The organism is Myroides sp. LJL115 (assembly GCF_054871665.1).
The window spans coordinates 1-57671 of record NZ_JBTXLS010000006.1 but is presented as its reverse complement, the minus strand read 5'-3'; the positions used below and the strand labels follow the sequence as shown (position 1 = coordinate 57671).

Below are 57671 nucleotides of genomic sequence, written 5' to 3'. Positions count from 1 at the left end.
GTACACCATAACGCAACTTTTTAATTGTAGTTCTACAATTAAAATGATTAGGAGGCCAGTAATACATAAGTGATGGATCATCAACATTAAATATCACATCAGCAAGTGACTCACAAGTATCTGACGTGCGACCATCTTTAACCACAATCATCTGCACAAAGGGAAATATATCCTTTGTACGCTGTAAATCTTGCCATATACGAGACATCTGAGCAGAAGCAACTATAGTGTCATATTCCGTTTTTAAATACTTTATAGAGTCTCCCACAACCTTTTGAGCTTCATGTTTAAAGTCATTCCATGAACGTAAAGATCCATCAGAATTTAATAATAGATTATTTAACTTGATGTTATCGTTGTAGTTCTTAGCTATAGAGAAATCCCATGTATTCTTCTTCAATGTCTCTCGAAGTACATAATCAGGGGAATTAAAATCAATCTGTCCGAACTCGGTATCAATTGCTTTAGAGAACTCCTTTCCTTGTGCCTGAACAACAGGCTTAGAGATATAATCTTTTTCAACTCCCTTTGCCTTATATACCCCTGTTACGACATCCATCCACTGAGCTGCTAATTTATCAGCCCAATCAGGTTCCTTAGCAGATAGGGTATGCGAATGTGTACAAGTATTACTGTATTTCTCATTAAGAGCTTTCCAATCAAGCTCCTCGTATAGTTTGAGTTCTATCGAGGAGCTCGCTGAAAAAAATCAACCACTTTTCTCCAAAAACTATAGTTTATCTTTTTAGAACTAAGGGTTTGTTTATTCGTTTTTTTCGAAGTTTTGGATATTTCTTCTGTATCAGTTTCTTGCTCTTCTTTTTCAATAAGAACTTTAGGAGCTTTTTCCTTTTTAAGACTACCTTTAGGAAGTCCAAAATTTTCATACCAATACTTTTCATCTATACCATATTCAGTTCTATTGTCAACTTCAATAGCAATTTCTAGTTGTTCTTTTTTTGATAGAGCTTTTTCTTTTTCAGGAAACGAGAACCAGCCACCTTCCACAGGGTACCCTCTTTTTGCTAATCTTGGTAATAATTCAAAATTTAAGATTCTTTGAATAAATCTTCTATCTGCTTTATTTATTTCATTCTCTACATCGGCATGAACTTTCCCTTGAGAATAGGATGAACCATCAAGGGTTGTCATTGTTTGCCCAACAATACCAATTAGTATCTGTTCATCACATCTCTTTAAGAAACGGTCATGTATATCTACATTTCCTGACTGTGAGTTTCCAATTGTTTTGATGTCTGATTCTTTACTCATAACAACTGAGCCTCCAGAACCACGATTTGCAAAGGCATTTTCCATTTCTTGACGACCCGCCTCGTCGTTTGGGTCGTATAACCCTGCAAGCATTGGTATTCCAAATAACTCACAAAATTGAGCGTAGTCTGCTCCTCCATTTCTTTTAAAAATAGCATGTGGGGCAGTGTTTAGAAATATACCTAAATCGTTATCCTTTCCTAGATTTAAGATGAAATCATTTTGCTCAGCGTAACTAACACCATTAGTATCGTATTGATTAACTAGTATTTGTTTTGTTTCAGTGTTTAGATGCCTTCTATCGATAGACGTAATTTTAAAACCTGTTGAGAAGTCAAGCTCAATGATTGACTTGCCATAGAACTTAGTCTTCATACACTCTTCTAATAGTTCTTCAAATGCTGGCGTGTCGATTAAGTCCATGATGGGCTCAATCTCTTTACCATTTTTTTGAAATACAATATCACTATTAGTGATTGCTCGAATCCTTTTACCCACTGCATCTGAAAGAACTGTATCAATTAATAGGTTATCATATAATTCGATTAGATTTGCTCTTCTGCCTCTGTCTGCCTGTTGCATTGCGCTTTTCCATCGATCAATACCAGTAATATTCCTTTGAGGGGGTTTTACTATTAATGTTTGACTTATTTTTAAACTTTTACCGTATAGTTTGTTCCTTTTATTCTTTAATGTACGTGCCATAATTAGTAATGATTAGTTCGTTTGGGATTTGAATTCCAAGAAAAAGAACTTGATCTATCTTCAGGTTCTTCAATTCTAGGTAATTTGGTAGGCATTCCTTTATATACTGCAGTTAACCAGGATACAGATTCTTCGTATCTAAATTTCTTGTCATTATAGTCAATCGAAGGATTACATAAACCAATAAGCTCCCAAAGAGCAATATCCTTAACAGTTTTAAGAACTAAGGGATTTCGCTTGTTTCCTATTTCTGAAAATATCTTATCTGTATCATATTGCTTCATCAGTTTACTTGAGACAAATTCAATAGCAATATCAATGGATGCTAATGCTATTGTTTCATCTCCACGGATTATTGCATTTATTTCCTCGCTTCTTGCATGAGTTTTAAACTCATCAATAGATAAATATTCTTTATACATTTTAATATCGTTTTTGGTTCTGTACTGGTTTGTAAATCTTAGGAGGTCCTGCACTTTGTTTTGCTTTGTTATTAGCACTCCAAACACCACCTTCGACACCATCAGGGGCATCATCATGAGCTCTTGATTTAGGTGATAAGGCTAGAAATTGAAATTCCGTTTCTTTCATCCCATCAGTGTCTTTAATGGCTTCGTTAAATATTAGCTTGCCATTTCGGTTTAAAGGCTCTAGGTTTGCTTCTATTCGATAGTATTTCTCTGGTTTTTTACGGTCGTCTGCTTTTAATGCTAGAGTGATGCCATGTCTTTTATTAGCTAGTTTAATTTCTTGTTTTAACATGTCATCGATCCATGGCCATTCAATAATAAAATACACAGGAACTCTATCGTTTACATAGTTTAGAATATCGTATTGCCAATCTAGCATTTGTGCAGTGCTAACGTGTCCACAATACATTCTTAAAACATGATATTCATCTTTCCATTTACCAATTAGTGCTGTAGCTTTAGTATCTCCATTTTTCTTGTAACTTGGATCTGTATATGCGATTAACCATTTATAGTCTTTGATCGGTCGCATTTTACCATACCTTAATTTTTCAAACACCTTACCCATAGTTATTGGGTTATTATAGTATTCCTTTTGGGCACTTTCTTTAGATATTTTGGAAAGAACCCTGTCAATCATTTCTTCAGTATTTTTTGTGGGCCAACTACTTTTCCCATCCTTATCCCTGATGTTAACTATTTCAAAGAAGTCAGCTACTTCCATAGCTTTTTTAATACAGCAGTTTTCTGCTATTATGTTTCCATTGAAAATAACTAACATTGGATTAGAAATAGACCTGGTACCATACACGGCTTGTTCAAACCACTTCCATTTATTATCAATCAAATCAGGGTTGCGACATTCCTCATCTGTATCAAAGTCATCCATAATAATAGAGTCAGGTCTTAACTCTTCCTCCCTTGCACCACGTGGGGCTTGTCCTGCACCTACAGCAATAAACCTTGAACCCATTTTTGTTGTAAAATCGCTTGATGTCCAACTACCATAAGATACCTGGTCACCGTAATCATTTCTTAGCCTAGGGTTTTTTTCAAAAGCCAATTTATAAGGTTTTAATAATCTCTCAGCTGCATCTTTAGTTGCGGAAATCATGAACGTGAATCGCTTTTTACCTGTGCAATGCAGATATAGCATCTCAAGCATTGTTCGTCCACTTTTAGACATCTCCCTAGACCAAGGACGTACTTCGTACCATTCAGGATTACCTATAACTCTTTTGGTTGATTTCTTATGGAATGGCATTGGTTCAGCAGTGCAATACTTTTCGAAATAGTATTTAAACCACTCTTCAGGGTCAGCTTCAAGGCGATTAATACGCTTTCTTTTTTCTTCTTCAGGTTCAGATGAGTCTACAACTTCTGTATTTTGTAAAGACTTGTAATATTCGGTCCAGAAGTCTAGTGCGACCTTATCTTCTCTTGACTGCATTCTAGTTACTGGTATCATCCTCTAAGTTTTTCTTTAATAAAGTGATCAACATAACCTGCTAACAGCTTAGTATCATCAATATCTTGCCTTCTTACAAAGTCTAAGAACTGTGTAAGTGAATTGATAATCTCTGGAAGCATTGCTTTTGTTTCAAGGTCTTTGATATCCTTAACTAACTGCCGACGAACCTGAGCTTCTTTGTGATCTGCGAAACGTGCTCCTTCTTTCTTGTTCTTAATTGATTCGTTTATCTCTGCGAGTTCATCCATTAGGTTGATCATCTGTTCTTCTCTAGTAAGAAGAATATTTCTTTTAAGCTTTCTCCAAGCTTCTTGATCTATCCATCTAGAAATTGTGCGTTCAGAGACTCCAACGCGATCAGCAATTTCCTTTTGGGAATCGATGTTTTCTTTGATGTACAACAGCTTTGCATGTTCCTTTTTTTTCTCCTGTTCCTCTTTTGTCATTCTTGCCATACTCTCTTATTTTTTTACAAAAGTGCTGTAATAAGTAGGTGTGTGAAAGCTGATAAAGTATGATACCCCAATATTCAGAGTATGATACCCTTGGATTTAGGGTATCATAGATTGCCAACTTTTGAGAGTGTTTTTTTCGCTAAATATTTGCATCAACAAACAAGGGAAAAGACAAAAGAGATGAGCAAGCCGTATGTCTTAAATGACGAGAATAAAATAAATAATTATGGGTTTAAAATCCTTAATACAGGAATATCCCTAGAAAGATTCATGGGTAATCCTATTTGCTTAAATGATCATAAGAATAATACAAAAGATGTATTAGGGCTTTGGAAGGACTTAAAATTCAAAGGACACCTGTTCACAGGTACTCCTGAATTTGACACTCAAGATAAAGATGGGTTAGAGGTAATCCGAAAGATTAACGCTGGAGTTATTGTAGGAACCTCGATGGGATTCGACTTTAGAGATGAAGACTTTGTCCTGATAGATGGGGAATTAGTCTTGATTAAATGTGAATTAAAGGAGATTAGTTTCGTAGCAGTTCCATCCAATGCTAATACAATAATATTGTACGATCAAAAAGGAATAGCACTGAGTAAAGAACAAATAAATGAGTTGTGTTTATCTGCACAAAATAGAACCATAAATAAACCACAAGTAATGAAGGAAGTAATTAAACACCTACAATTAAGTGATAGCGCGTCCGAAACAGATGTCTTAGGCGCAGTAAAAGATTTAGAGTTAAAACTAACAGCTAAAGGACAAGAAGTAATTGCCTTAAAATCAGCAAACGAAAAATTAGTTCAAGAGAAAGAGCTTCAACTTAAGGCTGAGTTCGATCAAGAGATTGAATCCGCAGTCAAGGATGGTAGACTTGATGAACAAGGACGTAAACCAATTGAGGAAATGGTAGCTACTTCAGGGTTTGCCCAAGGTACAAAGTTATTAAAGGCATTACCAAAACGTAAGAACATTGCTGATAAGCTAGAGACAAAACAAGCTACATTATCCTCATTTGATAAAATGAGTTGGAGTGAATTGGATAAAGGAGGGTATTTAATGACTCTTAAATCAGATCACCCAGAGTATTTTAAAGAGCGTTTTAAAATGCATTTTGGAAAAGAACCTAATCAATAATTAAATACAATACAAGATGGGATTACAAGTTGAAGTATGGGCAGAGACGATACAGGAGAAGTTATTAGAAGACAATTCTTTTCTTAACCACGTAAGTGATGTGTCTTCTGACAATATTATTAATGGTAGAATTGTACATCTACCACAAGCAGGTGCGCCAAGTAAAGTAGTGAAAAACAGAAGCTCTCTACCTGCACAAGTACAAGAAAGAAAAGATTCAGAAGTTCTCTATCAAATCGATGAGTATACTACAGATCCTGTTAGAATCTCTAATGCTGATACTAAGGAGTTATCATACGAAAAACGCAGAAGTATTTTAGATCAAGATGTAGCCAATTTAAGTGAAGAGGTAGCAGAAGGGATGTTAACAAATTTTGTCGTATCACCTGTTGGAGATAGTAAAGAGCTGCCAAAAAGCAATATTATCCTTACAGATTCTTCTATTATAGTAGACGCAACTTTGTCTGGAGCAACTGGTAAGCGAAAAGCTTATTCTTTAAAGGATCTTCAAACTATGAAGACTTTCATGATGAAGCAAAAAGCTTGGACAGAAGGTAAGATGTTTGCACTTCTTACTCCAGATGCTGTCGCACAAATGTTTCCTGCTGATTCTCCTACTACTGCAACTTACATGCAAGCTACATCAGAAGCTGAGAGAAGAGCTGGGGTAATATATAAGGTTCAAGGGTGGCAAATCTTAGAACGTTCAAGCGTATATATTTTAGGAGAAGACAAAACATTTAAAGCATTCGGTTCGGTTAACGAGGCTAACGACTCTGAAGGATGCTTATTTTGGAACTCTCTAACTCTTGAGAAAGCAATAGGAACTACTGAAGCTTTTGAAAATATTGGAGACCCAACATACTACGGGGATATTTATTCCTTCTTAGTTCGTTGTGGTGGACGTGCAAGACGTAAAGGTTATGAGGGAGTTGGTGTGTTAATGCAAGCAATGAGTGTTTAATGAGGCAGGTTGACCTAATTGTGGTGCATTGTACAGGTGCACCACAAACTCAAAGTGTAGAAGTTATCAAAAACTTTTGGAGGAACACACTTGGTTGGAAGTCTCCAGGATACCATAAACTAATAGAGGCTAATGGTAATGTAGTTACACTCGCTACTCCTGATAAGATAACTAATGGTGTCCAAGGGTTTAATTCGAGAGCTTATCACATTAGTTATATTGGAGGCCAAGGAGGTTTAGATAATAGAACACAAGCGCAAAAGACAGCTTTAGAACAAGAAGTTAGAAAAGCAAAACAGTTATTCCCAAATGCTAAAATAGTTGGACATAGGGACCTTAGCCCCGATCTAAATGGGGATGGGATCATCACTCCTAATGAATGGACAAAAGAATGTCCATCCTTTGAAGTAACAGACTGGCTTAAAGAAATCAATTTATAGCATGAAACCAACTCCTGAATTACCCAAGCCTTTTTCTATAGAAGAAATCCAAAAATATCCTAAGGCTGTTATGATTGCATTTTTGATAGGATTATTAGTGTTATTCGGAGGTATGCTGATCAGTGTATTTTATAAACGAGAGGAAAGTGTCGATGATTGTGAAGCAGAAAGAAAGCAATTATACAGCCTTATTCTCCAAGAACGACAAGATCGAATCTTGCTTTATGAAGATATGATTTTCTATAAAGAAAAAGCAATCAAATTAGAAGAACAACAGACTGTCACCGATAGTCTATATAGATCAAAAACCCAACAATTAGTTAACAAGATATTAAAATGAAGAACTTGATAATTATAGTACTGACTTGTATATCAATCACACTCTGTGTATTTGCGTTTAAGCAATATAATGAGAATAAAGAGCGACAAGTACAATACAAAGAACTTCTTACTTCTTCAGGTAAAAATGAAGTGGTAAAAGAGTACATCAGAGATAGCATTAAACATACTGTTTTTGTCGAAAAGAAAATAAAGGATACAGAATTAGAAAAGCGACTAGCAATAACTAGTCAATATGCAGATTCTTTGGCTACGGCTTTACAAATATCTATATCTCAGATAAAACAGGTGACAAAAGTAAATGCAGAACTGGATGCTACCCTACAGCTCGTGAACCAACAAGATGGTACTGTAACTTATCAAGACAAGTATTTATCTCTGTTATACAAGCCACAAGAGCAACTACTAGATCTAAACTATAAGGTTAAACTAAACGTAGCAAGATATAGTAAAAGGACATGGATTTTAGGTCCTAAAGAGAGTTATATAGATATATACTCAGATGATCCACGAGTCACAATAAAAGGACTTAATTCTTTCACACTACAAGAAAAGTCACAACGAAGGTTTGGCATAGGAGTATCGACAGGTTATGCAGTAGCTATTAATAATAATCAACTCGTAACTCAACCCTATATCGGTGTAGGGCTTAACTACAACGTACTTAATTTTTAAAGATGAAAACAAGAGAAGAACTAGAAGACAAAGCACAAGAAATGATGCGTATTCATAATCTTGATGCAATTCACTTGACAACAGATGGTCAAGGTTTCACGGATAAAGAAAGAGCAATTACTCATTCTAATTTACAAAAGAATAAATCGGTGTACTTCTATCAAAGAAAAACAAACGATGCTATTAAGTTAGAATCTAAGGAAGTAGATAATGAGCGAATACAGTTGTCTGAAAAATATGAAAAGCTCTATAATAATAAGCCTCGCTACAATATGGGCCTAGAGAAATTGAGGCAAGCTATTGTGGAAAAGGAATCTGAAATAGAGAATCATAAAGAAGCTACTGAAGAAGGCACGAACACATCAACTGATGAAGAGCAATCTAGTCCAGGAGATGGTAGTTCACAGGACTCAGAAACTATTGAGGCTGAAGAAAAGTAAAATCATTAAACATAATTTAAAGAGTATTTAAAATGTCTGAAAAAAGAACATATGGACTGAAAGTCTTGAATGCTGGAGAAGTGACAGCGGATGGATCGATGCCAGAACAATTAGAAGAATTGTGTAGAACTTATAAGAACTCCGTTGAATTTACAGAGGATGATCCTCAAATTACTGAAGAGTATTGTGATCAGGAAGAGGATCCTATCGAGATCTTCGTCCAAAAAGGAGCAAAACAAATAAAATTTTCAACTTTTGATTATTCGCCTGAAACATTAGTTAAGCTAAAAGGTGGTACTATAGTTAATGGGCAGTACGCAGAAAGTACTAATACTGAAAGCATTTATTTAGCTATCGAACTAATCACAAATACGGGTATGCCATTCCATTTTCCTAAATGTAGAGTAACGACTAAATATAATGCAAAGTTTATTCATGATGGCATGGCCCTATTAGAGGTAACGTTAAAGCCAATGTCTCCTGGTGCTGGTAAGTCTCCTGTTTTGATTGGAACTAAAACTCCATAATATGGATCAGGAATTAAAAGCAGCAAATATATTACTTAAAAGAGGTGTTAAGGTACCAATACCTGCACCTCTTTTTTTACAGGTAATCACTTTGTTTATTGTACGTAAAATAAACTTGGAGATAAAAGACTTGAAGTTATCAACGCTTCTAAAAATAAGTAGACTATTTAGTTTAATGGATATTGATCCATCGAAAGAATTAACTGTAGCTCAGGCTTATGATTTACTATTAAAACATCGAAAGAAGGTATCTAGGATAGTTGCTTATGCAATGTTGGATAAAGATTATCTATACTGGTTATCTCCTATACTTAGCTATATCATACGGACTAGATTAAGCTCCAAAGAAGTTAGTTATTTATTAAAGATCTCAATTCTTTATTCAGGCATAGAGGATTTTATGAGTACTATCAGATCAATCAGAGCGATGAAGATTACAACTCCGATGAATCTGAGTCAAGATCAGAAGACGAGTTAACAAGTGAAAGCTTCCATAGCGTCTTTGGACTAATCTACCTTTTTGCTGAAAAAACAGGTTGGTCGAAAAAAGAAATTCTTCAATGCACCCTAATAGAACTTACTATTATGTTGGCAGATGCGCCTAAAGTCAAAAAAAGTATAAAACAAGCAAAAGAATTTGAATCCGATGAAGAATTAGCATCGTGGTTTGGTATGTAAAATTTTAGTTATGAACGAAGAGCCAATAGAGTTAGAATTTATTATTAATTCACCCGAATTACTTGAGCAAGCAAGTCAAGTACAAAAAGGTTTAGAAGGGATTGATAACACAGTATTAAGAGCTGAAAATAACTTTAGGGACTATATTAATACTCAACTTGAGGCTAGTAACGCTATGGCTCTTAATGTCAAGCTAACTAAAGAGCAGCAACGTGCGTATGATACTTATACTAACTCTATAAGTGGCCTTAAAGAAATGATGCAATCAGCGACTGATCCAACACAGATTAGTGTTTATGAATTCAAAATAAAAGAGTTAACACAGTCTCTTGAAAACTTAATAAGTAAAGCAAACGCAAAAGAGCCACTTACGATAGACACTGTTAAGTTAGAAGAAGCTGGACGCTTAATAGACAGTATCTCAGATAAGACATTCACTCCTTCTTTTGCTTCTTCAGAAGAGTTAGAGCTGCTATCTGATAGAATTAATAAAGTAGATAATGAATTTGAACAATTAGGGATTGTTATTGATTTTGTTAATGCACGATTAAATAGTTTAGGAGATAATGATGCTTTATTATCCATCCAAGATGATATCAATTCAGCTAATCAACTACTTGGTAGAAATATAGAGGAATATGATGCTACAGGTAATTCAATAAGTCAAATGACAGATGCTTTAATAGTGTTTAAAGACCAATTGTCAACTGAAACTGATGCAAAAAACATAGTTACGCTTAATAGAAATATTGAAGATCTAGAAAATAGGATTAAACAATTTAACTCAGCAGGTAAAACAGGTTTTGATGAATTAGGAAATGCTATTACAACAGAAGCTGTTGAAAGTGTGAAAGGTTTAAAAGGACAACTTGCAGACCTAGTGCAACAGATGGCAAATTTACGCATACAAGGTAAAGAGAATACAAGCCAATATCGTGAATTGTCAGCTGAAGCAAAGCAATTAGCTGGGGCTTTATCAACAGTAAATGAAGAAGTTCGATTTTCTGCATCAGCATCAAGTAATTTGGACACTTTGATTCGTGCTACTAAAGGAATTGCAAGTGGTTATGCCTTGGCTCAAAGTGCTAGTGCTTTGTTTGGTAGTGAACAAAAAAACTTAGAGCTTACCCTAGTTAAGATTACATCTACACTATCCTTATTACAAGGCCTACAGACCATACAATTAGAATTAGCTAGAAAGGATTCGATTGCTACAAAAACACTTACATATTTAAAAGGATTGTACGCTAAAGCTGTTGGGGAGTCAACTGGGGCTTTGAAAGGATTCAAAGTAGCACTTCTAGCATCAGGTATTGGTGTAGCAATCGTTTTAATAGGTGAATTAATAGCCAATTGGGATAAAATCAGTAAATCAATAGGTTTGTCTTCTGATGAGCTAGTTAGGAACCAAGAGATTGGTAAAAAAGCTAATCAAATGTATGGGGATAAAATTGCCAAATTACAACTTCTTGCTAAAACCAATGAGCAAGTTGCTTTATCCGATCAAGATAAGAAAAAGGCAGTGAATGATTATAATTTGGAGTTCGGTTCTACTCTTGGTTCAGTTAAGGACTATGTAGAACTTGAAAATAAGATTATTGCTAATGTAGATAATTATATTGAATATCTGAATGTAAAAAGTCAGGCTGAAGCATCTTATATGATTTCTTTAGAAAAACAAAAGAAGTTGTTGGAACAAATCATGGCTTTATCAACAGGTGACTTAACCTGGTACGAGAAGCTTCAGGATATGTCAAATAAAGGATTTGAAAGTATTTGGAAGGGATTAGGTATTGATATAGGTGAAACTAAAAGAGATATATCTGAAACAGAGATTCTAGGTATTATAGGATTACCTACAGAAGCTGAGTTCTTAGTAGCTATATCAAGTTATAGTAATGTTATTCAGGATAACCTTAAAGATTTTAGAAAACAACAAGTATCTGATAATGGTATGCTTGAAGCTTCATTTGACTTACAAAAGAAAGCATCCGAGCTAGCTGAAAAGTATAAAGTAAAGCCTGATGACAAGAACTTAGATAAAGTTAACACCAAAGCTTTTGAGGATAAGATAAAAGCTCTATCTGCTATTCAAAATGCTGAAGATACTTTAGCTAAAAATAGACTTAATGGATTGCAAAAAACATTACTTGAAATAGAACAGCGATATTCTAAACTTAGAGATGAGGCTATAAAAGCTAAACTAGAATTAAAGGATCTAGAGCGAATAGATTCTCTAGAGCAACAAGAAGTGTCAATAGTTAAGTATGCAAGTGATACAGATAGTTTAAAAAAGCAACTAGAAGAGGCTAAAAAAGACTATGAGTCTTATGAATCATATAAAGCCAAGACTAGCGAAAGTTATGCAAAAGAGACATATTCTCATTTAATAAATAACCAACAAGAATACATTGATTTATTAAACAGTGAACTTGATAAAATCAACGTAAAAGACATGAGTGAAGAGCAAAAAAGCAGATATGCAATGCTTACACAAATGCTTATTGAGTATACAGATAATAAAGCTGAAATTGAAAGGGAAGGTTATGCAGAACTTTATAATCTAACAGCAACCACTGAGCAACAGATTCTTGCTATTAAAGAGAAATATGCTAAAATGAATCTAGGTCTTCAATCTAAGTATGCTGGAGAAGAGCTTAAGCAAAGACAAGGTAGTTTATCAAAAGAAATGCGAAAAGAGTTTGATGCATTAGCAACTGATCTATTAAATAACTCAGGAGATTACACCAGGGCTTTGGATGTTATTAGTACTGCCACTAGGAGTCAAATTGAAAAGCAAATAAAAGAGCTTACAAAGTTCTTAGAAGCGAACAAGAACATATCTCAAGAGCAACGACAAGCGGTTAATGAGATAATCAAAGACTTAACTAATAAACTGCCTTTTGCACAAAACGGGAGAAATATTGGAGTTGGCGCAACAGCAATTATAGATAGCCAATTAGAACAAACAAGAGCTAGAATAAATCAGCTTAAAGATGATAAAAAGTCTTTGACTGATAAAAATGGAGATGCAATTAAGGAGTTTGTGAAAAATGTGGCAGAAATAGATGTTGAAATAGGTTTGCTAGAAAATCGCCTCGCTTCATTAAGTTTAGATCGTATTGGAGCCATTGGGCAAGACTTAGGTTTTATAGGAGATCAATTTATAAATATCTCTAACGGGTTATCAGATATCAATCCAGAAATGTCCCAGTTGTTTGGAATATTAGGTGAAGGTTTAAGGATAGTTGAACTAGTAAGTAAAACAGTTTCTGATCTTGGAAAAGGAATAAAGGATTCTGGAGCTGCAGGTGGCAATTCAACAATGGAAGCTATTGGAGCGGGTCTAGAAGTGGCAGGTGCAATTGCTCAAATATGGGGTGGGATTGTCGCTCAGCAAAAAAAAGCATACCAGGAGTTCAGAAAGTGGCAAATGGATGTGTACCGTGGTGAGTTAGAGTATCAAGCTCTTTTGCGCCAACGAAGATTTGATAGTATTAACCGATCAGGGTTTGAGGCTAGTAACTATCAAAAGGAATTAGATGAGCTGCAGAAGCAAATTCCTGAAATAGAAAAGCAAATCAATGAACAACTTGAGAACCTTCAAAACAATGGAAGTTATATCGTTGATCGTTGGAGGTCTAAAAGCTTTTGGCGTTCTACAACCAAAACCACATGGGGTGATTTAATGGGGTTAGATTTTGATGATCTTGAAAAGCTTTATAGTGAAAACAAACTTGAAGGTGATACGCTTGTTTGGTTTGAAGAGCTGAAAAAGTTAAAGGAGGAGCTTAAAGATGTCCAAGGAGCTATTGAGGAAACTCAGCAAGCTTATTATGAAGCTATGACTGGTAGTACAGTTAATGGAATAGCAGATACAATTCGTAAAGGTGTTTTAGAAGGTAAAAAGGATTTTGAAGACTTTTCCGAAGATATTGAGGAGATGCTTAGGAATGCTATACTTCAAGGAATGCTTACAGACTCAATGGCAGAAGGTATCAAAGACCTTCAAAAAGAAATGGCTGAAATGATGGAGGATGGAGAATTGAGCGAGACAGATGCTGATAAGATCCGTGAAATGTATATGGATATTGTAAATGATACTCAAAAAACTCTTGATGCCTTAAATAAAACAGGAATAGACTTTACTACTCCTGGTTCCGAATCTAGTAATTCTTTGAAAGGGGCTATAAAAGGAATGAGTGAAACGCAAGCAGATCTATTAGCAGGACAAATGGGTGGTTGGAGGTTAGCTCAGCTTGAGACTAATTCAATTTTAAATAAAGGGTTCATGAGTCATTTGGAAGTGTTATCTAAACAGGTTGAATTACAAATGAAGATTGAAATCAACACCAGGGCAACTGCAGTTAATACAGATAGAACTGCCAAGGCTGTAGAAACATTAATTACTATTAAGCCTAAAAACAAAGATGGAATATTAAAATCAGCAGGAATATGGACACCTTAAATACTAGATCATTAAAAAATGTATTTGGACTTAGGATTCAAACGGGTACTCAAAATCTATTAGAGTACCCCGAAAGAAAAGAGTTATTAGCTAATGATTGGCAGGACCAAAATGGTATAGAATATCAAGTAAATAAAGTCTTTTTTAAAGACAAAGAGGTTGTATTAAAATGTGCTTTCCTTGCTAATAATGATACTGTTTTCTGGAGCAACTATAATGCCTTTTTCAAGGAGTTAACAAAGCCAGGATATCAAAAGCTTTTTATTTATGATCATAGTATGACCTATGATGTGTTTTATAAACGAACCTCTAATTTTCAGAAACTAAGAAAAAGATTAAAAAACGTAGAAAGAGTTTTTGTGAACTTTGAATTAATACTACAAGTAAAATGAATTATACAATCAAAAGAAATAACATAGAAGTGGCAACAGTATCTCCTACTGGTTCTTTGAACTCTACAATTATGGGAGAAGAAGTTGTACAGATGAATTTTACTCTTCCTAATTATGTTGCATTTCATATTGGGGATACTGTTAGTGTCTATGGAACTACCTATGTTCTAAATCAAGAACCTAATGTTCAAAAAGTATCAACCATTAATTATGTTTATGACTTGGCTTTTGAGTCTTTTAAATACGATTTAAACAAGCTTTTAGTTTTTGGATTAAACAGTAATAATGAGCTAACAGAATTGGAACATGCCATAATGGGAGACCCATTGACTATCTTAAAACACCTTGTTTTAAATGCTAATAAAGACGGTGGAACTTGGAAGGTTGGCCGAGCAGAAGAATTAGAGCCTAAAAACATAAGCTTTAGTTCTCATAATATATTGGCTGCTTTGTCCATGTGTGCAGAGGAGTTTGAAACTGAATATTGGATAGATGGAGATAAAACTATTCACTTAACTAAAAAACAAGAAGTTAGTGGTTTATCATTGAAATATGGACAAAGTCAAGGATTAAGATCTATTAATAGAACAACCATTGACTCATCTAATGTCATTACTAAATTATATGCTCAAGGTTCGTCTAGAAACATTCCAGCTCAATATAAATATGGTTCCTCTAAACTAAAAATGGATGTGCCTTTCTTAGAAAAAAATGTAAACAAGTTTGGAGTTATTGAATATGCAATGACTTACGATGATATCTATCCTCGTAGGAAAGGAAAGGTTACTCAAGTATTCTCTAACGATGTTTTAAAGTTTGCAGATAATACAATGGATTTTGACCTAAATGGTAAGACTACTATACATGGAGAAGAGCAGCCAATTTTGTTACCAGGTACTTCTGCAAAAGTTACTTTTAATACAGGACAATTAGCAGGATATACATTTGAAATTGCCAAAGCTGGCTATAACCATAGTAAAAAGGAGTTTGTATTGCTTAAGCATAAAGATGAGAAAGCTTATGAGTTACCAAACAACTTATTAAAACCTGCAGTTGGTGATGAGTATGTAATTACAGATATCGTAATGCCTGAATTATATATAAAAAAGGCTGAACTTGAGTTAAAGGAGAAAGCTATTGAGTATTTAGATCAAAACAGTATACCTCGATTACAATACGAAGTGCAAGGAGATCCAATATACTTTGAAGAGCAGAATATAGATTTACAACTTGGTAATACTATTAAGTTTATTGATTCTGATTTTGGTCTTGATGATCATATTAGAGTAGTTTCGATATCTAAAGACTTACAGAATCCATTTGTAGTGGAGTTCTCCATTGCTGAAGAAATTCAACAACAAAGTATTATTAGGGATTATATTGACAAGAATAAAAAAGAGCAAGAATTAAAAGATACCCAAAGAGACTTTAATCTTGGTATTAAACGAAACTATGAGTTTTCTCAAGAAATTCAAGAAAATGTATTTGATAATGAGGGATACTTTGATTCAGGTAAAATAAAGCCTTTGTCCATCGAAACTAAGATGTTGTCTGTTGGAGCTAGAGAGCAACAATTTACTTTAGAGGATCTAACTCTAATGGTTGAAGATAATAACACGACTCTTAAGAATACTAAAGGGCAAATAACTCATTATACTATAGAAGATAAACCACGAACTTGGAATATTCCTGCAGCTTCTTTTAATGGTATCACTCAAGGCTTTAATTTCATTTATATCAAGGCACAAAAGATTGGACAAAATGCATCTGTATTTGTATTTCCAACAGCATTAAAAGTAGATGAAGATCCTGCCTTCTTTCATTTTGAAGCAGGCTATTTGTCTAGTGTTACTGATGGGTATAGAAAACTAAGGCTTTCAAATGGGTTTACCACAATCAATGGCCGTGAAATTACCACAGGTAGAATTAGCTCTCAAGATGGAAATACATACTTTGACCTAGATACTGGGGAGATAAAAGGTAAAATTACTTTTTCTAATAACTCACCTGCTTTAGATACAATAGAAAAAGCAGTGAAAGATGGTATTGGTGAAATTGAAGTTGGTGGAAGGAATCTATTAGCAGATATGTATGTGTCGGATATCAAGAATTCATCAGATATACTTACTAAGTTGTATAATAATAACTATCATGTAGAGTGTTGGGCAAAACAATTTCTAGGAATTAATGATACAAATAAAGTGTTTGATACTAAAGGATTTTATACTATATCTTATGAAGTAGAATTATTAGAAAGTATAGAAGGGATGACTATTTCTAATCAAGCTACAGGAGAAATTGGGTTTTATAATAATAATAATTTTATTTCAATTGCTAGGGTGCCTTATTTAGATTTTATCAAAATGAAGAAAGGTGATAGATATAAGGTTAGTAAGACGATAAATTTAACAACTGATTTAACCTCTTATTATATTCTTATTTATTCTGCATTTGGTCAGCTTGAGAGTCAGGGGAAAAGAATAAAGACAGAATTCCATAACGTAAAAATTGAAAAAGGAAATGTGGCTACTCCCTGGAGTCCAGCGTATGAAGATATAGAAAGTAAGATTTCCGATCAAGAAATTTATATTGAATATTCAGTTGATGGAATCAGTTCTTGGCACTCTCTATATAGAGATGGAGATAGATATATGCGTCAAAAGAAAGGAAGTAGTGTATGGTCTGGAGCTATGCCTTTTGGTAAGAATGGAGATCAAGGAATACCTGGATCTAAAGGTGCTGATGGAAGGACTTCGTATACTCATTTCGCATGGGCTACAAATGCAAATGGTACTGTAGGATTCTCAACAACAGTTAGTATAGGTAAGACATATATTGGCACCTATACTGATTTTACTCAGGCAGATTCGACAAATCCTTCATTGTATAAATGGTCTCAAATAAAAGGGGAAAAAGGAGATATTGGTGCTACAGGTCCTAAAGGTGTTGATGGGGCTAATGGAGAGCCGCTTGGTGATGGAGTGATGGTATATAAGGATGCTGATTTTAGCACATCTTATAATGGGATTACAACATATGGTGGTTCTACATCTGCAACCTTGTATCGTGTGTTAAGAAGTGAAGATGCGCCTACCAAATCTGCATTTATGTTAAGATTAGTCAACAATGGTACTAGTGAGGATTGGAGGAATGGCGGATATTATCAAGGTATCCAGTCTCGACCAAACGCTGTTTTTATCCATAAAATTATTGCGAAGTTCCCTGTAGGTCATAGGATTAGTAATTATGAGAATCTGACTGGGAATGGGCGAATTATAAAATGGTTGACTTCTCAAGAAGGTACTGGTAAATTTGAAACATATATGTATAAACATACTTGTGGAGTTGGAGGTACTTTTTCTTCTTTAGGTCACGTTGCTTGGACTGGGCCTAAAGGAACTATTTCAAGCCCTATTAATTACGACATAGCTTATTCCACAGTTTATGATATGACTCAGGTAGATAAGTTATTTGATTTTTTATCAACTACAATTGATGGAAATACTATAGCAACAGGTACTCTAAGGGTGGGGCAAGGTAATGTAGATACAGCCGGAATTACAGGAGTTAGAGATGTAGGTCAATCAAGTAATGTTGCTTTTTGGGCAGGTTTAAGTTTTGAAAATCGAAAAACAGCTCCGTTTAGAGTAGATACAAGTGGTAAGTTAGTAGCCATGAATGCAGAGATAGATGGAACTGTCAATGCTAGGAGTGGGAAAATAGCTTCCTTTTCTATTTCAGGAGACTTTATATCTACTGAGAAATTAATGTATACAAACACCAAGTCAGTTATGAAGTTAGGAGGTGGCGGTATCGATGTAAGATTTTTAGTAGGGCCTAAGGAAATAGGAAGTATTGATACAACTGGAGCGCAGAAGTGGGGAGAGATATACAACTTAATGGAGATAAAGAGTTCGGGTATGAGTTCACAAAATGTGGGGTATTCTAGTTTGTATCTAGAATCTGCAAATGGTAAAGCTTTGAGTGCTAAAGGAGGTATTTTACTAAATGGAGGAGATAAAGATGTAGTACTAGAGTCCTATAATGGTAGAGGTATTGTTATTGCAACTGATTTACTATGGGCTATGGGAAAGAATGGTGCTAATGGTATCGGCTTCACAGGAGTTAAGAATGGTATGAGGTTTATTAATGGAATAATGGTAGAATAAAAAAAGAAATTAAAATGAATTTAAAAGTTAAAATGCAAGAAGTGAGGACGGTTCTACATGGTATAGAAGCTGGATTTGAAGTTTCATTAGAATACAATAAGGTTGGTGATAATCCGATTGAGTTTGTTGGGTTTTCGGCGCATAGTGAAAAGGCTTCTATTTCAGGCGGGTACTATTCTAATGGAAGTCAATTCAATTTAAATGTTTCAGGGTATGAGGAAGGGTTTTCAGTGATTATTGAGAGGTTGTTTAATAAATGTGTAGAAGTAGTAGCTTCATTAGATAAATAAGAAGTGTATAATTAAAAACTTACATTGATATTAATAAAAATCTATTTAAAATGGAGTTAGTAATTAAGAAACAAGAAATTAAAACAATTTTAGAAGGGGTATATCAAGGTTGTACTTATACATTTGAATACTCCAATATCGCAGGTAAACTTCCTGATTATATAGGTTTTTCCTTAAAAAAGGATGAAGTAGAATTTGCTTCAGGTGGGTATTATGTAGAAACTTTTCAGATGTCTCTAACTATCTACTCATACAGTCAAAGCAATACTGATGTATTGATCGATTTACATTTACAAATAACTAAAATACTTGAAGATATAGATTTAACTATCTAAGAAATAAGAGGATAAAAGTCCTCCAATAAATTAAAATTTTCTCACGATTATAATTTAGCACAAAACGCCAACATTGGAGGACATAAGTCTTCTATTGTTGGCGTTTATGTGTTTTAGAATAATCGTGAGAACTGCAAAGGTATATTATAAAACAAGATAAAACAAGATGAAACAAGATATAAAAACACCTATTTCATATTATGGTGGTAAACAGAATTTAGTCTCTAAAATTTTACCCTTAATTCCTAAACACACTACATACATAGAGCCTTTTGTAGGAGGAGGTGCTATATTCTGGAGTAAAAAGCCTTCAGAAGTAGAAGTAATTAATGACTATAATAGGGAGTTAATTAATTTTTACGAATGTGTACAAAATGAATTTATTGAACTTGAGAAAATGGTACGTATAAGTTTACATAGTCGTTCATTACATCGTGATGCAACGGTTGTGTATGAAAATCCTCATATGTTTACAAAGATAAAGCGCGCTTGGGCGATATGGGTTTTGTCTGCTCAATCATTTAGCTCAATGCTTGATGGTTCTTGGGGATATGATAAAATAAAAGGGACTACAAGTCAAAAGATAACTAATAAAAGGGAGACATTTACAGAAGACTTAGCTATACGAATTCAGAATGTACAAATAGAAAATACTGATGCATTACGAATCATCAACTCAAGAGATTACAAGGACGACTTTATTTATTGTGATCCACCTTATTTTAACAGCGATTGCGGACACTATGATGGATATAGTAAGGAAGACTTTGTAAGCCTATTAGAGGCTCTTAAAAGAGCTGAAGGTAAGTTTTTAATGAGTAGTTATCCTAGTGATGTATTATCTGAATTTACTAAGGAGTGTGGTTGGTATACTATGAATATTGAGCAGCGCGTGAGTGTAGCAAACGCTACTAGTAAACCAGGGAAGAAAAAGATTGAGGTATTGACAGCTAATTATAATCTAAGTAACCCAAAAGATAGCCTTACTTTGTTTTAAAAATTGGTTACAAAATAAATAAAACGTATGTTTAGATTAGTTAAAAATGTATCTATGACTAGACTTAAAAAGCATGAAATCAGGGTTAGTAAGAGTGTTAGACCTTTAGATTTATCAGAAAGGAAGCCTTTTGATTTAATTATTGGGGAGCAGTATTATATTTCTTACAAAATGAATATTGCTCAGCCATGTAAATTATTATGGCGTAGTGATGAAATGTATCGAGGTTTCGCAGTAAACGTTACAATTGAATTACTTGATGGCACAATACAAGGTTCCTTTGGAGATGAGATAGGACGTACCCCTGAAGAAGCTATTCTTAATGCAAAAACATTATGATTGGTAAAAGCTGTTTAAAATCTTTTTAAACAGCTTTTATATTTTTTAAAAAAATGTACATTTCAATTTGAATTTTAGTACATTTCAATTTTGCGATTATATAAAGTCCCGTTTTTTTAAGCGGGATTTTTTTGTCCATATCATTACCTATAAAAATTGTACTTCACATAGGGATAAAAAAAAAGTTCCCTAAACAGAATTGGAAGCCTGTCTAAGGAACGCAATTAGAAAATAACAGTTTTTTCTAACACTGCAATAGTACGACAAATTTTTAATATAAAACCTATATTTCCCAGTAGTTTCAAAGGTTATTTCCTCTATAGCACCCTATGCATTGTTTATCAATACACTAAGTAGGGAATTATTTTTAAAATAATTATATATAGAGTTATAAAGTAGGTTGTCTTTAGTGTCTATCATAGGTTAAACAATACTTTTAGATTACATTAAAAGTTAGACTAAGGTAAAAAGTTAGCTAAAAACCATCTTGACAAAGCAACATAGTCAAGATAAAGGTAAGTCACCTCACTAGCATACTATTTCACAATACTCCAAAAGCACCAAGTTTTAAACCTAACAAACAGATAGAGATTAGCAATGAATAGTAAAACGCATAGCAGTCTTTTGGCTTTTTTGGCATCTTTACTTTTAATTGTCTAGAGCTTCCTTCTATTGGCGCAAATATATCTACAAAAGAGCCTTAAGCAAGTTAGATTTATTTTTTTATTTTCAAGTATTTTTGTACTTTTATTAGAAATTAAATGCCTCTATACAACAATCAACTAACTATTAATAAGAGAGTTACTATGAAAAATTTTCATCCGCTTTTTACAATTGGAACAGTGGGAACAATTGTAGTAGGGTCCCTGCATATTTTTCTAGCATTGGGATTATCTTTAACTGCTGTTCATTCTACCTTTTTAGTCCTTTATCCAGTGTTTTTTGCCCTTCTTATACTCGGCTTTGCATTGACACTGAAAAAACAAAAAGGAACTAAGGTGATCTAAAAGTATTTTTTTCTTACACGGATAATTAACCCCATGGATAATGATTCGTGTTTTATTTAAATAAAGCAGTACTCAACAAATTAGAGTGCAATAATAAATAATTAATAGGTATAAAAAAACAGAAGTAGGTATAAAAAAAAAGTTCCCTAAACAGAATTGGAAGCCTGTCTAAGGAACGCACTAGAAAACAACAGTTTTTTCTAGCACTGCAATACTACAACAATTTATGTAGTATACAAAGACTTTTCTATTTATTTTCAAACCTTTTCTCAACCTACTAACTGTTAACAACTTACCCTTCTTTAAAAAGCAAATAACTTTGATATTATCTTTTAAAAAACACAAAAAAGAGTTTGCATAAGGATGTTTTTCTACTTCAAAGCTCCAATCGATAAGCTTTTGTCTCCAAATCGATCAAATATTGCTTTCTATAAAGTCCCCCAGCATAGCCCGTTAATTTACCATCAGTACCTACAACACGGTGGCAGGGAATTAAAATCATAATGCGATTTTTAGCATTAGCACTAGCAATTGGACGAACACTAGAAGGCTTACCCAGTAACATAGCTTGTTGTTTATAGGTAATTATCTGACCGTACTCTAAGGTAAGTAATTGATCATATACCAAATCCTGTAAACTACTAGGGCATATATCCAATAAGGTATTAAACCTTGTTAACTCTCCAGTAAAATAAGCTTCCAACTCTTGTTGCAAAAGCTCAATATGCCTATTTACCCCTAAAACAATACTAGCGTTATATCTTTTTTCTAAATCTTCTATTTCCTTTTTTAATAAAGGGTGGTCCTTAAACATAAGATAGCAAATTCCCTTAGGAGAACTTACTGCTACTATATCCCCTAAAGGACTAGAAAAAATGCTTTGCAAAAGTGTCATACTTATTCTTTTAAAATAAACTTCTTACGTAAATATAATAAATTACTGCTTTTCAACACAATAGAAAAAATACTTTATAAAAAAAGATCCATCTTAAAAAGATGGATCTAATTGTAATAATCTAACCTACTAAATGAGTAAATAGGTCTTCTTTTTCATTTAAATATCTATAGTTGTAATTTCCTTTTTGTAATCCATCGATAATATTGGTATAATCCTCTTTTTGTTTTAATTGAATACCTACCAAAGCAGGTCCACTTTCGCGGTTGTTCTTCTGAGAGAATTGAAAATAAGTGATGTCATCTTGCTGGCCTAAAACTTGATTTACAAATTCTTTTAAGGCTCCTGCTCTTTGAGGAAAATTAATGATAAAGTAGTGTTTAAGACCTTGATATAAAAGAGACTTCTCTTTGATTTCTTCGGTTCGGGTAATATCATTATTACTTCCACTTACCACACATACTACTGTTTTTCCCTTGATCTGTTGTTTATACATATCCAAAGCTGCAATACTCAGAGCTCCTGCAGGCTCCACCACTAAGGCTTCTTCGTTATAAAGCCTTAAAATGGTGGTGCAGACCTTTCCTTCTGGGACACTTACCACTTGGGACAGCCCATCTTTACAAATTGCAAAATTAAGCTCACCTACTCTTTTTACAGCAGCTCCATCCACAAAGGTATCTAGAGATTCTAAAGTAGTATTTTGCTGATTAAAAATAGAGGTTTTCATACTACATGCACCTTGAGGTTCTACGCCAATTATCTTGGTTAAAGGACTTAAAACTTGAAAGACACTACATATTCCTGCAGCTAATCCACCTCCACCAATGGGTACAAAAATAAAATCAATTTTATTTTTTAGATCTTCTAAAAGTTCTAATCCAATAGTTGCTTGTCCTGCAATAACCAGTGGGTCATCAAAGGGGTGAATAAACTGAGCATTATGCTCCTGGCAAAATTCCTTTGCATACAAAGAGCAGCTATCAAAGCTATCTCCCTTTAAAACAATCTCTACCTTATCTTTACCAAACAGTTCCACTTGCTTAATTTTTTGCATAGGTGTAGTAGTTGGCATAAAAATAGTAGCCTTAATATCTAGTAATTTACAAGCATAAGCTACTCCTTGTGCGTGATTTCCAGCACTAGCGCAAACTACGCCAGTACTTTTTTCACTTGGATCTAAACTTGAAATCTTATTATAAGCACCGCGTATTTTATAGGATCTAACACTTTGAAGGTCTTCTCTTTTTAAATATACATCAGCATTAAATTCCTGGCTTAGGTTTTGATTTTTGATTAAAGGGCTATGCAAAACTACTTTTTGTATGTTCTTTTTTGCAGAATAAATAGTGTCTAATGAAATCATGCTTTTGAGGGTCTTAATTTACGAACTTCCACTCCTGTTTGCCATAGCTCACTATTGCGTACTTGTTCTAATTCTTTTTCTAATTTTTCACGGTAATCTTTTTTACTATTGGCATCAATAGTAATTTGAGCCTCTTCACCACTAGAAACACTTTGGTATAATTGTTCTAGAACCGGTTTAGTAGCATCTTTGAATCTGTCTTTCCAATCCAATGCACCTCTTTGAGCCGTTGTAGAACAGTTAGCATACATCCAATCCATTCCATTTTTAGCCACTAAAGGCATAAGGCTTTGCGTTAATTCCTCTACCGTTTCATTAAAGGCTTCACTTGGAGTATGTCCATTAGAGCGTAATACATCGTATTGGGCTTCAAATATTCCTGCAATAGCTCCCATCAAAACGCCTCTTTCCCCTGTTAAATCACTGTAGGCTTCTTTTTTGAAAGTTGTTTCAAATAAATACCCGGATCCAATACCTATTCCTAAAGCTAATGCTCTATTTTTAGCATTTCCTGTTGCATCTTGCTCAATTGCATAACTTGAATTAAGTCCACACCCCTCTAAAAATAAAGTTCTTAAAGAAGTACCCGATCCCTTTGGAGCAACTAAGAAAACATCTACATCTTTAGGTGGATAAATTCCTGTTCTATCTTGGAAAGCAATACCAAATCCATGAGAGAAATACAGGGCTTTTCCTTTAGTTAAATGCTTTTTCATAGACTCCCAAGCGTGAATTTGACCAGCATCGGAAAGCAAATTCATCACTAAAGTAGCTTTTTGACAAGCCTCTTCTACTTCGAATAAATTTTTCCCTTCTACCCAACCATCTTTAATGGCTTTATCCCAGCTAGAAGTTCCTTTTCTTTGTCCTACAATTACATCAAACCCATTGTCTCTTAAATTTAGGGCTTGTCCTGGTCCTTGTACTCCATAGCCTATTACAGCAATTACTTCGTCCTTTAATATATCTTTGGCTTTATCTAAAGAAAACTCTTCTCTTTTTACAACGTTCTCTACTACTCCTCCAAAATTAATTTGTGCCATTTTAATTGTTTTTTAATTGGTTTATAATTTTATAAATATTGGTTTATTTCTTGATTCTCTCTGGTAATTACTATAGGTGTACTTTGGCTAAACTCTAAAACTCCAAAGCCTTTTAACTGTTCTAATAAAGCTTTGTTCTCAAAAGAACTCCCAGTTTTCTCCACCACCACAAAGCAATTGTCTTTTTGAATTACCCTTGCCTGGTTTGCAAAAAGTACTTCTTGTAAATCCTCTTGTACAATAGGATTAAAGTTCAATTTATATAGGGCCAGTTCTTGGCTTACTACATCACTTTGTCCGTAGTAAAAGACCTTATAAACATCAATGAACCTTTCTATTTGCAAGCATATTTTTTGAATTTGATCCAAAGAACAAACTACTTGCACATTGTATTTTTGCATCTTCCCTGAAGAAGAATCGCAAAAGCGTATACTTTTTATTTTTAAGTTTCTACGGCTAAAAACATTAACTATTCGATTTAACATCTCCCTGGAATCCTGGGTGTAGATATTAAGGGTATATACATTGTTTTGCATCTAAAATCTTTTTTAAATTAACTAAGACGTACCTTGGAAACACAAGCTCCAGATGGAATCATAGGGAAAACATTTTCTTGCTTTGCCACTTTTACTTCCAGTAAATAACTCTCTTTACTCTCTAGTAGTTGATCTAATGCGCTACTCATTGAATCTGGGTTCTCTACCTTACCTCCCTTTATATTATAACTCTTTGCTAGAGTAACAAAACAAGGGCTTTCAATATTGGTATGGCTATATCTATTGTCGAAAAACATTTGTTGCCATTGCCTTACCATTCCCAAGAAAGAGTTGTTCAAAATAATGATCTTTACAGGTATTTTATTTTGCATAATGGTACCTAATTCTTGTAAGGTCATTTGAAAACCTCCATCTCCAATAACAGCAATCACTGGACGATTAGGTGCTGCAACTTTAGCCCCTATAGCTGCTGGTAAACCAAAGCCCATGGTGCCTAATCCTCCACTTGTAATATTACTTTTACTTTGATTGAAATGATAATGGCGAGCTGTAATCATTTGATGTTGTCCTACATCGGTTACAATAATTGCCTGTCCTTTAGTGACATGAGAGATATAATCTACCACTTGATTCATTTTTATTTCACTGTTTAAAAAGGAGTCGCTATTGTTTTGCAAAGATTTTTCTTCATAAGTCTTTTCTGTATGAAATTCCTCTAACCATGCGCTGTGATCCTTAGGCTCTAAAAGATCAACCAATCGTTTTAATGCCTGTTTTGCATCCCCTACTATAGCAACATCGGCCTTTACATTTTTACTAATTTCCGCCTTATCTATATCTAGGTGAATTACTTTGGCTTGTTTGGCATAGGTCTGCAAATTACCCGTTACCCTATCATCGAAACGCATCCCAATAGCAAAAAGCACATCACACTGATTGGTTTTAATATTAGGGGCATAATTTCCATGCATTCCCAATAATCCTACATAAAAGGGATCATCACAAGGCAAGGCTCCTAGGCCCAACAAAGTACAAGCAACAGGAATAGTTGTTTTTTGAACCATTTGCAGTAACTCATTCTCAGCTTTAGAAAGTATTACCCCTTGTCCTACCAAAATAAAAGGACGCTTAGCGTTATTCAAAAGTATTGCTGCTTGTTTTAAAGCATCCTCTGATACAGGTGGATAAGGAATATAACTTGGAATATCTAAGCACTTCTTATAATTAAAGTCCATGTATTCAAATTGAGCATCCTTAGTTATATCAATCAGCACAGGTCCTGGTCTACCTGAGCTAGCGATATAAAAAGCTTTAGCCAAAATGGTAGGTATTTCACTAGCCTTTGTAATTTGATAACTCCATTTTGTAACTGGCAGAGACACTCCCACTATATCGGTCTCTTGAAAAGCATCTGTTCCTAATAAAGAGGAACTTACCTGCCCGGTGATGCACACTAGTGGCGTTGAGTCTATAAATGCATCGGCTAATCCTGTGACTAAATTCGTTGCCCCGGGGCCTGAGGTAGCAAACACTACCCCTGTTTTTTGACTAACTCTCGCATAGCCTTGACCTGCGTGAATCGCTCCTTGCTCATGGCGAACTAAAATGTGCTCCAATTCTTTATCATAATCATAAAGGGCATCGTATATGGGCATAATCGCCCCACCGGGATAGCCAAAAATAGTTTTTACTCCTTCTTGCACTAAGGTTTTCACAACAGCCTGAGCTCCAGTGATTCTTGTTGATTCCATAAATAATGTTATTGGTTATAATAATCTGTTATACATCCTTTTGAGGCATCGGTCACACTTTGTACATATTTATACAATACCCCTTTTTTGTGTTTTAGCTCTGGCCTTTGCCATTGCAATCTTCTTTGCTCTAATGCCTCTGGGCTTAGATGAACATTGATGGTATTGTTAATCGCATTAATACTAATGATATCATTGTTTTGTATTAGTGCAATAACTCCTCCATCATAGGCCTCTGGAGTAATATGCCCTACTACAAAGCCGTGGCTACCTCCGGAGAATCTTCCATCGGTAATTAAAGCCACATCACCCCCTAAGCCAGCTCCCATAATTGCCGAAGTTGGCTTAAGCATCTCTGGCATGCCTGGTCCCCCTTTTGGCCCACAATAACGTATAACTATTACATCCCCTTTTTGTATTTGTCCCCTTTGAACACTTTTTATCACCTGATATTCGTCGTCGAAAACTCTTGCTGGTCCTTGGAAAAAATCCCCTTCTTTTCCACTTATCTTAGCAACGCTTCCCTTGGGAGCTAAATTCCCAAATAGCATTTGTAAATGCCCTGTACCCTTTAAAGGTCCCTCTAATGGTAAAATCACCTTTTGCCCCTGAGCTAAACTTGGTAAATCCTTTAGGTTCTCCTTAAGTGTTTTTCCTGTAACGGTTAAACAATCCCCGTTTAATAATCCTTTGTCTAATAGATATTTCATCACAGCCGGTACCCCTCCTACCTTATGTAAATCCTCCATTAAATATTTTCCCGAAGGTTTTAGATCCGCTAAAACTGGTATAGTGTCACTAATTTTTTGAAAATCCTCTAGTGTAAGGGTAATATCTACCGAATAGGCCATCGCAATTAAATGAAGTACCGCATTGGTAGACCCACCTAAAACACTTACAAGCACCATAGCATTTTCAAAAGCTTCCCTAGTCATAATATCTCTAGGTTTTATATCCTTCTCAAGTAAGTTTAACATGGCAGCTCCCACATCCATACACTCCTTTTGTTTTTGCTGACTTAAAGCTGGATTACTCGAGCTATAAGGCAAACTCATTCCAAGAGCTTCAATGGCTGAGGCCATGGTATTCGCTGTGTACATTCCCCCACAAGCCCCTGCACCAGGGCAGGCATTTTTGATAACCCCTTGATAATCCTCTTTACTGATACAGTGGTTGATTTTCTTACCCAAAGCCTCAAAAGCAGATACAATATTTAAATCCTCCCCTTTGTATCTTCCTGGGTGAATTGTCCCACCGTAAAGCATGATACTAGGCCTGTTTAATCTACCCATGGCTATTATAGAACCTGGCATATTTTTATCACATCCTGGTACTGCTATAAGACCGTCATACCACTGAGCTCCAACTACAGTTTCTATAGAATCTGCTATCACATCCCTAGATACTAACGAGTATTTCATCCCGTCTGTACCGTTAGAAATACCATCACTAACCCCAATAGTATTAAAAATCAGTCCTACCAAATTTTGATCATTCACCCCTTGCTTGACTTGTTTTGCTAGATCGTTTAGATGCATATTACAAGTGTTACCTTCATAGCCCATACTAACGATTCCAACTTGCGCCTTGTCTAGGTCTTGCTCGCTTAATCCAATGCCGTAAAACATGGCTTGAGCTGCTGGTTGAGTGGAATCTTGGGTTACGGTCTTGCTGTATTTATTTAAATTTTTCATTTTAATTCGTACTAAAAAAGGTTTATCAAATGGGATTTTATTCTACTATCCCGAGCTACTAATTTTTGATTTTTATTTTGGGTGTAATGCTAGGATTCAAAACATAGTCACTACCAATTTAACTTAAAAAGAAAAGCCTTTCTTCTAATTTTAAGAGAAAGGCTTTAATTAAAACATAAAACTTTCTTTCTCTTTATGGCCCGTGTAGGCTCTTAAAAACACAAACACTAATATATATAACTAAGATTTTCATACTTTTTTTAATTTTTGGATAACAAAAAAGCCTTTCTCGTGTGACGGAGAAAGGCTTTGTTTTATATATAACAATAGAATACCAATCTCCTTATGGGCAGCAAATAATAATTAAAAGGACAATAAGAAGAATAATATTTTTCATAATAATAGTAATTGTAATGTTATTGAATAATGTGTAAAAAAAAAGCTCTCCAAAAAAACTGGAGAGCTACAAATATTTTATATGGTTTAAAAATAGTTACGACCTCCCGTTGCGTTAAGTGATAATCACTAGCACAATAATAATTACAGGAAGAAGGATAACTAAATTTTTCATTTTTTGACTTTTTATTTTTTGACTTTTTATTTCGTTTTGTCTTTCACAAATATAGAAATAGATTTTAATAAACCATGGTTATTTTTTAAAAAACATGCATTTTTATTAAAAAAGTATTTTTCACCAAGATTAAAATTGTTAAATAAATTAACTAAAATGAAGGAAATAGAGCTAAAACAACATTACGCAATACTATGTAAATAAACAAGTTACAACGTACAACCAAAAACCAAGCCAATTCTCTATTAAAACCGGATTAGAATGAGGAAAAAAAAGTAAAATATTTTTATATTTTTTTTACATTTTATTCAAAAATAGGTTTTTATTAAATAAACAACCTTTTTTAGCACTGACTAATTAGCATTTTTAGTCTACTTTCAAGACTATTGGATCTGAAAAAAACTAAAAAACAAGCTTTGAGCATATTTCATAGGCAGAGTTATTACCTATTTTCTAATACTCTTACCTCTTTTTAGGATGATTTAAACTACAAATAACTAAGCCTTATGCCTCTCTATAGATATAGAACTACTAGATCTATACCGAATATCCTTTTTTACTTGGTTTTTATTCATTAAGGATCTCAATAGGATCGTACTTACTGTTATATTCTACTGTATTGTATTAGATATAATGGATACCTATCTACAATTCTACATAACTAAGTAGTAAAGGTTAATAGAGTTACCCTAAAAAGAACTAATATTAATTATATTTACGTATCTTTACTACCATCATAGTATTAGTTATATAGTAAAAACAAACTTAAATACCACTATAATGTTACTTATCTCCCAATCTAAAGCACAAAGAAAAATCGTTGAAAATATACGAGAGAGACGATTACAAATGGAACTTACACAAGAAGGACTGTCGCAAAGATCAGGCGTTCCCTTATCTACTTTAAGAAAGTTTGAACAAAAAGGGGTAATTTCGTTAGAATCATTTATAAAAATACTTATGGTAGTGGGCGGATTAGAAGATATCATTTATGCTTTAAAACCAAAGCAACAACATTTCAAATCAATTGATCAAGTAATCAAAGCAGAAGAGAAACAAACTAGAAAACGTGGAAAAAGAAAATGAAATCAGGAATAAAAAAAATATAGGTAGCTTTATTTGACTAGAGTTTAATATAATGCCCTTTACTTATACACAATAGAATAATCTATTTTAAATAGAAACCATTTTCTCTAGAAAGAAATTTAGAGATATCACCATAAAAACTCCCATTACTACCAGCTATAATAGAGCTTATCCAAAAGACAATTACCAAATCATTTCCTGATGCTAAGACAATAGATGAGATACACATTACAACCTTGCGTAATTCTTCTTACAAGATACTATGACTTCTTCTATATAATAAGAGCAAACTTGCATGTTTATATTTGATTATTAATAGAAATATAGTTTTCCTACACCCTGCATAATAACCATTATCAAACAAGGCTAAACTACAGTTAGGACACTGCACCAAAAAAAAAGCCGATTCCCATAAAATGGAAACCGGCTTCTTAATCAATAAGCTTTATTTATTTAAATATATTAGATATCTAATATAATAAATTCACTTCTTCTGTTTTGTTGATGTAATTCTATAGAACAAGGTACGTTATTAGCACATTTATTAATTAATTGTGTTTCTCCGTAACCTTTACCTGAAATACGATCTTCTTCAATTCCGTTGTCTATCATCCACTTAATAGTAGATTTAGCACGGCGATCAGATAATTTAAGGTTGTACGCATCACTTCCACGGCTATCTGTGTGTGAACGAACATCTATTTTGATTTGAGGGTACATTTTTAATACCTCTACAACTTTAGCAAGTTCTACTGCAGCATCAGGGCGAATATTACTCTTATCAAAATCAAAGTAAATTGGATCTAAATCTAATTTCTTAAATAAGTCATCCTCTTTTTCAATCACTTCAACAATTGGTTCTAATCCTACGTTTAACTCATGAATATCGTTAAACACTTTTCCTAAAACAACTGCTTGCTCTGATACATGGTAGTCGGATGCTTCCACTTTTAAGCGGAATTTTTGATCACAGTCTAAAGCCATTGTCGTATAATTACCATCTTGATCACTTGTTAATGTTTCTAATACATTGTAAGTATTATCATACAGGGTAATTTGAGCATTAGGTATTCTTGCGTTTGTATTTTTATCGTAAACATATCCTTTGATCACTTGCTTACAATCTACCACTTGGAAGAAATAAATATCATCTCCTCCTAAGCCCTCTTCTCTATTAGAAGAAATAAAACCTTTGCGGTTTTTAGGATCGATATAGAAAGCGAAATCATCCGATGCACTGTTAAGTGGCGCTCCTACGTTTACAACATTACCAAAACTACCATCAAAGTTAATCTTGGCCATAAATACATCTAAACCTCCCAATCCTGGGCGTCCATCGGTAGAGAAATATAAAAATCCATCCTCTGAAATGAATGGAAAGGTTTCTCTTCCCTCTGTATTTATTCTAGTTCCTAAGTTTTCTGGCTCGGAATACGTCCCATCAAAATTAATAGCTACTCTAAATAAATCTGAACTACCGAAAGTTCCATCTCTATCTGAGGCAAAATACAACCAGTTTTCATCTGGTGAAAGTGCCGGGTGAGCTGTATTAAAACTATCTGAGTTAAAAGGAAGCTCTTCTACATTAACCCAAGAACCATTTTCGTGGTTTTTGGTAGCTTTATATAGCTTTAATAAAATAGAATAATCTTCATTGTGTCTCTTCTTTCCATTAACCACGTTATTACGGGTAAAGTACATTGTATTTCCATCTTTAGTAAAAGTGGCAGAAGCCTCATTTACCTTATCGATATACTCTACATCTAAGATTACTGGATCTGAAAAAGTTCCGTCACTTTGAATAGTAGTACTATATAAACTAGTATAGGCCTCATTGGTCCATTTATGCAATTTTCCATTTCGAGTTTGATCAGTAGCTCTTGCAGAAGCAAAAACTAAATCATTACCTGTAATACTAGCACCGTAATCCGAATACTCCGTGTTGATAGACAAAGGTTGTAACTCATAGCGTTGAACACGAGAGGTAATATCCTTTAAATAAGTAGTCTTATTATCTTGGAATAAACGAGCCCTATGATCTCTTTTCTCTATCTCAGAGAACTTATCCATATAACTATCTGCTAGAGGGTAATCTTGCATACTTTTTAAAGTTTGCGAATAGCGATAGTAATATTCAGAAGGTAGTTCCTGATTAGTTTGGTTTGCAAAATCAAACAACTCTGCATACCATTTATTAGCATCTACGTATTTTCCATTAAAATAATAAGCATCGGCTAACTTGGTAAGAGTGTTTACACTCTTGAAACCTTTTTCTGCAATTTTCTCATAGATTTCGATAGCATTCACATACTCATAAAGTTCGAATCTGCTATCTCCTTGTTTTTCCTTACCATTTTGTGCAAAACCCACACTAGAAAGCAAAAACAGAGAAGTTACTGCAAAAATATTTTTTACTATTTTCCTCATTATTTTTCCTTTATTTATTAGAAGAACCTAGGTGTATTAGTTCTCTTCTGGTGGTTAAATAATTCAAAACGTAACAAGAATTCATGAGATCCAGAATTATAATGTTTCAGTTTTGCTGTCTCTGCATCATAAGAGTATCCTATGAATAAACTTTCGTTGATTTGAAATCCAGCCAACCCACTTACTGAACCACTTACACGGTAAGCAGCACCAAGGGTGAATTTGTCCATAAATAAAGCATTTGCTGTTAAATCTAGCTGTACAGGTGACCCTTGAACAGCCTTAGCTAAAAATGCAGGCTTTAATTTAAACTGATCATTGATTTCAAATACATACCCTCCCATTAAGTAAAAGTGCGCTTTTTGCTCCACAGTCAAATAATCATTATCATCATATCTATCTGTTGATAAAATATGAGGAACAGATAACCCTAAATAAGACTTATCGTCATATAGGTATAAACCTGCTCCAATATTTGGAGTAAACTTACTTTTAATATCAGGGTATAAAGAAGGTTGATTGTAAATATATAAATCACTGTACTTTACATCCAATAAGTTACCAGAAGCTTTAATACCAAAAGATAGTTTATAGCGGTAACTGATATCAATTGCATAAGAAAGGTCTACTGCGAAAGTATTATCGCTCATTACTCCAATCTTTTCATTACGAAAAGATGCACCTAAACCTAATCCAGATCTTCCAATTGGTGTATTCATAGCAACAGATGCTGTTTTAGGAGCACCATCTAATCCTACCCATTGTGTCCTATAGTGTCCAAAGAAACTTAAACTCTGTCTAGTTCCAGCGTAAGCAGGGTTAATACTAGTAGGGTTATACATATACTGGGTATACTGAGGGTCTTGTTGTGCTAAGGCATTACATCCACTTATTGCAAACAAGCAGATTGCCATATTCTTTATTAATCTTGTAAAATTCATTCTCTGCTGTTTCTAATTGTTGTCTAATTGTAAATAACCTGCTTTTTTGATATTCTTACTACCTGACTCTGATGTATATTCATAGTTGATTACGTAGTAGTAAGTCCCTGAAGGAAGTTTTGAACCTTTGTCTAAAGTAACTTTTCCATCAGAATAACCTCTAAACACATTACCATTGGAGTTATAATTAGTAGTTTGATATACTTTAGCTCCCCATCTATTGAAAATCTCAACGCTATTATTTGGATAACGCTCTAAATTCTCAATTCTAAAATAGTCGTTATGCGTACCATCATTAGTGGAAACTAAGTTGTAAATAACTACTCCTCCATCTAAGATATGATCTGAATCAACAAGTCCTAAGGTAAAGTAACCATAACCTCTAACCTCGGTTGGAGTAGTTACTGTCTTATTATCAAGATCAACAATACCACCTTCATTTATCCACATCTTTACATCTGGATTCCAACGCAAAACAGCCAACTTCATTTCATTTTCTTTTGTTCCAATGAATTGTGTTGGTGTAGTACGCTCGTCCCATGTTAAGCTAAGGATAATATCTGCTTTGTTTTTTTCTGAATTTTCAATTAACCAATACTCTTTAGTATCTACCTCTAATACAACTCCTTCTTTTTCACTTCTTGAAGCAAAAATCTCTGGAGCATCTAAAAATCCGTAATGTCCACCAAAAGCATCTTTAGTATCTCCTTTAGTTTCATTAGCAATCATAGCAGGACGGTGAATACTCACATCTCCTGTTCTAGTTGCTTGAGGCAGTTCACCTCCAAAAGGATAAGTAAAAGAATTTGTACCTAATTTATCTACTCTACCTAAAACGTGTCCACCATCGTGAACGTGCTTAATAGAAGAACCATGTAAGAAAGTAAGACTTCCATTTGCTTCTTCTACGCGAACAATACCATCGGCGAATTGTGTTTCACCATGAATATCAATATCCGAGAGAATTTTGAATGCTTCTTTATCTGTAGTATTATTAAATTCTACATGATTTAAAGTAATAGCATTCCCTTTAATATTCTGCAAGGTACTTCCTTTAAAATATGTAGTTCCTTGAGGTGTATCTCCTTTATAATCGAAAAAGTCACCATTGTTCTCTACATCTTTAAAAACATGGAATTCACCATTGTTTCTAAAGTCAGCACCTGGCTGATTCACAAAACTATATTTTGTAGAAAGCACACCATTTGGGCTAACGTAAAGTTGTCCTTTATTGCTTGTTACCTCATTAGGTTTTTGCACAGATTGAGCTACTGCTCCATAACTGCAGATACCTGCTAAAAGTAAAAGCGTTTTATAATTTATCATATCAAATCACTTTTAAAGGTTATGGTTTAACCACAAACACAATATTCATGATTGTTGCGTCTGTAGCAGCTGCTTTCACATTATAAGTCATTACACCTTCTTCTGTAATAGAAAGTACTTCAAAAACCTCTGTATCAAAATCAGTTACATAGTAATAAAGATCTGTTGCATTTTCAAAGTAAGGAATAATATTAGGAGCACCTTCGCTAAAGAAATAGTTCTTAGGCTGTCCTACTACTTGCATTTTATTCGCTAAATCAAATTGTTTTTTGTACTCTGCAAATAAATCAATAACAACATTTTGTTTATCCTCTGAAGTATCAAAAACAATACTTGGCATATAGAAAAACTTCACAGATTTATTATCTGTAGTTACCATCTGAGACCATTTTTCACCATCGTTGTAGTAGAACCCAGGTACAACATCACCATTCGTTGCAGTATTATATACTGTCATACCTTCCACGTGAGCTGCTAAAGGAGCTGCATCAGTAGACGAAGTTAAAGCTACACGGGGAAGTAAAAGTCCTTTATTAGCTTCTGAATCTAATTCTAAGATTGCATTTGGATTAATTTCAGGATTAGTACCTCCGATTTTGCTTTGAGCAAATCCTGCGCTAGTGATTAAAGCTAATGCTAATGTTAAATATAATTTTTTCATTGTTGAGTTTGTTTTATAAAAGTGCGAGCCTAAGCTTGAGTAAAAAGGCTCGCACTAGTGAGTGTTTTATATTATTGCTTGTCTTTGTATTATGGTTGTACTGGAGCTGGATTAGAAGGCCCAATGATACTAGCAGGAATATTCGAACTAGTAAATTCAATGATTACATCATAATCTCCCGCTGGTAAAGCAGTGTAGTGGTTTCCAGTACCTAAGCTAAAACTAATTTTATTTTCAGCATCAACACTTACTTGAGTAACATTATTAGCTACAATGTTTTTACCTTTTAATAAAGTAACAGATACTACTCCTGTAGCATTTGATCCAGCTGGTAACTCAATTCCACTTGTTACAGCGGATGGAGCATCAGCAACAGCACCACCTACAGTAGTTTTTCCTAAGAATTTGTAAACCCACTCGTCTCCGATTTGATCTCCTGTATTGATAATAGTAGTATTGTTAATTTTATCTCCTAACATATTTTTAATACGTTGGATGTTTCTCTCAATTAAGTTTAAGATAAATGAATCTGAAAGGATAATTTCAACTTTTTCTCCTGTTTCAGTAATAGTATAGAATACATCTGGTGAAGTAGGGTTATTGTCATGGTCTCCGTAATATACGTTACCACCTTTACTTAGAAAATTCGTGATAGTATTCTTAACTTCCTCATTATTCTCAATTAGACTAATAATATCACTAGTCATGTCGATATACTCACTTGTCCCTGCTTCGTTTGTGTACTGGTAGTAAATCTCCCCTACTTTAACATTTAAAGAATCTGGAGCAGCTACAGGAGTAAATTCTGGTAAAGCACCCTCTTTTGTAACGATAGAACGCAGTAGGTTTGTTTCAGTTTCAAATCCAGCAACTATATCTTCAATATTGATCTCATTTGTAATGTAGTTTTTAGAAGTAGCATCATAAGTTACATAGTAAAACTTCTCAGTATTTTGATCATAAACAATAGTTGTATGTGATTCCTTATCATCGTCACCTGTACCATCATTACCAGGGTTAGAAGGTAGAATGAAGTTAATTACAGCTTGAATATCTTTAATATCTTTTGTGATATTAGTAATATCTCCACCGATATTTTCAATAGCTATATCTAATTCAGCTCTACTTACAATACGATTCCATTGCTTATTTTCCCAGTAGTAAAAACCTTTTAGTAAGTCTTTTCCCTCCGTAGTAGTTTCAGTTTTATTATAAACTAATAAACTCTGTTGCTCACCACCTACAATAGGAGCATAATCTGTTAAAGAAGTTAATACTACTCTAGGAATCAAGACCCCTTTAGTTTCACTTACTATATCTAATTCCGCTGACAAAGCAGGATCGGGTGTACCGATTCCTACTTGAGCGTTAGCGAAATATACTGTTCCCAAAAGGGCTGCGATTATTGTTAATTTTTTCATTTGAGTTCTTATTTTGAGTTATTGTTGTTGTTTTATTTTATTCTTTGAGTTACGTTTAAGTTTGTTTTTACGTTGGAACGTTTAGCGATTTCTACTTCGATAATATCTCCGTAAGTATAACAAGCTCTTATTCCTTCATATTTTATTTTATCGTCATCAAAACGAGGGTCTTCAATGTTTGCAGCTAATACTGCGCGGATATTTACTTTTTTACCACTGAAATCTACTCCGTTAATTCTACCATTACGAGGAATATCCATAGTAAGTTTTCCAGTTGTAGCATCTACACTAGCAAAAGGAATAGCGATCCAAGTCTCTACACCAGTATCATCCACGTTTTTCATTTCCCAAGCTACAGTTGTAGCGCTTGAAACTTCAGGCATAACATCTAAAGTAGTTTTCTTATCTCCGCGGTGTACCTTAATTGCTAATTCACCTTCAGAGTTCGCTTCCAATTTTTCACCATTTAATAAATAGTGATCAAATACTGGAGTTTCATTCACTTGAACATTTAAAGGCACTCTAGGACCAGCTTCACAACCATTACGATAAGTCTGCACCCATAAAGTATGCTTTCCTTCAGGTAAATCTCCTAAATCAAATACTAAACCAGTATTTCCTCCAACGTCTTCTAAAGAATCTCCTCCTTCTTGCTCTGTAAACACTTCAAAATGTGTACATCCATCTAAAGGAGTTAATTCCAATAGTCCTCCGTGGCAAAGATGTAATACATCCTCTGTTCCTTCGTTTCCTTCCATGAAAGTAGGTACTAAGCTTACATCATATACTTTAGTAAAATCACCTAATACCCCAACAACGTTACCATAAGCGATTTGTACTCTATCAAATGGCTCGTAAGTTTCTCCTTCCCCTGTAGCTGATACAATTACTTTAACTCTATCCTTATATCCACCTAGAAGACCTAATAACTTTAATCCTAAAATGTCTCCTCCTACAGAAAGAGCAGGACCAACTTTTTTATCACCTAAATATCTTTGAATAGTGTATCCTTTTATTAATTCCAAACTTAGAACTGGATTTAATGGAGTTTCCAAAATAATTTGTAACTCATCATTAGGTAAAGCAACTTGCTTGAATACTACTGTCAAACTAGCAGCGTTTAGTACTGCTACTCCACGTGATATCATAGCGTAAGAATTCAAATCCGTATCCACAGCATTCCATGGATTACTTACTGAAGCTGTTGCACTTGCAACTCCTAATCCTAAGTCTTTTACTCCATGTAGAACATCTTGAATGTTACTTCTAGCCCCTGGAGTTACTGCCTCACAAGAAACAGGTCCTTGCTCTGTAACATAAACTCCATACACTTTTGCGTTTTGAGCCACACCAACTAAAGAACCTTGAGAAATACGTATACCCTTATAAGCTTTCGGTCCACTCAGTGTTCCAGGAACAAACGTAAATTCTACAACGTTATCTGCAGCTAGTAAATCTAGTAACCCACCTTGAACAGGTTTAATTACACCAATGTCTAATCCATTTTCCCCAATACCTACTACTGAAAGACCTCCTGCTAATACTAGTCCGCTATACTCTTTTCCAAGTTTGATTGTAACTGGAGTACCAGCTGGAATTAACTCATCAAACTCAATATTTTGCCAAGTTGTTCCAATACCCAATAATCCTACACCTGTAGTAATTGTCGAATATTTTGTAGGATCAGGATCAATAGCATTTTCTTTGTTACTTACTCCTCCTGTTATTATACTACCCGACGATGTTTTGTGAGTAGCGTATTTTCTTACAGTTGCTTCTGAACAAGCATCAGAATCATAAACGATTACAATTACTTCTTCTAAAGCCGCACATCCATTTAATGTAGCTTTAGCATTTGCATAGAAAGTATAAGTACCATGACTATCAAATTTCACCTTACGATTTCCATCACCATCAGCATCTACCACGGTATATTGGCCATCTTTATCTAATGTATACCAAACAATAGCAGTACCGTTACTTGCCGTAGCTTTAGGTAAAGATATTTCAGTGTTAACATTAGTTATGATTTTTCTAATTTCTCTTCCATCTCCACCAACTTCAAAACTAATAGTTGGACGATCTTGTAGAGTAACCTCAATAGCATTTGATTCTTCACCAACACACTCCTCAGGCGCTTCTGCTCTAACGGTATATATACCAGCTAAAGTAGTCTCTACTTCATGACTTGTCGAGAAAGGCTCATTACCAGTGATATTCCCATCTTTATCAAAAATCGGATCGTTGAATATTTCAACTTTCTCTCCGTTAAGGTACCAATGGTAGATTGTACCTACTGGTCCTTGTGTTGCAGTTAAAGTAGCGATATCGCCAACACAAATAATAGCATCTTCGGGCTTAACACTTAACTCCGGTGCCTTGGTTCCACCTAAAACTTCTACAACAACTTCTTTAGCATCTCCTGAGAAACAAAATCCTACAGCCTCAAAAGTCACATAGTAAGTAGTTTCCTTTAAAGGATATAATTCAAAAGTATCTCCTGTATGAACTAAATTAGTTCTGTCTTCATCACTATACCATCTGAAAACAGGATTTACATAAGAACTCTCAGCACTAGCTGTTAGAGTTTGCATTAAGCCTGCACAAACAACATCAGTTCCTGTTACAGTAAAATTGTCTTTTGTAATAGGCGTACATTCTGTAGTAAATTCAAATTCAGCAGTCTCAACTACCTTAGTTCCATCAATTGGCGAATTATAATTAATGGTCGCTGTATTTTTTAGCTTTCCATTAGTATTAGAAGGAACTTCTACTACTTTTACTACTACTTGGACTTCTGTAGTTTCACCTGGTTGTAAAACAGGAATAAGAAAAATAATATTCTTTCCTTGAATCTCGGCATTACCTGTATTAACGAACTCGATAGTTACGTCATTTTCATTTGCAAATGAATCTACAATTGTAAAATTACGAATAGCCTTATTACTATTGTTTGTAACAGAAATAGTATACGCTAATTCATCATTTAATGAAGCTACATTGCTATTTTTAGTATTATTAACTCCAACTTTAGTAATTTTAATACTATCTGTTGGATCAACATCAATAATTGTACCTGGTTCTTTAGACGTATCAGGAGCACTTGGGTCTTCTGTATTGTCTAAAGGAGGGTAACTAGTATTTCCATTTGTATTAGTATCTGTACTTACAACAGCGATATTTTTAATTAAATCTACACCTTCTAAATCAGTATTTACTTTAACAGTAAAAGTAAAGCTTTGGGTTTCTCCTATAGCTAATACATCTTCATTACTGAAAGACAACGTTTTACTTGTACTATCGAAAGAACCGCCATTTGAAGCATTTTCAAAAGTAACACCTTGTGGTAATATATCTTTCACAGAGAAAGTAGCGATATCAGCACTTCCTTCATTTTTCACATGGATAGTATAAGTTACAGTTTCTCCACCTTTTACTGAAGTAATAGAAGAATCACCATTTACTTTATAAGTTTTCCAAGAAGTAAAACGCTCAGATAACATTTGACAAGTACGAGAAACATTGTAAATTCTCAATGAAGCCCCCACGTTCACACCAACTAAACTTGTTAGTGAAATAGAAATTCTATCGTATTCACCATTAGGAGTAAAAGGCAATACGACTTTTTTTCCATTTTCGATGAGATCTAAAACATTTACACCATTTACGATTCCACCTGTAAAGTCAACTCTTTCAACTTCAGTATCACCTTTATAAGCGATTATGTCAATTTTCCCTAAAAGATCAATGTTTGCTGTTCCACCAAAAGTAGAAAAATCGATATTTACCACTTCTCCAGCTTTTGAAGGAGTATTAAAGTAGAACCATTGTACCACTTTACTGTCAAGTCCTAAAGTACCAACACTAAGTTCAGAGTAATGCGTAGAGTTATCATCTATAGCACGCTCTGGGTATTTTACTCCATAATTAGTTATTCCTTCAACTCCTAAAGAAAGTCCAGAATATTCATATGAAGTAGCAAATACGTCTTGACAAGTATTTCCACTAGCCTCGTAACACATTGAATAAATATTCATACTGTTTAATGGCGTAGTAACACCTACAATTGATTTTGTTTTATCTGTAATACGTACAGATTTATAATCTTTATTAGGAGTAATTGCTAAATAAGTTCGTCCTTCTCTATCAATCATCACGCGGATGATACCATCCAGTGTCTGACTATTAGTCTCACTACTGTCACCAGAAAGAATTACAACCCCATTTTCGTCTTTGACTTCTACAGTAAAATAGTGATTACCTAAAAGTATAGTATTTACTAAATCACTAACTAATCCACCTAGGCTACCTGAAAGTAAATCACCAAGTAGTTCCTCGTCAATATCAAAACGAACATAAGAAGTAGTTCCACCTTTCACAATATGGTCGTAACCTAATTCTATAACTCCTTCCTTCTCTCCTATTCCTAATAAGAATCCAGCTCCACTTTGAATAGTAGCAAAAGAATCAAAATTATCATCAAATACATTCTCAACGTCATTAGCGTTCAGAACATCTATTAATTCAGTTGCACAAACTGGATCTTCAAAAGGATGAGGAACAATAACCTCTGGGCAATTTACTCCCACACGTTTAACCTCATATATTTTTAAATCAGCACTAGTAGATACATTTAATAAACCGCTAGCAACAATCTCAACTCTATCATAAATTCCAGTTGTATCAAAAGTAAAGGTTTGAATACCTCCAGATTGGAATAAAGCTAAAAGATCTAATTCATGAATAAGTCCTTGCTCTAATGTAAACTCTTGAACTTTTGTACTTCCTAAATAGGTAACAACTTTATATGAACCTAATAAAGTAGCATTTAGTAAACCAGGAGTGCCTGATTGTAATCTTACCTTTAACTCATCTCCAACTAAAGAAGGCTGATTAAAATAAAAAGCTTGGTACACGCTTGCTCCAACACCTAAAGTTCCGGCAGTAAGCTGAGAATAACTAGAAGAGTTGCTATCTATAGCATAATAAGCATTAGTAACTCCAGCTCCTTTTAATATACCAGTACCCGCACCTAGTCCTAAAGTTAGACCTCTTTGGTCCCATGATGTAAACTGAGCAGGGAAACAAGAATCTAATCCAGCTTCATAACACATATCATAAACATCTAACACTTTTACTCCTCCTGTTCCTAACAGAGCTGAGCTTTGTGTAGAAATTTTAACGCTATTATAACTAGCACCTGGACTTACAGCTAAATAATAGCGTCCTTTAGTATCTTGAACTAAAGTAACTTTTCCTCCAGCATTTCCAGTAAATGCGTCAGAGCTTTTCGCTTCTAAAACTTTAGCATCATCATTATATGCTTCTACTGTAATTATGTGGTTCCCTAATAAAAACTCACCAACTCCAGCTACCAATTTACCTAACGTTCCTGATAATAAAGCATCTAAAACATCTTTTTCTGCATTAATACGGATATAAGAAGTTTTATTAGCTGGTAAAGTTTTACCAGTTGACATTTGAATCATTGAAGTAGTTGCACCTAAATTAAGGATAGAACCATTTGAAGATACTAATGAGGCATAACTTTCATTATTACCATCTACTGCGTTGAATGGAAAATCAACATTTTTAAAATCTATTAGCCCACCTGAACATATAGCCTCTTCAAAAGGTTTTTCAGTTGGAGTTGGGATAATAATAGCTGGATCTGGACAAGCAGAACCAAAACGCTCTACTTCATATATTTTCACTCCATTTCCTAAAAGATTCAAATTAACTCCTTGATTGACACGAAGTTCAACTCTATCGAAAGAACGACCTGGTCCAAAACGAAGTGTTCCTTTTTCACCTTTGGAAATTAGATTTAATACATTTAAATTACCAACTAGCCCACTAGTTAATGGCATTCTATAAACTTCTTGTAAGCCATTGTACGCAATAACTTCAATACCTCCTAAAAGATTAAGATCTACTGCTCCAGTTGCCATTTGCATTGTAATGCTAAAAGTAGCACTATCCTCTGAAGGAGTTGCGAAATCAAAGCTTTGTGAAACGCTTCCTAATGCTGTTAAGTTTAGTAAACCACCTTGCTGAAGTAAAGAATAAGTTTCTATATCTCCATCGATTGCATTTTCGAATTTATTAGTTCTTAAACCTCCTAATAAGTCAACTTTTATACCTCTAGAATTAAAAGAAGTAGACACTGGACTTCCACATAAAGTTTCTGTGGTATTGATCTCACGACACATATCATATACGTTCATTGTGAAAACACCATCATTCAATGTAACAAGTCCTGGATTAACGAAACTTGTAATCTTCACACTATTATATGTCGTTGTAGGAACTACTTTTAAATAATAATAACCTCTTTTATCTTGAACAATAGAAACACTTCCTTGCCCATTATTTTCATTACCTGAAAAACTTGTACTACTTCTTCGACTTAGGACACTATTTGCATTACCTGTTTGGAAAACATCTACATCAAAAAAGTAGTTTCCTAATAATATTGTACCTAAATCATTTCCTAGATCACCTAAAATAGCACCTAATAAAGTATTTAAAACCTCTTTACTAGCATCTATTCGAATATAAGTAGGCGTATTAGCGGGAATGTTGTCATTCCCCCAAGACATATGGATCATACCTTCTGAGGAAGGCTGACCTAAAATACCTAATAATTTAGCATTAGCAGCTGTTAAAGTAGCAGCGCTTTCGTTATTACCGTCAACAGCCCAATTAGGAAAATCAGCATTTTTAAATTCAACTAAATCCGTAGAACAGGCAGCATCTATAAAAATAGAATCTGAAGCCTTAGGCTTTTCAAATAGAGGATTCGAGCAATTAGAATTGTCTCCTCCATAACGTTCTACATCATAAATTCTCAGTCCATTACTCAGAAGACTTAGATCAACACCTCCATTTAACTTAACTTCAATACGATCGAAACCTTTTCCTGGAGCAAATGCAATAGTTGCTTTATTATTAGACCTTAATAATCCCAACACATCAATACCACTAATAACACCACTACCCAAAGGTTTTGAGTATACTAATGTATTCCCGTTATATGCATTTACTTGAATACCTCCTAATAAAGAAAGATCTAACAAACTTAAATCTCCAAATCCTAATGTAATATTAAAAGATGCATCATCTTTTGACACGTTAGGATAATAAAAGATTTGAGATAAATTTACCCCTAAGTCTAAACTTAGTAAACCACTACTTTTCAGAGTTGAATAGGTATTCATGTAATCACTACCTGAATCGATAGCATTACCTAATTTCTGATCCTTAACATCTAGCAAACTCAATCCTAGACCTCCTGACCCATCAAAGCTAGTTCCCACCGGTTTACCACACTCCACCTCAGTAGAATTATTATAAGTAAACACCTTAGCTACAGAAACCTCGTATTCATTCAACAACCCAACTAATGAGATTGCTTTATTCACTATTTTTATCTTTTGATATGGTTGACTAGGTTTAATAGCTAAAATATTTTTACCATTACCATCGACAAACAATCTAGACTGGCTCCCGTAAAATCTATCATTACTTGAGGTAGTAAATACCTGGCTATTATTACTATTAAGAGCACTTACCACAATGTTTTGATTTCCTAGTAATACAGTACTTAATAATTTTCCTAAACCATCTCCCAGATTACCACCTAAAATCATATCAAATAAGCCTTGATCTCCTTCTAATTGGATATAACTCCATTGATTTGCAGGTAGTTCTTCATCAAATTTAGCAACTATATGACTGTCATACTGAGATATAACAAGTAACAACCCAGGTGATGAATACAAGGTAGATACTTGATCACTATCTGAGTTTATATTGGTTTCATTTATAACTGCTGGCCCTCCGACTCCTAAAAGTCCTCGCTTAGTATCACTTTTACTTTCATACTTGGCTAAAACTTTTTCTTGCCCGTAAGAATTAACTAAAGGAATAAGCAATACAAAAAGCAGCATCACCCTTTGAAGAAGAGTGAAAATATTCTTTTGTTTCATTGTTGTCTGTTTATATTGTTGTTTGAGTGTTTGTTATATATACTAGCAAAAGACATAAATCGCTAGATATATTTCTCTGTGAAGAACTTATGTATATTTCGTACGCTTTACTATAACTAATTTATGTGAGGTAAATTTAGCTTAGAGCATTTTATCCAATCTCTTACCTATTATTGAGTATAGCTACAAATTAGCTTAACAGGTATTATACATAAAATTAGATAAAACGTAAATACATTAGTCTTTACAGTTTGATACTTAAAAGAACCTTGCTTTTAAAATACCTAAGTGTGTACCATCTTAAGTTCTGGTCATGTGAGTTAGTTTTCTTTTCATATGTTTTTATATTTATTTTAAAAAAAAATTAAACTATTTCTCCCCGAATAGTCAATTGTTAAAAAATACAACAGACACCACTAAATAGATCACTATTTTTTGGCTGGGCAAAGTTACAATTCAGAGTTTCGAAAATTGCTAATCATTTATTAAAGAATTCCCAAATTGTTCACTTTCTTGTATTTTTCTCAAATCTACATGATACAACGCTTTTAATACCTATACCAACGAATAGTTTAACTCTTAAACCTGTTCATAATATTTGATTTAACAATCCCTATACTTAGTAATTAGTTGCGTTAAATATTATTTTAAAATAATTGTAAACCTTTAAAAACAAAGAACTTAAACGCTTTAACAAAGGACTAGTACCCTGTGTTTTTCCATAAAAAAGGAATAAACAAAATAATCGACCACTACTAAAAAAAGTATAAAATCCCATTAAATGGAATAAAATAAAAATTCGCAATACATCCACTTTTTATTATATAAACCCATACGAAAAAACGGTATTTATGGTAAAATGAAACAGAAAAAACAGAGCATTTTTTGAATACATTTTGATAAATTCTTAAAGCAGCATATAGAACTCACCTGCTTATAAAGAAGCTAAAGCCAATGAATACAAGCCTTTGGCAATATCTTAACAACTATTAAAAAACAGTAGAGATGCAATGCTTTTTACAAACAATATCCTTGGAAAAGTACTTTTTAAAACCTGCGTTTTCTATTAACATTTACAAACAGCGCTCTAACTAAAAATTAACATTTAAAAAACTATTATTTTACTAAAACATTAGGATAAACTATCCTATTTGGCTCCCCTGGTCACTTAAAGTGTAAACAGTTGGACGTAGTTTAATACTACATCCTTACACAAAATGCAACGACTTACCTTGATTTCCTTATATAACCTTACAAAAAACTCAAAATAAAAGAGAAATAATCATATAAAATACCTTTTTGTCTGTTAGATATACTAAATATTACTTACCTTGCATGTGCAAAACAACAATAAAAATGACTCAAAAAACTCAACAAACTAAGAACCAGCACATTATAAGCCACTCACTTATAACCTGGATGACTTCTCGTAATATCTTTAGGCATTTGCTATATCCATTGAAGCATTTTACAAGTCTCGAGTTAAAAACTTTAGTACTTTAAACTGTCTCTTATCGGATCAACTATCCTTTTATTTTCAAAGAAACGGTAATAGTGTATATACATACGCTAACTATTTTATTTACCTACTTCATTGAAAAGGGTATAGATTTTTTTAGACATAGTTCTTATAACCATTCTAGTTACAGGTGATTCACTTAGTGACTAGATGCATAATTATGTGTATCAAATTTAAATTATGTAGCAATGAATTCATTTAAACCCATATATACTTATATAAAACCTGTGTTACTACTCCTAGTTGTAACTCTAGGGTACATAGCTTGTATTGAAAATATGAGCGCAAAACCTTTAACTAAACTGAGTGATAAAGTAAACGGAACCGTAACTTTAAGTCCATATAGATATAGTTTAAATGCTTATGTCCCATTTGAATTAGAAAGTCATGAGTTCATTTCTTCTACTGTACAACAAAGTAATGTATATGATTTTGTATCGGGATTATTTTATGGCGTACTCTTTATAGCAATATTTGCTACCTCTACCATGTATGTGATGTATAAGACTAGTAAGTGGGGCATATTTTTAGTATTTCAAGCCTTATTGCTACTAATGTTCTTTTTTGCTGATATTGCAAAGTACACAATGGATCCTGAGACTTATTTCACCCTACCTTATTTTGAAAATTTCCTACTAATTTCTCTGGTAGTCTACTTAGTTTATCTAGCTAGTTACTTCTATAAGTTTGCCATACAAAGATTTGTTTACCTACAACAATTTAAGCTATTTAGTCTGACAACTCTCCTAGGCTTAGCTTCACTAGCTTATCACTCTATTATTCACAATCGCTTACCTTTATTTTTATATATAATAGTTACTTTATTGGTAATAGTGACTCAGGTTTTAATGCAATTTCTAATTAAAAAAAGACGTAAGGATTCTATTTATATACTACTTTTAATTAATCTGATTTTTCTTTACACATTAAGTTTCACAGATTTAGACCCTTTAGTTAGCAAGGTAAATTACAAAGAGACTATAATTGCCTTAAAAGGTCTTACGGTAGTGCTGCTTCTATTTAATATGTTTATCAACTACTTAGCATTAGTAAAGATTAATACTATTAATAAAACTAATAAAGTACTTATTTCTCAATATGTTTCTCTAATTAGAAACTATCATAAATTACTTGTAGAAGAGAAAAAACAGCAAAGTGAAAATGCGCTCGATCTTTCTGTTTTAAAGGAGAACACCAGTGAATTAGAAGATTATCTAAAGACGCATTATAAGCTTACTGAAAGAGAATTAGACGTTTTACACCTTATTTGGGAAGGATATACCAATAAAAAGATATCTGAAAAATTAAGCATAACCCTAAGTACAGCAAAATACCATATTGGAAATATTTATATTAAATTAAATGTAAATTCTCGTGCCCAAATTTTTGCGCTCAAGGGTTAAAAGTAGGCATAAGACCTTTTTTAGTCAGCCAAGTCTCTTTTGTAATAAAAGAATAATCATAAGTCATTAAGTGTCAGGTAACTATGTTTTAATAGTGAAATTTTCGCGTGTTTTCAAGAGAATCGCATATTTGCCCGTAAAAAAAAATATTTTTCAAATACGCAAAATTTAGCAACATGTCAAAAATACTAGTATTATATACAAAATGGCATACCCTACCATATATATGGTAGAGTTCGATAAGTTCTCTTTTTAAATAATTTACTTTCTTCCCATGTTATAAAAACCCCTGTAGCAATAGAAAATGAAAAAACAATTACTGTACTAATAATAACTTAAAAAAAGACTTAAAGAATTCTCCAGGTGGCATTCATTACCAAGCAAAGCAAATTTGAGAATTACTCTCCCATCCAAAGCAATGTTTACTTTTGACAAATTAAAGCCATTCAAGACAATTAGCAAATCAAGTGGGCCTATATATAAAAGGAAAAACAATCACTAAATAGATTACTTCTATCTGTTAGATGCCAATGCAAGATGGTTCCTCCATTCCTCCATTCCATTTATAGATATAGTTAATAGTAGCCTATTTGAAGTAAGTCTTAGAAGAAAGACGATAAATAAAAGTACTTGCCTATTATGCTTTCTTATTAAAAATATGTCTTGCCTTTTTGCTTCATCTGTAAGTCTTTAAATAGAAACTAAAGGTTTATATATGTTTCACACTTAATACTACCTATCCTTTTACTTATTGCAAGAAAGTAATAACTTAAGTTATATAATCCCCTTATAAAAATTATAAGTATTCCTGAATTATAGAAAACAGGGAGGTAATTATAGCATAAAGACTTCTATATAGAAATACGCAAAACAACACAATTTACTTTGAGCCTTGATTAGTCTCTGTAGTATTTGGGGGTGGAGCAAGACTTGGATCTAGAGCACCAGGATTTTTACCAAACTCTAAATTATAAAGTTTTACTAACCAAATAAATAAAGATATAAGGATAGGTCCAAAGATGATTCCTATAAACCCAAATAAATTCAATCCTATAATCACTCCGAAAATAGTAACTAAAGGGTGAACATTGGCCATTTTCTTTTGTAGTAGAAAACGAATTAAATTATCGGCAGAACCTACAATTAATACACAGTAAATCAAAAGACCTAAAGCATTACCCTTTTGATCACTAATAAATAAAAAGGCACAAACAGGCAGGTAAATAAGTGACGCTCCCACAACGGGTAACATTGCAGCGAAAATAGTCATAATATAAAGCATAAAGGCATCTGAAACTCCAAATATTAAATATCCCACATAGGCAATACACGCTTGTAAAAAAGCAGTTAATGGCACTCCAACAGCATTAGAGATAACTAATTTTTTCATCTCATCTCCAAGACTTTGTAAATTATCTCTTTTAAAGGGAACAACTCTATATATCCAGGCTTGTAGTTCCTTATATTGCAAGAAAATAAAGAAAAGTAATAAATAGGCTATACCTATTTGCATTATACTATTTACAGAAGCATTTAAAATAGATTCTGCTGCTTTTCCACTTATTCCTACAATTTTCCCAAGATTGGCTTGATTGAATAAATCAACCCCATAGCGATGATTTAAAATAGCAATAAATTGATCTACACCTTCTTTGAGTTTCTCTTTATTATTCACTAGAACTAGAATCTTTCTACTTACAGTATTAATTAGTAAGAATAAGGGTCCAATGATAAATACAATACTCATTAAAAATAAAAGAACAATGCTTCCTATTCTATTTATTTTCTTTACTTCTGTCAACCAAGCAAATGGTCGAAGTAATAATACAAACAAACAAATCGCGCCTAAAGCACCAGGTATAAAAACAGATAAGTGCCAACCTAAAAGAATAAATATAAAAATAATTACCCCTAAAAAGATGAGCTGCCATAAAACAGTACTAGAAATTTGCTTGGATTTATCTAACATAGTGCCAAATATTTTAACTATAAAAGCCGTGGTTTATATTTGTGTATAAATTTACTTAAAATAAGCTTAATTTTGACTAAATTATACTAAAATAACGGCTATATATTTGTACAGCAAAACATAAAACAGTATTGCCATCCACCTAGTAAGGGCCTACTTATATGAAAATCATCTACTAAGCCCCAAAATATTAAAATCTTTCTTTTAGATCTAATGTGATTTCGATGGATAAATATCGAATAGTTTTATCTATTTTTGCAGCCACTTTGGCCGAGTCTCTTCTTTTTAACAAAGGATAAAATAAAGCATTTTTACTTTTTTTACAGCAAAAGCCAAACAACTATAGCAAGAACATTTCTTTTATGTCACAAAATATCACTACTAGCTTTACAGGCTATCAGAAATTCGTCATTTTTATTTTAGCCATTACCCAATTCACAGTAATTTTGGATTTTATGGTTATGGCCCCATTAGGCGACTTACTTTTAAAAACCATGCCAGGTCTAAGTACCCAAGATTTTGGTTTAGCAGTATCTGCCTACGCTTTTAGCGCAGGAGCATCTGGATTGCTTACAGCTGGTTTTGCAGATCGTTTCGATAGAAAGAAACTCCTATTGTTTTTCTATTGTGGTTTTATTTTAGGAACTTTATTCTGCGCCTTGGCAAACTCTTATTTAACTTTACTTGCAGCTAGAATCTTCACTGGTCTTTTTGGTGGAGTTATCGGATCAATATCTATGGCTATTATAACCGATATTTTTACTTTATCTCAAAGGGGAAGAGTAATGGGGTTTGTTCAGATGGGATTTGGTGCTAGTCAAGTTCTTGGTATTCCTATTGGATTATATATTGCAAACATTTGGCAGTGGGAAGCCCCATTTTTCTTGATTGTTATCTTATCGGTATTTATTGCCATTTTCATCGGCTGGAAACTTCAACCAGTTAGAGAACACTTAAAATTAAAGAATAACAAAAATGTACTTGGACATTTGTGGTCTACCCTTAAAGATAAAGACTATAGAGTTGGATTCTTATCCACAGCTGTCTTATCTATTGGTGGGTTTATGATGATGCCTTTTGGAACTGTTTTTGGAGTGAATAATCTTGGAGTTTCTCCAGATCAGTTACCTTTACTATTTATGATCTCGGGAGTTACATCTTTATTACTAATGCCATTTATTGGAAAATTAACTGATAGAGTAAATAAATATTATCTCTTTAGTGTAGCTTCGATTTGGCTTCTTATTGTATGTGTGGTATATACAAACTTATACATGATCCCATTCTATGTAGTAGTTGCAGTAAATATCTTAATGATGATTGGTATAATGAGTAGAATGGTTCCCTCTTCTGCTTTAACCAGTGCTGTACCTAGAAGTAAAGATAGAGGTGCATATATGAGTATCAACTCTTCTTTGCAATCAATTTCAGGTGGAATTGCATCTGCATTAGCCGGAGCATTAGTATACCAAGAAACAATCGATAGTCCTTTGATGAATTACAATATTGTAGGATATGTAGTTGCTGCGGCTTCTTTACTGAGTATTTATCTTATGGGTAGAGTTAATAAAGTAGTGATAAAGAACAATAAGGCTACCACTAGTATTGAGTTTGATTAAATAAACATATCTCAAATCCACTGGTTTTTCTTTAAGTATATTTGAGCTGAAGTATATAAGAAAATCTTATCTAAAGATTTACTAATACTATTCCTCCATCTCTTGCTACTATAAAATGAAAGCTTTTGTAAGCAAAAGAACTTGCATTTTGAAGGACAGTATTAGTAGTTGCATTTTCTTTGGCATTTAGAATAAATTCTTGTCTGATCTCTCCATTGGCATCGACAATAAAATCATAGCGATACAAACTCACTAAACTATAGTTATCACCTAATATATTTTTTGCGGATTCTACATTAAAAGGTATTTGATTTATTGGAAACTCTCCAATGGATTTACTCGATAGAGAATCTTGCATAAAAAAAGGATCAATGCGTTTGTAGACCTCAATCTCTTGGGGAGTAAACTCTCCTTTTCTAATTTTATAAAAGTGATTGGAACGCTGGCTTTCAGTAGTATAAGATACGCAAAAACCCCCTAACTCATTCTTTAATATATCCTCAGAAAACAAACGAAGATTTCCCACCTTTCTATCTTGACCTATTTCTTTGGAAATTTGTTCCAATAAGTAATCACTCGTGTTTTGGTTTGATGGGTCAATAGACCTTTTCTGGCAGGATACTAAAGAAATAATGCTTACAAGCACTAAAATGATTGTACTATATCTCATAGGGTTAGTTTTCTATCTACTTTTCCTTTTTAATAAATAAATTTCTCTGTTATTAATTACTTATATTTATCTTTACTCTAGCAATAAACCAAGTATAAGTTCTTATAAATAAAAACATACAAATGTAGTATAATATACTAGCCTAATTTGATCTTTATGGAAATTTTACAACTATCTACCCCGAATGAAACAGATTTTAAGGACTTGTATAGAATTTTTCAAGAACCTAAAAATACTATGTACATACCTCAAGACTTAGGTAAATTAACTCTAGAGCAAATAAAGCAGAGCTTCGACCCTAATCAGGATAAAACCCTTTATGTACTAAAAGACAAACAAGGCAAATGTGTAGGACAAGCAGGCATCTATACCTACCCACATATGGAAGATACCCTTGAATTAGGTTACATCATTGATTATCCTTTCCACAACAAAGGCTTAGGTTCTCTATTACTACAACAACTTATTGAAAAAGTTTTCTCTACTACCCCAGCCAATAAAATCATTTGTAGAATGTACGATACAAACATAGGATCTGCTAGAATATGCATTAAAAACGGTATGCAACTAATTGCTACAGATCCTCTAGAAGACGGAAAAACTAGACTAACCTATTTAATATCAAGAGAAAACTAAAGATTATTTCTTAAGCTAGCCTTTCCCTCCAGAAAGTTTAAGCGTATATACAAAATCAATTTATAAATATCCCCTTGTGTTAAATAACGACTCTTTACATTTCGTTTAAATTTGTCCACATTTATATTTACTTCAAGCAACTTCTGGACAAAAACCTAGTCAAATTACCTCTAAGCCACTTTTGTATGTATACTTTATCTTCTTGAGGATGATTGAAATGCATTATCTAGGCTTATATAATTACTATCAAGGATACTTTCACTTTATTCTTGCCTTTTCTATTGTTACAGTTAAAGCTTACTTTTGAACATTTCTCTAAGTTTAGATTAAATGTAAATTATTGGAGTAAAATAGTAGTTAAACAATTCTATAACTCAACCACCCGTTTTCTACATGAAATTGTTAGTTAATACACTAAGTAACCTTATGCTACTCATACGCACTATAGTAGAGGACTCTTAACTTTATGTTGAACAGGCACATTAAAAAAACGCAACCTTATCGATAAAGAAGGGATGTACTTCAGCAGTAGGAAACCATATAGGTAGAATACAAAGTGTTCTAAGTAATGACAAAAGCGCTAAAACCTTGCTTATAAATGTTTTAAAGTGAAATTGCTATAATTTGTATCAAAAATAATTAGCTTTAAATGCGTTATTTAGCTAACTTTACTATCAACCTTTAAAACTAAATATTATGGCAAAGAAAAAAAACAATTTAGGAACGTTTATAGGCTTTGGTAGCGACTGAAGTTTTAAACACTATTTCGGGAAGGAGGAAAATAAAGATATTTTAATACTCTTTTTAAATGGCCTTTTTCAAGGTGAAAGAGTAATTGTTGATTTACATTATCAACCTACCGAATTCAATGGAGACACCAAAGAGCAACGAAGTGCTTTTTTTGATCTATATTGCACAGGAAGTAATGGCGAGCATTTTATAATTGAAATGCAACAAGTTAGTCAGAATTTCTTTATAGATCGCAGTGTTTTTTACACTTCTCGTTTAATTAATAACCTCATTGAAAAAGGTCCTATAGGCGATAAGTATCAATTACCTCCCGTTTTCTTTATTGGACTCCTAGAGTTCACTTTACCCGACTTACCTACAAACGAATATTTTGTAGACACAGCTATTTGTGATTTAAAAAGTAAAGAAATCATCTACTCCAAGTTGGGCTATAAGTTTTTAGTACTTCCTAATTTTAATAAAAAAGAAGATGAAATAGTAGGACATATGGATAGCTGGTTTTATTTGTTAAAGCATATGAGTGAGCTAGATAGCATTCCTAAATTTTTGGATAAGCGAGTTTTTGGGCGTATCTTTGACATAGGAAGAGTGGCTAATTTAAATCCAGAAGAGATGAATCAGTATGAAATTAGTTTAAAAAGAAGATTAGATGCTAGAAGTGTTCAAGCTACCCACGATGGTCTAAAGAAAGAGGTAGAAGAAAGTAAAATCGCTCTGGCTGAAAAGGATCATGTTATAGCAGAGCAAGGCAATGTTATAGTAGAGCAAGGCAATGTTATAGCAGAGCAAGGCAATGCATTAGCAGAGAAAGACAATGCATTAGCAGAGAAAGACAATGCATTGGCAGAGCAAGGCAATGCATTAGCAGAGAAAGACAATGCATTGGCAGAGCAAGGCAATGCATTAGCAGAGAGAGACAATGCATTAGCAGAGAAAGACAATGCATTGGCAGAAAAGGATCGTCGTTTTATTGGTTATCTTAAAAATCAAGGACTCACCATAGAGCAGATCATGCAAATTACTAATTTGGATATTGAAGTTATTAGGGAAGTATCCATCAAAGAGTAAAACTCTATTTACATAACCATACCCAGGAAAATAAATGGAAGAGTGGCTAATTTAAATCCAGAAGAGATGAATCAGTATGAAATTAGTTTAAAAAGAAGATTAGACACTTTGGGTATAGAGTTTACTCATGAGCGTTTAAAGAACGAGTTAGAAGAATTTAAAATAATTCTAGCAGAGAATGATCGTCTTATAGCAGAGAATGAACGTCTTATAGCAGAGAAGGATCGTCTTATAGCAGAGAAGGATCATCGTTTTATCGGTTATCTTAAAAATCAAGGACACACCATAGAGCAGATTATAGAAATTACTAATTTGGATATCGAAGTTACTAAGAAAATCTACTATAAGGTGTAATACTCTATTGAAGGAAATAACATTTGGTAAAGTAAATGGTGGATGTGTTTTTAACATCACTATCTTTTCGTAAAAAAATTTAATACATAAAAACTTGGGCAGTATCACTTTAGGTACTGCCCAACTTCGTTTAATATCTACCTAAATAAAAGAAACACTAAAAGAAGAACTTATCCCTTAAGGGATTTAAACTTAAAAATATTTTCCATAACCTCATCCTCCCTTATACATGCTATATTTATCTCGAAGTATCCTTACTTTCTATAGCTTTAGTTCCCCCTATTAATCTTATATTTACTACTGGGGCAAGTTTAAAAAAAAGCCTCTTTGAGTAAAACATCAAAAAGGCTTTGGAATTAACTTTTATAAAAAACATTTATGCTGGAGTACCAACAAATTGCACCTCTGCATCTAAAACAACTTCTTGGCCAATTAAAACTCCACCTTTTTCTAAAGTGGCATTAAAACTTAAACCAAAATCATTTCTATTTACTTTACTAGTTAAAGAAATACCTACCTTTTGATTTCCCCATGGATCTATCATAATTGGGCTTGCTTGAGCTGTAAATACCGTAGAGATTGTCTTACCTAAAATGGTCAAATCCCCTACTACTTTATAGTTTTCATTATCCAATTGCTCAATTGATCTAGAAACAAAACGAATAGTAGGATACTCTATAGCATTGAAGAAATCTGCTGACTGTAAATGATTATCTCTATCCTTATTGCTAGTATCCACAGAGGAAACCTCCGCCGAAAAAGCTAGTTTTGCTTGAGTAAAATCTTGTGATTCATTTTGCATTTCAACATTGAAAGAATTGAATCTACCTATAATGGTTGTAAAAAGTAAGTGTTTCACTCTAAAAGTAACCTGAGAATGGGTTGGGTCAAAAGCCCAAATAAATTTTTCGCTCATAGTATTTGTTTTTAATTGTTATAAAAAAAAAGGATACTATCTTACCATTGCACTTTTTGCCTTTATGAATAGTAATATGATTTTTTTTTATTAATAATGTAATAATCATAAGATTATATCCTTATTTTTCTTTTACAAATGTAGCTACTTTGCTCTGAGAACTACTTAACCTAGTTTAAGAACGCTACATTAAAAGAAAATACTTTTCTATAAGCTTAACTTCGAGATATTGCAAAGCTTTAAAAAAACAGCAGAAAGCTGCCCTATAAACGACAGAGTTAAAAATCTTTTAAGTAATTTAGCAAATCAACAATATACCATAGGTGAAATAGGTTGAACTATAATATTTCTTTTTAAAACAAAATTCATGCAAAATACAACTAAGCAAATCCTTAGAGTAGGTATCGTAGGATATGGTAATTTAGGTAAAGGAGTTGAGATGGCTATAACTCAAAATCCAGATATGACTTTAGTGGGAATTTTCACTAGAAGAAAACCACAGGATATAGATTCACAAGCAACAGTAATCGCTTTACAGGACATTGAAAGTTATAAAGATAAAGTAGATGTAATGGTTCTTTGTGGAGGATCTGCCAATGATCTACCACAACAAGTAAGTCATATTGCTTCTATGTTTAACACTGTAGATAGTTTTGATACACACGCCAAAATCCCTGAATATTTTGAGCAAGTAGATAAAATTACACGTGAAAACAATACCCTTAGTTTAATCTCCACAGGTTGGGATCCAGGATTATTTTCTATGGCACGTTTGTTAGGACAAAGTATTTTGCCTGTAAGCCAAGAATATACTTTTTGGGGAGAAGGATTAAGCCAAGGGCACTCGGATGCTATACGTAGAGTAGAAGGGGTAAAAATGGGAGTGCAATACACTATTCCTAGAGAAGAAGCTATAGAGCAAGTTAGAAACGGAGATAATCCAGCACTTACCGCAGCCCAACGTCACCAAAGAGTTTGCTACGTTGTAGCACATAGTAATGCTGACCAAGCTCTTATTGAGAAAACTATTAAAGAAATGCCTAACTATTTTGCAGATTATCAAACTACTGTACATTTTATTACCCAGGAGCAAATGAACAAGGACCACAATAAAATGCCACATGGCGGAATGGTAATTACTTCTGGAGAAACAGCTAGTGGAAATAAACACAGAATGGAGTTTAGTTTAAGCTTAGAGAGTAATCCAGAATTTACCGCTAGTGTTTTAGTTGCCTTTACAAGAGCAGTTGGAAAATTAGCTAAAGAAGGACAAGTTGGAGCGCGTAGCGTTTTTGATATTCCTTTAGGATACCTTTCTAGAAAATCTCCAGCAGAGTTAAGAAAATCTATCTTATAAATCGAGTAGGAGGCTGAAGATTATTTCTTCAGCCGACCTCTCACACCACCTGGCATACGGATCCGTACCAAGGCGGTTCTTAACTTTACGATACTTTTAAGTAGATGTCATGTATAGAAGTATAGCCTGCTTTCTTTAACACTTGATTGTTTAATATATTATGGAGG

42 protein-coding genes and 1 pseudogene (1 of these 43 running past the window's edge) are annotated in these 57671 nt (G+C 33.6%); 23 read left to right on the top strand and 20 right to left on the bottom strand.

What is annotated here, in order from left to right; translation table 11 throughout:
- The 5 genes from ACYSNX_RS02775 to ACYSNX_RS02755 all read right to left on the bottom strand — a co-directional run.
- Window positions 1-559: the 5' end (the start) of a minor capsid protein gene (locus ACYSNX_RS02775; protein WP_461753162.1), read on the bottom strand. Its footprint begins 596 nt before the window's first position; only the first 559 of its 1155 coding nucleotides appear in the window; it begins with the start codon at window positions 557-559; the stop codon falls past the left edge of the window.
- A 125-nt stretch (window positions 560-684) separates the two neighbouring features.
- The gene (locus ACYSNX_RS02770; RefSeq protein ID WP_461753161.1) at window positions 685-1977 is read right to left on the bottom strand and encodes a phage portal protein family protein; all 1293 of its coding nucleotides are present in this window, start codon (window positions 1975-1977) and stop codon (window positions 685-687) included.
- A gap of 2 nt (window positions 1978-1979) precedes the next feature.
- On the bottom strand, window positions 1980-2453 hold the full coding sequence (locus tag ACYSNX_RS02765; RefSeq protein WP_461753160.1) for a hypothetical protein: 474 nt from the start codon (window positions 2451-2453) through the stop codon (window positions 1980-1982).
- Complete coding sequence (locus tag ACYSNX_RS02760) at window positions 2401-3915, bottom strand: hypothetical protein (RefSeq protein WP_461753159.1); 1515 nt, start codon at window positions 3913-3915, stop codon at window positions 2401-2403. Before ACYSNX_RS02760 ends, ACYSNX_RS02765 begins: the two co-directional genes overlap by 53 nt.
- Window positions 3912-4373 (bottom strand): helix-turn-helix domain-containing protein, encoded by a 462-nt coding sequence (locus ACYSNX_RS02755; RefSeq protein ID WP_461753158.1) that lies wholly within the window; start codon window positions 4371-4373, stop codon window positions 3912-3914. Before ACYSNX_RS02755 ends, ACYSNX_RS02760 begins: the two co-directional genes overlap by 4 nt.
- 180 nt (window positions 4374-4553) lie before the next feature.
- Between ACYSNX_RS02755 and ACYSNX_RS02750 the strand changes: the two genes are divergently transcribed.
- The 16 genes from ACYSNX_RS02750 to ACYSNX_RS02675 all read left to right on the top strand — a co-directional run bounded on the left by ACYSNX_RS02750 (window position 4554) and on the right by ACYSNX_RS02675 (window position 21573).
- Window positions 4554-5513, top strand: a complete 960-nt coding sequence (locus ACYSNX_RS02750) for an HK97 family phage prohead protease (protein ID WP_461753157.1) — start codon at window positions 4554-4556, stop codon at window positions 5511-5513.
- Window positions 5514-5529: 16 nt separating this feature from the next.
- Window positions 5530-6477 (top strand): hypothetical protein, encoded by a 948-nt coding sequence (locus ACYSNX_RS02745; protein ID WP_461753156.1) that lies wholly within the window; start codon window positions 5530-5532, stop codon window positions 6475-6477.
- Complete coding sequence (locus ACYSNX_RS02740; RefSeq protein WP_461753155.1) at window positions 6477-6917, top strand: N-acetylmuramoyl-L-alanine amidase; 441 nt, start codon at window positions 6477-6479, stop codon at window positions 6915-6917. The genes ACYSNX_RS02745 and ACYSNX_RS02740 overlap by 1 nt, the downstream gene beginning before the upstream one ends.
- A gap of 1 nt (window position 6918) precedes the next feature.
- Window positions 6919-7257, top strand: a complete 339-nt coding sequence (locus tag ACYSNX_RS02735) for a hypothetical protein (RefSeq protein ID WP_461753154.1) — start codon at window positions 6919-6921, stop codon at window positions 7255-7257.
- Entirely contained in the window at window positions 7254-7931 is a 678-nt protein-coding gene (locus ACYSNX_RS02730) for a DUF6808 domain-containing protein (protein ID WP_461753153.1), read from the top strand. The genes ACYSNX_RS02735 and ACYSNX_RS02730 overlap by 4 nt, the downstream gene beginning before the upstream one ends.
- Before the next feature lie 2 nt (window positions 7932-7933).
- On the top strand, window positions 7934-8371 hold the full coding sequence (locus ACYSNX_RS02725; protein WP_461753152.1) for a hypothetical protein: 438 nt from the start codon (window positions 7934-7936) through the stop codon (window positions 8369-8371).
- Between the two features lie 32 nt (window positions 8372-8403).
- A complete protein-coding gene (locus ACYSNX_RS02720) occupies window positions 8404-8898 on the top strand; it encodes a hypothetical protein (RefSeq protein ID WP_461753151.1) in 495 nt (164 codons plus the stop codon).
- Window position 8899: 1 nt separating this feature from the next.
- Window positions 8900-9376 carry a hypothetical protein gene (locus tag ACYSNX_RS02715; protein WP_461753150.1) on the top strand — a complete coding sequence of 159 codons (477 nt, stop codon included), beginning with the start codon at window positions 8900-8902 and terminating at the stop codon, window positions 9374-9376.
- Window positions 9377-9586: 210 nt separating this feature from the next.
- Entirely contained in the window at window positions 9587-14044 is a 4458-nt protein-coding gene (locus ACYSNX_RS02710; RefSeq protein WP_461753149.1) for a hypothetical protein, read from the top strand.
- Window positions 14032-14436, top strand: a complete 405-nt coding sequence (locus tag ACYSNX_RS02705; protein ID WP_461753148.1) for a hypothetical protein — start codon at window positions 14032-14034, stop codon at window positions 14434-14436. The genes ACYSNX_RS02710 and ACYSNX_RS02705 overlap by 13 nt, the downstream gene beginning before the upstream one ends.
- Window positions 14433-18605, top strand: a complete 4173-nt coding sequence (locus tag ACYSNX_RS02700) for a phage tail protein (protein ID WP_461753147.1) — start codon at window positions 14433-14435, stop codon at window positions 18603-18605. Before ACYSNX_RS02705 ends, ACYSNX_RS02700 begins: the two co-directional genes overlap by 4 nt.
- A gap of 32 nt (window positions 18606-18637) precedes the next feature.
- Entirely contained in the window at window positions 18638-18895 is a 258-nt protein-coding gene (locus tag ACYSNX_RS02695; protein ID WP_461753146.1) for a hypothetical protein, read from the top strand.
- Window positions 18896-18945: 50 nt separating this feature from the next.
- Complete coding sequence (locus tag ACYSNX_RS02690) at window positions 18946-19230, top strand: hypothetical protein (RefSeq protein ID WP_461753145.1); 285 nt, start codon at window positions 18946-18948, stop codon at window positions 19228-19230.
- A gap of 166 nt (window positions 19231-19396) precedes the next feature.
- Window positions 19397-20227, top strand: a complete 831-nt coding sequence (locus ACYSNX_RS02685) for a DNA adenine methylase (protein ID WP_461753144.1) — start codon at window positions 19397-19399, stop codon at window positions 20225-20227.
- A gap of 27 nt (window positions 20228-20254) precedes the next feature.
- Window positions 20255-20566, top strand: coding sequence for a hypothetical protein (locus tag ACYSNX_RS02680; protein WP_461753143.1), 312 nt, complete (start codon window positions 20255-20257; stop codon window positions 20564-20566).
- A gap of 806 nt (window positions 20567-21372) precedes the next feature.
- Entirely contained in the window at window positions 21373-21573 is a 201-nt protein-coding gene (locus tag ACYSNX_RS02675) for a hypothetical protein (RefSeq protein WP_461753142.1), read from the top strand.
- A 376-nt stretch (window positions 21574-21949) separates the two neighbouring features.
- Here ACYSNX_RS02675 and ACYSNX_RS02670 read toward each other — a convergent pair whose 3' ends face one another.
- The 6 genes from ACYSNX_RS02670 to ilvD form a co-directional block, all read right to left on the bottom strand.
- Window positions 21950-22468: a methylated-DNA--[protein]-cysteine S-methyltransferase gene (locus ACYSNX_RS02670; RefSeq protein ID WP_461753141.1), complete on the bottom strand. Its 519-nt coding sequence runs from the start codon at window positions 22466-22468 to the stop codon at window positions 21950-21952.
- Between the two features lie 121 nt (window positions 22469-22589).
- On the bottom strand, window positions 22590-23834 hold the full coding sequence (ilvA, locus tag ACYSNX_RS02665; protein ID WP_461753140.1) for a threonine ammonia-lyase IlvA: 1245 nt from the start codon (window positions 23832-23834) through the stop codon (window positions 22590-22592).
- Window positions 23831-24877: a ketol-acid reductoisomerase gene (gene ilvC / locus ACYSNX_RS02660; protein ID WP_461753139.1), complete on the bottom strand. Its 1047-nt coding sequence runs from the start codon at window positions 24875-24877 to the stop codon at window positions 23831-23833. The genes ilvA and ilvC overlap by 4 nt, the downstream gene beginning before the upstream one ends.
- 29 nt (window positions 24878-24906) lie before the next feature.
- A complete protein-coding gene (ilvN, locus tag ACYSNX_RS02655; RefSeq protein ID WP_461753138.1) occupies window positions 24907-25413 on the bottom strand; it encodes an acetolactate synthase small subunit in 507 nt (168 codons plus the stop codon).
- A 17-nt stretch (window positions 25414-25430) separates the two neighbouring features.
- Entirely contained in the window at window positions 25431-27125 is a 1695-nt protein-coding gene (gene ilvB / locus ACYSNX_RS02650; RefSeq protein ID WP_461753137.1) for a biosynthetic-type acetolactate synthase large subunit, read from the bottom strand.
- Window positions 27126-27133: 8 nt separating this feature from the next.
- The gene (gene ilvD, locus ACYSNX_RS02645; protein ID WP_461753136.1) at window positions 27134-28819 is read right to left on the bottom strand and encodes a dihydroxy-acid dehydratase; all 1686 of its coding nucleotides are present in this window, start codon (window positions 28817-28819) and stop codon (window positions 27134-27136) included.
- 1351 nt (window positions 28820-30170) lie between these two features.
- On the opposite strand from ilvD, the gene ACYSNX_RS02640 reads away from it, so the two are divergent.
- Entirely contained in the window at window positions 30171-30476 is a 306-nt protein-coding gene (locus tag ACYSNX_RS02640; RefSeq protein WP_461753135.1) for a helix-turn-helix domain-containing protein, read from the top strand.
- 462 nt (window positions 30477-30938) lie between these two features.
- Here ACYSNX_RS02640 and ACYSNX_RS02635 read toward each other — a convergent pair whose 3' ends face one another.
- The 6 genes from ACYSNX_RS02635 to ACYSNX_RS02610 all read right to left on the bottom strand — a co-directional run bounded on the left by ACYSNX_RS02635 (window position 30939) and on the right by ACYSNX_RS02610 (window position 45243).
- A complete protein-coding gene (locus tag ACYSNX_RS02635) occupies window positions 30939-32903 on the bottom strand; it encodes an OmpA family protein (RefSeq protein WP_461753134.1) in 1965 nt (654 codons plus the stop codon).
- Between the two features lie 17 nt (window positions 32904-32920).
- Window positions 32921-33844 carry a PorP/SprF family type IX secretion system membrane protein gene (locus ACYSNX_RS02630; RefSeq protein ID WP_461753133.1) on the bottom strand — a complete coding sequence of 308 codons (924 nt, stop codon included), beginning with the start codon at window positions 33842-33844 and terminating at the stop codon, window positions 32921-32923.
- Window positions 33845-33856: 12 nt separating this feature from the next.
- Window positions 33857-35170, bottom strand: coding sequence for a gliding motility-associated C-terminal domain-containing protein (locus ACYSNX_RS02625; RefSeq protein WP_461753132.1), 1314 nt, complete (start codon window positions 35168-35170; stop codon window positions 33857-33859).
- Between the two features lie 19 nt (window positions 35171-35189).
- A complete protein-coding gene (locus ACYSNX_RS02620; protein ID WP_461753131.1) occupies window positions 35190-35831 on the bottom strand; it encodes a hypothetical protein in 642 nt (213 codons plus the stop codon).
- A gap of 89 nt (window positions 35832-35920) precedes the next feature.
- The gene (locus ACYSNX_RS02615) at window positions 35921-37252 is read right to left on the bottom strand and encodes a hypothetical protein (RefSeq protein WP_461753130.1); all 1332 of its coding nucleotides are present in this window, start codon (window positions 37250-37252) and stop codon (window positions 35921-35923) included.
- Between the two features lie 32 nt (window positions 37253-37284).
- A complete protein-coding gene (locus tag ACYSNX_RS02610) occupies window positions 37285-45243 on the bottom strand; it encodes an Ig-like domain-containing protein (protein ID WP_461753129.1) in 7959 nt (2652 codons plus the stop codon).
- A 1707-nt stretch (window positions 45244-46950) separates the two neighbouring features.
- Between ACYSNX_RS02610 and ACYSNX_RS02605 the strand changes: the two genes are divergently transcribed.
- Window positions 46951-48165, top strand: coding sequence for a LuxR C-terminal-related transcriptional regulator (locus tag ACYSNX_RS02605; protein ID WP_461753128.1), 1215 nt, complete (start codon window positions 46951-46953; stop codon window positions 48163-48165).
- A gap of 880 nt (window positions 48166-49045) precedes the next feature.
- Here ACYSNX_RS02605 and ACYSNX_RS02600 read toward each other — a convergent pair.
- The gene (locus tag ACYSNX_RS02600; RefSeq protein WP_461753127.1) at window positions 49046-50134 is read right to left on the bottom strand and encodes an AI-2E family transporter; all 1089 of its coding nucleotides are present in this window, start codon (window positions 50132-50134) and stop codon (window positions 49046-49048) included.
- A gap of 362 nt (window positions 50135-50496) precedes the next feature.
- Between ACYSNX_RS02600 and ACYSNX_RS02595 the strand changes: the two genes are divergently transcribed.
- A complete protein-coding gene (locus ACYSNX_RS02595) occupies window positions 50497-51753 on the top strand; it encodes an MFS transporter (protein ID WP_461753126.1) in 1257 nt (418 codons plus the stop codon).
- 70 nt (window positions 51754-51823) lie between these two features.
- Here ACYSNX_RS02595 and ACYSNX_RS02590 read toward each other — a convergent pair whose 3' ends face one another.
- Window positions 51824-52423 carry a hypothetical protein gene (locus ACYSNX_RS02590; protein ID WP_461753125.1) on the bottom strand — a complete coding sequence of 200 codons (600 nt, stop codon included), beginning with the start codon at window positions 52421-52423 and terminating at the stop codon, window positions 51824-51826.
- 156 nt (window positions 52424-52579) lie between these two features.
- Here ACYSNX_RS02590 and ACYSNX_RS02585 point away from each other — a divergent pair, with 156 nt between their 5' ends.
- From ACYSNX_RS02585 to ACYSNX_RS02575, 3 genes and pseudogenes are all read left to right on the top strand, one after another.
- Complete coding sequence (locus tag ACYSNX_RS02585; RefSeq protein WP_461753124.1) at window positions 52580-53059, top strand: GNAT family N-acetyltransferase; 480 nt, start codon at window positions 52580-52582, stop codon at window positions 53057-53059.
- Window positions 53060-53824: 765 nt separating this feature from the next.
- A pseudogene (locus ACYSNX_RS02580) lies at window positions 53825-54877 on the top strand (Rpn family recombination-promoting nuclease/putative transposase); the annotation flags it as partial.
- Window positions 54878-54919: 42 nt separating this feature from the next.
- Window positions 54920-55231 carry a hypothetical protein gene (locus ACYSNX_RS02575; protein WP_461753123.1) on the top strand — a complete coding sequence of 104 codons (312 nt, stop codon included), beginning with the start codon at window positions 54920-54922 and terminating at the stop codon, window positions 55229-55231.
- A 376-nt stretch (window positions 55232-55607) separates the two neighbouring features.
- Here the strand turns inward: ACYSNX_RS02575 and ACYSNX_RS02570 are convergent, their stop codons facing one another.
- Entirely contained in the window at window positions 55608-56147 is a 540-nt protein-coding gene (locus tag ACYSNX_RS02570) for a YceI family protein (RefSeq protein ID WP_461753122.1), read from the bottom strand.
- Between the two features lie 367 nt (window positions 56148-56514).
- Between ACYSNX_RS02570 and ACYSNX_RS02565 the strand changes: the two genes are divergently transcribed.
- Entirely contained in the window at window positions 56515-57504 is a 990-nt protein-coding gene (locus ACYSNX_RS02565) for a diaminopimelate dehydrogenase (protein ID WP_461753121.1), read from the top strand.
- Window positions 57505-57671 lie beyond the last annotated feature (167 nt).

Excerpts from the sequence above, each read along its gene's own strand:
- ACYSNX_RS02605 (WP_461753128.1), top strand. The coding sequence starts at position 46,951 with ATGAATTCATTTAAACCCATATATACTTATATAAAACCTGTGTTACTA.
- ACYSNX_RS02600 (WP_461753127.1), bottom strand. The coding sequence starts at position 50,134 with ATGTTAGATAAATCCAAGCAAATTTCTAGTACTGTTTTATGGCAGCTC.
- ACYSNX_RS02705 (WP_461753148.1), top strand. The coding sequence starts at position 14,032 with ATGGACACCTTAAATACTAGATCATTAAAAAATGTATTTGGACTTAGG.
- ACYSNX_RS02760 (WP_461753159.1), bottom strand. The coding sequence starts at position 3,915 with ATGATACCAGTAACTAGAATGCAGTCAAGAGAAGATAAGGTCGCACTA.
- ilvC (WP_461753139.1), bottom strand. The coding sequence starts at position 24,877 with ATGGCACAAATTAATTTTGGAGGAGTAGTAGAGAACGTTGTAAAAAGA.
- ilvB (WP_461753137.1), bottom strand. The coding sequence starts at position 27,125 with ATGGAATCAACAAGAATCACTGGAGCTCAGGCTGTTGTGAAAACCTTA.
- ACYSNX_RS02740 (WP_461753155.1), top strand. The coding sequence starts at position 6,477 with ATGAGGCAGGTTGACCTAATTGTGGTGCATTGTACAGGTGCACCACAA.
- ilvN (WP_461753138.1), bottom strand. The coding sequence starts at position 25,413 with ATGCAAAACAATGTATATACCCTTAATATCTACACCCAGGATTCCAGG.
- ACYSNX_RS02735 (WP_461753154.1), top strand. The coding sequence starts at position 6,919 with ATGAAACCAACTCCTGAATTACCCAAGCCTTTTTCTATAGAAGAAATC.
- ACYSNX_RS02680 (WP_461753143.1), top strand. The coding sequence starts at position 20,255 with ATGTTTAGATTAGTTAAAAATGTATCTATGACTAGACTTAAAAAGCAT.
- ACYSNX_RS02755 (WP_461753158.1), bottom strand. The coding sequence starts at position 4,373 with ATGGCAAGAATGACAAAAGAGGAACAGGAGAAAAAAAAGGAACATGCA.
- ACYSNX_RS02625 (WP_461753132.1), bottom strand. The coding sequence starts at position 35,170 with ATGATAAATTATAAAACGCTTTTACTTTTAGCAGGTATCTGCAGTTAT.
- ACYSNX_RS02745 (WP_461753156.1), top strand. The coding sequence starts at position 5,530 with ATGGGATTACAAGTTGAAGTATGGGCAGAGACGATACAGGAGAAGTTA.
- ACYSNX_RS02630 (WP_461753133.1), bottom strand. The coding sequence starts at position 33,844 with ATGAATTTTACAAGATTAATAAAGAATATGGCAATCTGCTTGTTTGCA.
- ACYSNX_RS02610 (WP_461753129.1), bottom strand. The coding sequence starts at position 45,243 with ATGAAACAAAAGAATATTTTCACTCTTCTTCAAAGGGTGATGCTGCTT.
- ACYSNX_RS02750 (WP_461753157.1), top strand. The coding sequence starts at position 4,554 with ATGAGCAAGCCGTATGTCTTAAATGACGAGAATAAAATAAATAATTAT.
- ACYSNX_RS02590 (WP_461753125.1), bottom strand. The coding sequence starts at position 52,423 with ATGAGATATAGTACAATCATTTTAGTGCTTGTAAGCATTATTTCTTTA.
- ilvD (WP_461753136.1), bottom strand. The coding sequence starts at position 28,819 with ATGAAAAATTTAAATAAATACAGCAAGACCGTAACCCAAGATTCCACT.
- ilvA (WP_461753140.1), bottom strand. The coding sequence starts at position 23,834 with ATGATTTCATTAGACACTATTTATTCTGCAAAAAAGAACATACAAAAA.
- ACYSNX_RS02620 (WP_461753131.1), bottom strand. The coding sequence starts at position 35,831 with ATGAAAAAATTATATTTAACATTAGCATTAGCTTTAATCACTAGCGCA.
- ACYSNX_RS02640 (WP_461753135.1), top strand. The coding sequence starts at position 30,171 with ATGTTACTTATCTCCCAATCTAAAGCACAAAGAAAAATCGTTGAAAAT.
- ACYSNX_RS02700 (WP_461753147.1), top strand. The coding sequence starts at position 14,433 with ATGAATTATACAATCAAAAGAAATAACATAGAAGTGGCAACAGTATCT.
- ACYSNX_RS02670 (WP_461753141.1), bottom strand. The coding sequence starts at position 22,468 with ATGACACTTTTGCAAAGCATTTTTTCTAGTCCTTTAGGGGATATAGTA.
- ACYSNX_RS02570 (WP_461753122.1), bottom strand. The coding sequence starts at position 56,147 with ATGAGCGAAAAATTTATTTGGGCTTTTGACCCAACCCATTCTCAGGTT.
- ACYSNX_RS02685 (WP_461753144.1), top strand. The coding sequence starts at position 19,397 with ATGAAACAAGATATAAAAACACCTATTTCATATTATGGTGGTAAACAG.
- ACYSNX_RS02695 (WP_461753146.1), top strand. The coding sequence starts at position 18,638 with ATGCAAGAAGTGAGGACGGTTCTACATGGTATAGAAGCTGGATTTGAA.
- ACYSNX_RS02715 (WP_461753150.1), top strand. The coding sequence starts at position 8,900 with ATGGATCAGGAATTAAAAGCAGCAAATATATTACTTAAAAGAGGTGTT.
- ACYSNX_RS02730 (WP_461753153.1), top strand. The coding sequence starts at position 7,254 with ATGAAGAACTTGATAATTATAGTACTGACTTGTATATCAATCACACTC.
- ACYSNX_RS02710 (WP_461753149.1), top strand. The coding sequence starts at position 9,587 with ATGAACGAAGAGCCAATAGAGTTAGAATTTATTATTAATTCACCCGAA.
- ACYSNX_RS02615 (WP_461753130.1), bottom strand. The coding sequence starts at position 37,252 with ATGAAAAAATTAACAATAATCGCAGCCCTTTTGGGAACAGTATATTTC.
- ACYSNX_RS02565 (WP_461753121.1), top strand. The coding sequence starts at position 56,515 with ATGCAAAATACAACTAAGCAAATCCTTAGAGTAGGTATCGTAGGATAT.
- ACYSNX_RS02725 (WP_461753152.1), top strand. The coding sequence starts at position 7,934 with ATGAAAACAAGAGAAGAACTAGAAGACAAAGCACAAGAAATGATGCGT.
- ACYSNX_RS02595 (WP_461753126.1), top strand. The coding sequence starts at position 50,497 with ATGTCACAAAATATCACTACTAGCTTTACAGGCTATCAGAAATTCGTC.
- ACYSNX_RS02635 (WP_461753134.1), bottom strand. The coding sequence starts at position 32,903 with ATGAGGAAAATAGTAAAAAATATTTTTGCAGTAACTTCTCTGTTTTTG.
- ACYSNX_RS02720 (WP_461753151.1), top strand. The coding sequence starts at position 8,404 with ATGTCTGAAAAAAGAACATATGGACTGAAAGTCTTGAATGCTGGAGAA.
- ACYSNX_RS02690 (WP_461753145.1), top strand. The coding sequence starts at position 18,946 with ATGGAGTTAGTAATTAAGAAACAAGAAATTAAAACAATTTTAGAAGGG.
- ACYSNX_RS02675 (WP_461753142.1), top strand. The coding sequence starts at position 21,373 with ATGAAAAATTTTCATCCGCTTTTTACAATTGGAACAGTGGGAACAATT.
- ACYSNX_RS02585 (WP_461753124.1), top strand. The coding sequence starts at position 52,580 with ATGGAAATTTTACAACTATCTACCCCGAATGAAACAGATTTTAAGGAC.
- ACYSNX_RS02770 (WP_461753161.1), bottom strand. The coding sequence starts at position 1,977 with ATGGCACGTACATTAAAGAATAAAAGGAACAAACTATACGGTAAAAGT.